Here is a 57,671-nt window from a genome sequence, read left to right on the forward strand (position 1 = left end):
CTGAAAAATCATTCCGAAGAAATCTTCTTCAGTGCTTCGCTCGACTTGCATGTGTTAAGCACGCCGCCAGCGTTCATCCTGAGCCAGGATCAAACTCTCATAAAAAAGATTTGATTCGTTCAGAATTAACACTTGGCTAATTCATCCCTTTTTACTGTTTTAAAGGATCGTAATCAATTCATGTATCGTTCATCTGAACGTTACATTCATGAATACTTATCGATCGTTCAAACAAAAATTTTATAAAACTTCATTTGAATTTTCGAGGATGTGTTTTACTGTTCAGTTGTCAATGTTCATGTTTTGCTGTGCCTTTCGGCGACAGCTCGTTTACTATAACTCATATCTTTCAGTTTGTCAACAACTTTTTTTGAAAAATCTGAAAGACGGAGAAGGAGGGATTTGAACCCTCGCGCCGGTTTCCCGACCTACACCCTTAGCAGGGGCGCCTCTTCGGCCTCTTGAGTACTTCTCCAAGCCCATGTCAAGAATGGTTGTTACCACTTGATTTACCTGAAACAGGTAAAAAATTAACGCATCATTCACACGACGCACTAGTGATTATACAAAAGTATAATTCTTTTGTCAACGTTTTTTTCTTATTTTCTGCCCAGCCTTTTCTTATCTTTTCTTATTTTCTGACCGGCCTTTTACTCTTTTCATTTGTCTCTTTCACTTCATCACAGCCCGACTGAGAACAGAAGCAGAATGTTGAAATTCCTTCCTATTTACCAGATGTATGCTGCGACTTCTTTGTCTCATTGTTCGACACGGTATTTTTCCAGGGCAATATCGTATATGTTATTCCCTTCAGCATCAATTGCGACTATCACCGGAAAATCCTTGATTGTCAGCCTTCGGATTGCTTCTGTACCGAGATCATCATAGGCAATCACCTCCGATGAGAGAATCCGCTTTGACAAAAGAGCACCTGCCCCTCCTACAGCTGCAAAGTAAACACACCCGTTGCGCATAATTGCATCGGCAACCTCCTGTGTTCTGCGTCCCTTTCCAATCATCCCGCTTAATCCGAGATCCATGAGCTGAGGAGCATATTTATCCATTCTTCCGGCCGTCGTAGGTCCTGCGGATCCGATCGGTCTTCCCTCTCTGGCAGGAGATGGCCCCATGTAATAGATTATATTACCACGAACATCGAAGGGAAGTTCCTTTCCCTGATCAATGGCTTCCTTCATTCTCTTATGCGCAGCATCTCTCGCCGTATAAACGGTTCCTGTCAGATACACATAATCTCCCGCATGCAAACTTCTGATATCTTCCCTGCTCATGGGAACATTCATTTTTCTTTCCATTGTTTGATATCCTCTATTCCCGGAACAATTCGCGGCTATACCGTAACCTATATGCCCCGCAGGCGGGGCACTACATACTTCATAGGCTATAGATCTCTCCCGTGTTTCGCACTCTCGCAATCCTGCAGCATTCTGTCAATGATATCCGAATACAGACAAAGCACTGTCCGATCCAATCACAGATATCTGACTGCATGCCTGTTCACATGGCAGCACATATTGACTGCCAGTGGAAGTCCTGCTATGTGAGTCGGATAGGTATTGATGTTCACTCCAAGACAGGTAACCTTTCCTCCAAGTCCCCCCGGACCGATTCCAAGCTGATTGATTCTCTCCAGCAGTTCTTCCTCCATCTCTTTTACGTATGGAATTTCAGAATGCTGCCCAGCAGGTCTGGTCAGTGCCTGTTTCGCCATCAGCGCGGCCTTTTCGAATGTTCCGCCGATACCGACACCGACAAATACGGGAGGACATGCATTCGGTCCGGCTTCTTTTACTGTCTGAACAATTGCGTCCTTGACTCCCTCTGCTCCCTGCGCCGGCTTAAGCATGACAATTTTGCTCATATTTTCACTGCCGAAGCCCTTTGTTGTAACGGTAATCTTCACCTGATCTCCAGGCACAATATGATAATAAATGACCGCCGGTGTGTTATCCTTTGTGTTTACGCGATCCAGGGGATCTCTTACTACGGATTTACGAAGATATCCTTCTGTATAGCCCTGACGGACCCCCTCATTGACAGCATCCTCAAGGACTCCGCCCACAAAATGAACCTCCTGGCCGATATCCAGAAACACAACAGCCATTCCGGTATCCTGGCAAATCGGAATCCGGTCTTCCTTTGCTATCTTCAGATTTTCCTGAAGCTGGTTCAGAATCTGTTTTCCGAGCGGAGACTGCTCCTTATCCACTGATGATCTCATACATTCCTTCATGTCATCGGAAAGCTCGTAATTGACAGAAATACACATTTCCTTTACCGCTTTTGTCACTTCACTGACATCAATATCTCTCATCATCGATTCCTCATTCTTCCCGATTATCCTCTGAGATTTCACCGGATGCATGCTCGTCCGCATTTGCGTCTGACAATTCTCCGGATGCAGGTTCACCTGAATTTCCGTCCGCGAATTCTTCAGACTTGTAATCACCTTCGTCTTCTGCTGTCTGACTCTCATCCGGCATTTCCCCGGACTCAGGATCTTCATCATCTTCGCCGACAACCTTGGCGATTCCCGCCACGGAATCCATGACATCCATGATCTTCACTCCGGTTGCGCTGCGTTTCAGAACAGAAATTCCTTTTACAGGAGTCCTAATGATAATACCTCCCTTTGTGATCAGCATAATTTCATCTTCGCTGTTCACAGCCTTCATTCCGATCAGTTTTCCTGTATTTTCCCTGAGATTGATCGCCTTAATTCCAACGCCGCCTCTGGTCTGAATGCGGAAGTCGTCAAATAGGGTGCGCTTTCCGATTCCGTTTTCTGTGACAAAGAGCAGGTATTCCCCCTGCTGACGGATCTGCATGGCAACCACTTCATCGCCGTTTCGAAGAGCAATTCCCCGCACTCCCATGGATCCTCTTCCGGTCGGACGCACGTCCTTCTCATTGAACCGGATGGACATTCCATCTCTCGTCGCCAGAATTACATCCTGCGTTCCATCTGTATATTTCACTTCGATCAGATCATCACCATTATTTAACGTAATTGCGGCTAGACCTGTCTTTCTCATGTGGCGGAATGCAGGCACCGGAGTCTTCTTGACAATCCCCTTCTTTGTCGCCATGAAAATATACTGATCCTCGCAAAACTCGGAAATTGCGATGACAGCTGTTATTTTTTCATCGGGAAGCAGCTGAAGGAGATTCACGATTGCGGTACCTCTGGCTGTTCTTCCTGCCTCCGGAATTTCGTACGCCTTTAAGGTATATGCGCGTCCCATATTGGTAAAGAACATCAGATAATCATGAGACATCGTCATGAACAGATCCTCGATATAGTCATTGTCGAGGGTCTGCATGCCTTTGATTCCTTTTCCGCCGCGATTCTGGCTGTGGAAATTATCCGGAGACATTCTCTTGATATATCCGAGTCTGGACATCGTGATCACGGTATTTTCCTGCGGGATCAAATCCTCGGTGGAGATATCGTAGACGTCATATCCGATTCTGGTACGCCGGTCATCCCCGTACTTTTCCGCAATTTCACTGATCTCATCACGGATTACGCCGAGAAGAAGCTTCCGGTCGCCCAGGATTTTCTTGTATTCGATGATTTTGGCCTGAAGCTCATCATACTCCGCCTGAAGCTTCTCTCTTTCCAGACCGGTCAGTGTCCTCAGACGCATATCTACAATCGCCTGCGCCTGCGGATCGGTAAAGCCGAACCTGGAGATCAGGTTTGCCTTTGCCTCCGCTGTATTTGCGGATGCCCGAATGGTATGAATCACTTCATCGATAATATCAAGAGCCTTCAGAAGTCCTTCCAGAATATGGGCTCTTTCCTGCGCCTTGTTCAGGTCATACTGCGTTCTTCTGGTGACAACCTCTTCCTGGTGCTGAATGTAATATTTCAGCATATCAAGAAGATTCAGAATCTTCGGCTGATTATCCACAAGGGCAAGCATGATAACACCAAAGGTATCCTGAAGCTGCGTATGCTTATAAAGCTGATTCAATATGACATTTGCATTTGCGTCACGACGGAGATCAATCACAATTCTCATTCCCTCACGGTTGGAATGATCATTGATACCCGTGATTCCGTCGATTTTCTTATCGCGCACAAGCTCGGCGATTTTCTCGATCAGCCGCGCCTTATTCACCATATACGGAAGTTCTGTGACGATAATCTGACTCTTGCCGTTTGGCAGAGTCTCGATATTGGTAATTGCGCGGACACGGATCTTTCCGCGTCCGGTCCGGTAGGCGTCTTCAATTCCGCGCACCCCGAGAATCTCGGCGCCAGTCGGAAAATCCGGTCCCTTGATGATCTGCATAATTTCATCAAGGGTGGTCTCTCTGTCCTCTTCAACCCGATTATTGATGATTTTGACTACGGCACCAACAACTTCCCGCAGATTATGCGTCGGAATATTCGTCGCCATACCAACAGCGATTCCCGATGCGCCATTGATCAGAAGATTCGGAATTCTTGCCGGGAGAACGGTAGGCTCTTTTTCCGTGTCATCGAAGTTCGGAACAAAATCTACCGTATCCTTGTTCATGTCACGGACCATCTCCATCGAGATTTTGCTCAGCCTTGCCTCTGTATAACGCATTGCCGCGGCTCCGTCTCCGTCAACCGAACCGAAGTTTCCATGGCCGTCAACGAGGGTATACCTCATATTCCAGTCCTGCGCCATCGTGACAAGCGCTCCATAAATGGAAGAGTCTCCGTGCGGATGATATTTTCCCATCGTATCACCGACAATACGGGCACATTTTCTGTGAGGCTTGTCGGGTCCGTTATTCAATTCTATCATGGAATACAGAATTCTTCTCTGTACCGGTTTCAAACCGTCACGTACATCCGGAAGCGCTCGTGACGCAATTACACTCATCGCGTAATCGATGTAGGAATCTTCCATTTTCTTCTTGAGGTCTACTTCCTCAATTCGATCGAAGACTTTATCATCCATTTTCATGTGCCTTTCTTTTGGGACAGCTTTCTGCCATTATTTATGCTTCATCTATCTGCCTGTGATACGGGAAAAAACGCTTTCTGATGGTTCTGTCCCCTTATCCTGGTTCTCGCGTAAACCTGTGCTCTGAAAAATCCGAAACACAGGATCTGAATAGTTACCGGATTATCCTGTCAGATATCCAGATTCTGCACATCCTTTGCTCTCTCCTCGATGAACTCACGCCGTGGTTCTACTTTATCTCCCATCAGAGTCGTAAAGGTGAGATCAATCTCTGAAGATTCATCCTCATCCATATTCACACGGAGCAGGATTCTGTTTTCAGGATCCATCGTGGTCTCCCAGAGCTGATCCGCATCCATCTCACCGAGTCCTTTGTAACGCTGAATCTTATTTGACGCATCTCTGCCGATTTTATTCATAATCTGATTCAGTTCATCATCGCTGTATGCATACCATACTTTTTTGTTTTTCTCGATTTTGTAGAGCGGCGGTTTTGCCAGATATACGTGTCCCTGCTTGATCAGCTCCGGCATAAACCGGTACAGAAACGTCAGCATCAGTGTCGCGATATGCGCGCCGTCAACATCGGCATCGGTCATGATAATGATCTTGTCATATCGGAGCTTTGTGATATCAAAATCCTCATGAATTCCCGTTCCAAAGGCTGTGATCATGGAACGGATCTCGGCGTTTCCGTATATCCGGTCAAGCCTTGCCTTTTCCACATTGAGAATCTTTCCGCGGAGGGGAAGAATCGCCTGTGTCTTTCGGTTTCTCGCCGATTTTGCGGAGCCTCCGGCGGAATCTCCCTCAACGATAAAGATCTCGCATTTCTTCGGGTCCTTATCGGAGCAATCCGCCAGCTTTCCAGGAAGCGCCAGACCGTCAAGCGCTGTTTTCCGCCGGGTGAGCTCTCTTGCCTTTCGGGCAGCTTCTCTGGCACGCTGGGAAATCACCGATTTTTCGATGATAATCTTACCTACATCCGGATGCTGCTCCAGGTATACGGATAGCTGCTGGCTGACCACAGCGTCAACCGCTCCTCTTGCTTCACTGTTTCCGAGCTTCTGTTTTGTCTGTCCCTCAAACTGAGGGTCTTCAATCTTTACGCTGACAATGGCAGTAAGTCCTTCCCGGATATCCTCACCGGTCAGATTTTCATCGCTGTCCTTCAGCAGCTTCATCTTACGTCCATAATCGTTGAAGGTTCTGGTTATCGCCTGGCGGAAACCGACGATGTGCATACCGCCCTCCGGAGTCAGGATATTATTGACAAATCCGTACACAGTCTCATTGTAGGAATCATTGTGCTGCATGGAAACTTCAACCATGACACCATTCTGAATTCCCTCAAAGTACATGATATCCGGATACAATACCTCCGCGCTCCGGTTCAGGTACTGGACAAATTCCCTGATTCCGCCCTCGTAGTGAAAGACCTTCTCCTGCTCCATTCCCTCTCTCTTGTCTCTGAGAGTGATCTTCAGCCCCTTTGTCAGAAAAGCTGTCTCGCGAAGCCTTGTCTTCAGAGTATTGAAATCATAGACGGTGTCTTCGAAAATTGTCTCATCCGGCTTAAAATCGACACGGGTTCCTGTCTTCTCCGGATCGCACTCACCGACCACCTTGAGCTTGTACATCGTTTTTCCGCGCTCATATCTTTGCTTATAGATCTTCCCATCGTGATAGATCTGAACTTCCAGCCAGTCAGAAAGGGCATTGACGACAGAGGCTCCCACTCCGTGGAGACCTCCGGATACCTTGTATCCGCCGCCGCCGAACTTACCTCCCGCGTGAAGAACCGTAAACACCACCTCTACCGCCGGAATCCCGGCCTTATGATTGATTCCGACAGGAATTCCACGTCCGTCATCAATAACCGTAATGGAGTTGTCCGGATTGATCGTCACTTCAATATGTGTACAGTATCCGGCGAGCGCTTCATCCACAGAATTGTCTACAATCTCGTAAACCAGATGATGAAGCCCCCTGGAGGATGTGGTTCCAATATACATACCGGGACGTTTTCTTACTGCTTCCAGTCCTTCCAGAATCTGAATCTGATCAGCTCCATATTCATTTGTCACAACGGTTGATTCTGTTTCCATACGTCCTCCTGATTTTCAACTGTTCCGTTCACGATGTGAAAAGCCCTGTTAACAGGAAAATGATTCTCAATCAGCTCATCCATCCCTGTACATGTGATGAATGTCTGCGCTTCATCCATTCGCTTCAGAAGCATCGCCTGTCTTCCGCTGTCAAGCTCGGACAAAACATCATCCAGCAGCAGTACCGGTGTATCTCCGACCGATTCCCTCACAAGATAAATCTCGGACAGCTTTAGGGAAAGAGCCGCACTCCTCTGCTGTCCCTGAGAACCATAATGTCTGATGTCAATTCCATTTACATTGACTCTGAAATCATCCCTGTGCGGTCCCACCGTAGAGGTCTTCATTTTGAGATCCCTTACCCTGCTGCCGGAAAGAATCTCCCTGAAATTTTTCTCCTCCACATTCGGCTCGTAGACAATCTCAATATTTTCCCTGCCATTTGTGAGATTCTCGTGAATTCTGCCGATGATCTCATTCAGATGCCCGATAAAGGATCTTCTCGACCGGATAATGTGAATGCCATGACTGACCATCTGCTCATCCCACACATCAAGCGTCTGCTCCAGTGACGGATGAAAAGGAATATCCTTCAGAAGTGCGTTCCTCTGGGTAAGAATCCGGTTCATCTCAGTCAGATCGGTATAATAGACCTTATCCAGCTGGCACAATTCACTGTCCATGAATCTTCTCCGCTCATTCGGACCATTTTTGATGATATTCAGATCCTCCGGAGAAAAAAAGACAACACTGATCATCCCGAACAGCTCTGAGGCTCTGCGAATCGGAATTCCGTCGATCGCCACACCTTTCTTTCCGTTCTTCTTGAGATGCATATCAATTCTGTGAGACACCTCATTCCGGCGGAAGACGAGGCGCAGATGCGCCTCTTCCTCTCCGAAACGAATGATCTCCCGGTCACGGCTTCCTCTGTGAGACTTTGTCGTCGCCGCGAGCTGGATGGCCTCCAGTATATTTGTCTTTCCCTGGGCATTGTCGCCGTACAGAACGTTCGTCTCCCGGTCAAAATGGAGAGAAATTCTGTCATAATTCCTGTAATTTTTTAGCTCCAGTGATTCTACGTACATATTTCCGGATTAAGCTTCTGCTCTGGTCACCATGACTTCTCTGCCGTTAAAGGAAAAAACATCACCGTCCGTCAGCTTCCGCCCCCGCCGGGTATCCGTTTCTCCATTTACCGAGACCTCGCCATTCTGAATCGCAATCTTCGCTTCCACACCTTCATCTACCAGACCGGCAAGCTTCATTGCCTGACCAAGCTTGATAAAGTCATCTTTTATCGTGATTTTCTCCATTTACTTTTCCTGCCCTTTTCATCGATTATTCACATTAATATTTACGGGAAGAATCAGATAGATGTAAGATGACTTCTCATCCCTGATAAAGCAGGGAGCCTTCGCATTCACGAAGTAAATGGAAATGTTCTCATCATCAATGACCCGAAGCGCATCCAGAAGGAACTTCGGATTAAATCCGATGATAATATCCTTCCCTGTCTTCTCAATATCAATTTCCTCATCCATCGAACCGATCGAAGAATCAATTCGAAGCTCCATCTGCCCGTCTGTCACATCAATGATGACCGGCATCTTATCACTCTCCCTTACCAGAAGAGTCGCGCGGTCGATACAGTCCATAAATTCCTGCCGGTTGATTGTGATCTTTGTCTCATAATCGCTGGACAGCATCTGATCAATCCGGAAATATTCTCCGTCAATCAGGCGTGACAAGACAATGGTGTCGCTGAATTCAAACAGAAGATAATTCTCCGCAAAATAGATATTTACCATGTCATCCATCTCGCCGGACAGAATCTTACTGATCTCGTTCAATGTCTTGCCCGGTACAACCACCTTCTGATCCGGGCATTCTCCCGAAAGAGCCAGATTACGGATGGCAATTCTGTGACCATCAAGAGATACGACCTTCAGCACATTATTCCGGATTTCGAACAATTCTCCGGTCATCAGCTTATTGTTCTCATTAACGGCGATAGAGAAAATCGTCTGACGAATAACCTCACGCAGAGAAAACTGTGAAATGGAAATAAAATCATCTCTCTCAATTACCGGAAGATATGCGAAATCATCACCGGATTTTCCGGGAATACTGAATTTAGCCTTTTCGCAGGTAATCGTCGCTACATCATTTTCATTCGTTTCGATAAAAACTTTGTTATTTGGAAGTTTGCGGATGATATCCGAGAAAATTTTTGCATCGAGAGCGATTTTTCCCTTTTCCTCGATTTCTCCCTTTACGATGGTTTCAATGCCGAGTTCCATATCATTTGCCGTGAACTTGATCTGGTTGAAGGAAGCTTCAATCATGATGCATTGTAAAATCGGCATTGTGGTCTTGGAAGGTACGGCCTTCATTACAATACTTACACTGTCTGCAAGATCTGCCTGATTAAAAACGAGCTTCATTACCTGTGCGACTCCTTTCGGTTTGTCTGTGCGATACTGACAATCCCGCGGGTTGAAAAACGGGAAAGATAGAAAAGAATAATAAAAAAATTCTTCGACTTCGTCTTAGGGGAGGTTGAAATGTGGAAAACTCCCTTTTGCCGTGAAAAAAAGCGGAAAAAGGAGGATCATAAGTCTGTCAGTATCGATAAAACCGGCTGTCAGAAAAATGTAAATGGAAAATAATCCACATTTATCCACTCTGTTTTTATCCACATAGTCTATAAATTGTGGATAGATGGATCTGGAACACTATATATATAGAAGAAACTCCTTCGGGAGAACAAGTATGATCATCCCTCCGGAGAAATCTTTTTCTTCAGGAGATCAACGACTTCTTTTGTCTCAGGTTTGGTCTTGTAGTCCTTGTCGATCTTGTTGATGCCGTAGATGATGGTCGTATGGTTCTGAACGCCGATGCTTTCCGCGATGGCCTGCAGATTATTCGATGTCATCGTCCGGCAGAGATACATGACGATCTGTCTCGGGTAAGAAATTCTGCGTGACTTTACGGAGCTTTTGATTTCTTCCGGAGTGATATTGAACTGTTCCGCCACAATGTCGATGATGTACTCCGGCGTCACCACCCGCTTTTCATTGGGAGAAATAATGTCCTTCAGAACGTTCTGAGCCAGATCAAGATTGATCTCTTTCTGTTCCAGGTTGGCCATGGCGATGACCTTATTCAGAGAGCCCTCGAGTTCACGAATATTTGCCTTCACATTGCTGGCGATGTATTCCAGGACTTCATTGCTCACATTAGATCCGTCGATTTCCTGCTTCTTCCGGAGAATAGCCATTCGTGTCTCATAGTCGGGACTCTGGATATCTGCCATCAGACCCCATTCAAACCGGGAGCGGATTCTCTCTTCGAGGACATCCATATCCTTCGGTGGACGATCGGACGAAATAATGATCTGTTTTCCGGCAGAATGCAGCGCGTTAAAGGTGTGGAAGAACTCCTCCTGTGTGGATTCTTTTCCGATGATAAACTGAATATCATCAATGAGGAGAACATCCACGTTACGGTATTTTTCACGGAACTTGGTGAGGGCTGTGCTGCTTCCTGCACGAATTGCCTCAATGACTTCATTTGTGAACTCTTCACTGGTGACATACACAATCTTCATTGAGGGATTATTCTCGAGAATGAAGTGTGCAATGGAATTCATCAGATGGGTCTTCCCCAGTCCCACGCCTCCATATAAAAACAGAGGATTGTACACCGTACCGGGTGACTCCGCAACAGCAAGAGAAGCCGCGTGAGCAAACTGATTGTTTTTGCCTACGACGAAGGTATCAAAGGTATATTTCGGGTTCAGTCCGGTAAGAATGGATTCATTTTTGACCTGCTTTTCGCGGCTGGCTTTCTCTGCGTCCTGGGGAAGAATAAAATAAATTTCGCAGTCCATTCCGGTCAGTTCGCCGATGGCAGCCTTGATTGGAAGCTTGTACTTCTTGGATACATAGTCAAGACCAACCTGTTCCGATGGAACGAGAATGGTGACATCATGACCGTCTACCTTATATACCTTGAGGGGCTTGATCCATGTCTTAAAGGAAACTTCTCCAAGCTCATGCTCTTCCTTTACACGTTCCAGAATCTGATCCCACTTTTCTTCGATAATGCTCATGATAACCTCTGCTGTTGATAAAATTTCTTCCTGTAACCGGCACAATCCATTTCATTATGTTATATAAATATGCTGCGCCGAAAAAAGAAGACAAAACACCTCTTTTATATTAAACTAAAATACGGAATTTATCAACACGAGAACAGTTGTTTGAAGGGTGATGTGGATAATACGGTGTAGATGTCAGTTTGTGCACAGAATGATATCCACTTATACACGTAAGAAAAACCGCGTAAATTAAACTGTTTACAAAAAAATTACAAAAATATGAACCATATTTTTGTGAGTTATCCACAAGTTATCAACAAAATTGTTGATAACTTACGTAAACCTATGTAAGTATCATCATATTTGTCAGCAAAACGGAAGCAGCGAAGTGATGCGGGGACTTATAGATATTGTGACGCCCCGCTTGCGGGGCATGGCGGTTTACTGTATAATTGCGGGAGCACGGAGCAATCAGCAGCTTATACAGTTTTTTGGAAAATTTATTGTATGGCAGTCACGAAGGGAAAGGATGAAGATAATGGGTATCTTTTATTCTATCGATCTGCAGTCCGGGGAAGGAAAACATGCAGGGGTAAAGGCTCCTTCAGATATTTCTTTGATTGCACATGAAATGGGGATGACCGGATTTTTATTTCCTGCGCAGAAATATATGTTTCCGAAAGGAATCAATGTGATAAAAGGAAAAATCTGGCTGTTGAAAACCTGTTCGGAGAGATGGAAAGAGCTGTGCCGCACAGTCGGGGAAGGGGATATCGTTTTATATCAGCATCCCATGTATGGCGCCAGGGCAGCTTTAAAATATATTCCTGCTATTAAAAGAGAAAAGGGCTGTCGTTTCATAGCACTGATTCATGACCTGGAGTCCTTGAGAATGGGGGTTCAGGGGCTTTATACGAAAAGCAGAAAAACCGCGGAAATATCAGATCAGAATCTTCTGAAACAATTTGACGCAGTGATCTGTCATAATGAACATATGAGGCAGTATCTGATCGAGAAGGGATTTGAACCCGAAAAGCTGGTCAGTCTGGAAATCTTTGATTATCTTACAAAGGAAGAAATGTGTCACAGGATCAGAGGAAAGGAACCTTCTCTTGCTGTGGCAGGCAATCTTCATCCCGGAAAGTCCGGCTATCTCTACGAGATGTTCCGGAACAACGGAGAAACAAAAAACAGAGAACTTACGGTTAATGCGTATGGCGTTAATTTTCAGAGCGACGGGGTATCCGAGTGCATCCGATATCAGGGGGCTTTTCCAGCCGATAAACTTCCGGGAGTACTGAAGGGCGATTTCGGGCTTGTGTGGGATGGACCTTCTGCTGAGAGCTGTGCAGGAAATACCGGGGAATATCTTCGGTATAACAATCCACACAAGGCATCTCTGTATCTGACATCCGGTATGCCGGTGATGGTGTGGGAAGAGGCCGCAATTGCTGATTTTGTGAAGAAATATCATGTGGGAATTACGATCCGGAATTTGTATGAAGCAGCAGAGATGATAAGCGGGGTATCAGACGAGGAATACAGGGAAATGTGTGAAAATGCCGCTCAAGTGGGACAAAAGCTCAGGGAAGGATATTTTTTCCGGAGGGCATTTCAGGAATGCGTGAAGAATCTGGAGAAACAGAGAGAATAGTCTGCGGGTGTCTGAAGGGATGGCTTCTCAAAGAGCAAAAATCAGGTTAGCATGGAATTGTAATCTGCTGATAAATGTTGATAAATCTCAATCCATGTGGATAAGTGCAGATAAACGATGAAGGAAAGACATAAGGTCAAGGGAAGGTACAATGAGAGATAAAACAATTAGTATGAGACTTCTGATTCAGACAGCATTACAGAAGTGGAGAAGAATGCTGGTCTGTGGTGTGATTTTTATGATATTGATCTCCGGGTGGAAGGCATACCGTTTATTGCCGCAAATTAAAGGAGCAGGGAAGGAAGAGAGCGCAGCATCTTCTGAGAACACAGGCAGCGCGGATACGGGAGTTTCCTCAGAAGCAGATTATAAAAAGAATAGTGATTATTTTAAACAGCAGATCGAACATGCTTCTGAATATGTAAATAAATCTTTTTATACACAGATGGATCCGAACGCCGTTGGAATGGCTTCTGTAGATATATCGGTTTCCACACCGGAACTTGAAAAAGAAAGAAAAAATGATCCGGATTCTCTGGCTTCCGTGGAACTGGGAAGCATAGATGAGACGGAGACAAAAAGTTCAAATCCGTCCTCCGATGACAGTTCAGTAGTTATCACCACTGTCGCGGAGCAGGATGCAAATAATATCCTGAACGCATATAAAGAGTTTGTACTTTACGGAATAGACTGGACAGCGATGGCTGAAAAGTACAATACAGAACCTCAGTACCTTCAGGAACTGGTAGATCTGAGCGAAAATCATATCAATGATACAATTTCCGCGGAGATTATCATTCGTTTTCCAAGTGAGCAGGGCGCCGGTGAACTTCTGGATGAACTGACTTCACAGATCCAGAATTATTCTTCTTCTGTGACGAAAACATATGGAGAACATACGCTTGCAATCAATAACCGGGTAACCACTACCGTGACAGATACAACTGTCACGGATAAGGCAAACAGCCGGCTGACTATGCTCAATAATCTGATCAATGGAAATAATTCCTTCGGGACTGCGACAGCTACATTGGGGATGAATTCCGGAAATACAGACAATTCTCAGGTAAGCGTCAGCAGAAGTGACCTGCTGAAGCCGATTGTAAAATATGCCGGTGCGGGATTTGTTGGAGGAGTCGTATTGTATTTCCTCCTTGTGATTCTGTCTCTGCTTGCATCCGGCAAGGTATACAGTGCTTCTGAGATGAACCGTCAGTACGGATTTTCCAAAATTGCTGCAGTACCTTCTCCCAACGCAAAAAAAAGAAAGGGGCTGGATCGTCTTACGCATCGGGATGCGTCGGATTATTACAGCAGCAGAGACAGAGAGGTCTGCTGGCAGATTGCAAATGAAAATCTTTCGGAACTCATGAATGGAAAAGGTACAGTTGCGCTGATCGGAGATGTTGATCCCGGACAGCTGGAAAAGATTGCCGCGGAAATGAACAAGGAGACATCTGAGCTGCAGATAAAGACACCCGGGGATATTCTCAGTTCGCCGGCTGCTCTGCACAGTCTGAAGGAAACAGACGCCGCAGTAATCATTGCCAGTATCGGAACCTCTGATTACCGGAAGACAGACCGCATTCTTGAAACGCTTCATACATATGAGAAGAGAATTCTCGGAAGCATAATCTTAGATCAATAATAGATGTGCAAAGAATTTTGTGTAAAGTAAGTCAGATTTCCTGATTCGTTTTAAAGATAAATAAATCTGAGAAGTCTGGAATTGTGATTTACGGGTAAACAAGAGAAGAAAATAAACGATAACCTGAAAGATAAGTGGAACAGGGTAAAATGAAAAAAATTCTCGAAGTAAATGTAGATGATCAGGGCCTGGGAGGCGTATATTCTCTGGTGCGTTCCGTGATTCTGGGAAAACCGGAAGGGTATCAGATGGATATTGCCTGCATCATGCATTTTGCGGACAACGCACATATTAAGGAATTGAATGACAGAGGAACACAGGTATATTTTATCGGGAGAGAGGGACACAATCATGTGAGTATGAGGGATCTGGAGCAGAACCTCTATCAGCTCCTCATGAAAAATAAATATGACTGTGTACATATTCACGCGGATACTTCCTACAGAATGTACGCGTTTGGACATGCCGCTAAACGTGCCGGTGTAAGAAAGATTATTTTTCATTCTCACGCTGCTGGGGTTGATGGAAATTACCTGATCGTGAAGAAATTTCTTCATCGTGTATATAGGGGACGACTGAAAAAGATCGGTTCCTGTTTTGCGGCCTGCTCCGACCTGGCAGCTGCGTGGATGTACCCCGGAATTCCAAGAGAAAAGGTTATACAGATCAACAATGGAATTGATCTTAACCGTTTTCGCTTTGACGCGGATACACGCAGGGAGATGAGAGAAGAGCTTGGTCTGTCGGAAAATATCGTCGTCGGTCATGTGGGACGTTTTTCTTACCAGAAGAATCATGAATATCTGATACGTGTATTCCAGGCGTTTAAAAAAGAAGTTCCAAAGGCAAAACTCCTTCTGATCGGGTCTCATGACGGTACAAAGGAAATATGGGACCGGATCCGTGAGATGACAGCACAGGTAGGACTTTCTGACGATGTTATTTTCTATGGAACGACAGACCATGTAGAACGGATGATGCAGGCGATGGACCTGTTTGTCCTTCCGTCCCGGTTTGAAGGACTTCCTGTGGTAGGAGTGGAAGCACAGGCCTGTGGACTTCCGGTGGTCTATTCAGACCGGATTACTCGCGAAGCCGCATTGACAGACCGCGTCTCATTTGCAGGAATTGAGGAAAAGGATATAGACGCGTGGGTGCGTGCCATGAAAGATCAGATGAATTTAGAGAGAACAGACATGGTTCCGTTTCTGAGAAAAGAGGGGTTTGATATCAAAGATACCATTCAGTCTTTTTTGAACCTGTATAAGGATTTATGACGGTCTCTTGTTTCATCGGAAATTCTGTTCGTTGACGGATTAACTTTGAGCAGCAGGGGTAAAATAAATCCGGTTAGAAAGGAAAATAATGGTATACACAGGGAAGGTGACGGAAAAGGCCGGGATTTTTTCAGATAGACCTGCGGCGAGGGAAGTGGAAGCAGCAAGATGGGAAGGCTTCTATCTCGTCATACTGGTTATCTATACTGCAGCTGTATTCCTGCAGGTTGGTGTTTTTTCCAACACAGCCGGGTTCAAGTCATTTTTACAAAATATTCGATATTTGTGTTACTTAGGTGTTCTGATCAAACTGATTCATGACTATCATACCAGAAAAAGTATGCTGGCAATGGCCATCCTTCTTGTGATCGGACTTCTGGTTTCGGTGCGTTCAGATAACCGGTCCGGATTATTTCTTTTCTGGATGATATTTGGAGCTTCTTCTGTAGATCCGGAAAAAATCTTAAAAGTTTCATTGATCGTCCGGTCAGTAATGCTCTCCGGAATAGTCATTCTCAGTCAGGCAGGTGTCCTGAAGGATACCATACGGGATATCTCGGACCGTTCCAGGCATTACCTGGGTTTTTCCTGGACGACATATGCACCGACAGCTCTTCTGTTTATCAGTTTGTGTTATTTCTGTATCCGCAGAGAGAAAACGACGGTCGCTGAATATGCGATCCTCGTGATGCTCGCATACTGGCTGTTTTATATGACAAACAGCCGATTTATCTTTTTACTGAATGCGGGAGCAATTTTACTGGCTTTTCTGATCGGGCTCCGGATTCGTGTGCAGAAGAAAAGAAAAACCAGACAGAAGGATTCATGGAAAAAAATATTTATGGCAATCCCTGCCGTCTCAGCTGCAGTGGCCATTTATCTTCAGGCAGCATACAGCAAATACAATCCGTTTCTGTCAAAACTGAATACACTTCTGACACAGCGGCTCCGGCTCGGGCACAACGCCCTGTTAAAATATCCGATCACCTTATTCGGACAGCCGATTTCCTGGATCGGATGGGAAAATCCTGCAGCATATAACTATGTCGACAGTGCCTATCTTCAGGTTTTACTGGAACAGGGAGCAATCCTTCTGGGAGCTGTGATTATTTTGTACAGCTATATGATTTATCGGTCGGTAAAGGTCTCGGATTCTTTTCTGACCATGAGTCTGGTAGTCATCTGCTTATTATGTGTGACGGAACCGAGATTAACCGAAACCGTATTCAATCCATTCATCCTACTGCCATTTTCTATGTGTCAGGACTGGAAACCCGGTTTGCGGGAGAAAAGCTGTGAGCGTTCTGTTTGAACAGGTTTGCGGGAGAAAAGCTGTGAATGTTCTGTTCGAACAAATAGGAGTAAGGAATAGCCATGAATGATTTACATGAGGGAAGAATCACTGCTGTTATTGTAACCTATAACCGGAAAGAACTGCTTAAGGAATGTGTGCAGGCACTCCTGAACCAGTCCGTCAAAGAATGCGATGTGTTGATTGTTGATAATGCATCGACAGACGGGACCCCGGAATACATTGCGGATGAATTGAAAAATTCCAGGGTACATTATGATAACACAGGTTCCAATCTTGGAGGCGCAGGAGGCTTTTGCTACGGGATAAGGAAAGCCTGTGAGATGGGCTATGATTATTTATGGCTTATGGATGACGACTGTATCGTAAAAGAAAATTCCCTGAAGGAATTACTGAAGCTTGGAAATTCCCTGCAGGGCAATTACGGGTTTCTGTCCAGCCGGGTTCTCTGGAAGGATGGAACACCATGTCGGATGAACCAGCAGAAAATTTCGCTGGTTAAGAAACTGAAGGAACCAGAGAAGGATTGTCAGAATATTGTTCTGGCCACTTTTGTCTCTCTTTTCGTTCCTGCATCTGTAGTGAAGAATGTAGGTCTGCCGTATAAAGAATTCGTGATCTGGACGGATGACTGGGAATACACACGCCGGATCTCATTGAAATATCCATGCTATTATTCCGCGAAGAGCATTGTGGTGCACAAATCAAAAAATAATGACGGACCTGCGATTGAAACTGCGGATGAGGGGCTGCTGGAACGCTTCAGCTATATGTATCGGAATGAAACGGTTTTATACCGTCGGGAGGGAATAAAGGGAAGAATCCTTTTCTGGATTCGAAGAGAAATGCATAAGAAACGGATTCGAAAGTCTTCTCTTTCAGACGATGAGAAAAAGAGAAGAATACAGTTGATGGATGAAGCAGTGAAAATAGGAAAGAAATTTTATCCAGAGATTGAATATCTCGGTAAGTAAACGGTTATGCAATCTATCAATCTATAACTATGCAATAAACAACGTTCGCCCCACCGGTTCACACTTTGTGTGAGCGGTGGGGCGATCTGTTCAGTCACGCATGAATAAATCCCGTGTATAAACCTTATCCCTGACATCGTCAAGATCATGGTTATAGCGGTTTGCCAGAATACAGTCGCTTTTTGACTTGAAAGCGGCCAGATCGTTGACAACCTCTGATCCAAAGAAGGTACTGCCGTTTTCCAGCGAGGGCTCGTAGATGATTACGGTGGCGCCCTTTGCCTTAATTCTCTTCATTACGCCCTGAATAGAGGAGTGCCTGAAATTATCGGAGTTTGATTTCATGGTCAGGCGGTATACGCCGATGGTGCATTTTTTCTCTTCAGCGGCATTGTAGTCTCCGTTGTGATAATAGTCGTAATATCCGGCCTTGCTAAGTACACGGTCAGCGATGAAATCCTTCCGTGTCCGGTTGCTTTCTACGATTGCATGGATGAGGTTCTCCGGGACATCAGCATAGTTTGCCAGCAGCTGCTTTGTATCCTTAGGCAGGCAGTATCCGCCGTAACCAAAGCTTGGGTTGTTGTAGTGCGTGCCGATTCTGGGATCGAGGCACACGCCGTCAATAATTTCCTTTGTATTCAGGCCCTTCATTTCCGCGTAGGTGTCCAGCTCATTGAAGAAGGAAACGCGCAGCGCCAGATAAGTATTGGAAAAGAGCTTTACAGCCTCTGCTTCCGTGAATCCCATAAACAAAGTATCAATGTTTTCCTTCAGGGCCCCCTCCTGCAGGAGAGAAGCAAAGGTGTGAGATGCCTTTACCGTTTCCGGATTTGACGGGTCAGTAGACACAATGATTCTGCTGGGATAGAGGTTATCATACAGAGCCTTCGACTCACGAAGAAATTCAGGGCTGAAGATGATATTCTGCGTATGATATTTCTCGCGAACATGTCTGGTATATCCGACCGGAATGGTGGATTTAATAACCATGATTGCCTTTGGATTCACCTTTAATACGAGCTCGATCACCGATTCTACAGCAGAGGTATCAAAATAATTTTTCACACTGTCATAGTTCGTCGGGGTGGCGATCACAATAAAATCCGCATCGCTGTATGCTTTTTCCGCGTCGGTGGTTGCGGTTAAATCGAGATCTTTTTCGGCCAGATATTTCTCGATATATTCATCCTGTATGGGAGATTTGCGGGCATTGATCAGGTCTACTTTGTTCTGAAGAATATCTGTGGCAACGACATGATGATGCTGTGCAAGCAGGGTGGCAATGGAGAGGCCGACATAGCCTGTTCCGGCAACCGCGATTTTTATGGAAGAAAGATCATTATTTGAATTCATAAATACTCCTTTTTAAAAATATTCCGGGTTTTTAAATATATTGTGGGCCAATCCTGCAGCAAAAAGGATCAGGATGCTTATCTATTGTGTCTATTAGTCGGATGTTATATTGATGCGGGGTGAAACAAGGTGTCTGAATTTACAGGAGATCCTGGTAAAAAGAATTCTCGCAAATTTCAGGGAAAAAAGAGGCTTCTGTCCTGCGGAGCAAAGAGCTGCCCATTCCACAGAAAGCTCGAGATCCTTTAACTGTCCGGACGTTAAAGCACCGGTTGACTGCAGTACATCGACAACTTCCATGGACGATGTCTTTATCTGAGCAGACGACTCCGACAGGTTAGAACCGGTATATTTATGTGTATATAGGCAGTCGGGAGTAACTGCAAACACTGCTTTTCTGCACAGCATCAGAATCCAGAGAAGAAGATCATCGGAGCCGTTTTTTTTCATTGGATGAAGGAGCCACGCCTCCGGTATGGAGGATCGCCGGATCAGGCATTGCCCGGGTGAACGAATGGGGTTCCTGACTCTGATATATATTTCCAGATTGCGTACATCATCCAGGTCCGCTTGTCTGAAAAAAGCCGGAAGCATAGAGCCATCTTGCTGTTCCAGCCAGGCATTGCAGACCGCTATGTCAACATCCTCTGTCATCAGACGGCTCATGATTTTTAAAAAATCCGGAGATATCTGATCATCCTGATCAATAAAGAGAACAAAGTCACCGGATGCTCTCTTGAGCCCCTCGATCCTTGCGTGATGAATTCCACCGTTTTCCGGAAGCCGGATCACCTCTGTTTCGAGGAGAGGATAGGCATTACGGGTTATGTTCATCATATCCACAGGGCAGTCCGGACTGTCATTGACGATGAGCCACTGGATCGCGGCAGATATTCTTTCTGCGTTGGATTCCAGAATATCTGCAAGCGAGTGCATATATTTATTTCCTTTGTAAAAAGGTGTGATTACACTGATTGTCTGCTGATTCACTTCGCGCTTCATCCTCATACCTGTTGTCTTCGAGATCGCATCCGGTCGGCTGCATACGACTCGCGTGTGACAATCCGATGATCATCGCTGTCCTTTTGCAGCTTCATCCGTCTCCTACACACGCTTCGCGTGTGACAATTCTGTACGCGTTTTCGAAGAGCTTATTTTGAAATATTTTCTGAGTAATTTATCGGATACCTTCAAGTCAAATTGATGCTGTTCAGAAAACAAATAGTTTTCCATTTTGCCTTGTCTTTTTGCGCATCTTTTCAATAGTCTCAGCAGCAGCTGTTTCCTGTATTGAAATAGAACAGATTTGTTCTTCCTGGCATAAAAGGATTTTTCGGACAGATGCATGCCGTTATCCCTGCAGTAATCGAAGAAATGATTATTGACGACGATACAAAATGGCCCTGATGCGTCAACAGATGCTAACTGAACATAGATATCAACATAGGTTACCCTCAGATTTTTGATCTGATTCACCATGATCTGCCTATAGTTTTGCTTCACTGATTTTCGTAATATGGTTACGTCCGTATCTTCTTTTGCGAATAACAGCGTATGTCCCAGGGTTCCACTGACAAAAGCGATCTTTGAGGCATGGGATAAATAGCAGATCTGTTCTGTAAGAGGAAGCGTTTCCGGATATATTATGGAATAGTTATTCCTGCGATAGATATCCTCTATTGGATCTTCCCCAAATTCCGATGTCAGATGGGATGGAAGACGGCATCGCGACAAATATATTTTTGACGGCCATGTTCTTCCTGTATCGGCCCTATTAATCGCATTGTCCACAGCAAGGTTAAATACTGACAAAAATTCAGGTGTGACATATCTTCCCGGGATTAACGAAGGTTCCGGAATGCATAAATGACTAACCGTTACTGGATGATCAATATAAATCAGGCGGTTTAAGTCAACACCGATCAGTCTCAATAAGTCAGCATCTGTTCCGTTGTCCGGAATTTTTTCACCAAAATATAATAACGGGGCAGAGGAATTATCTTTTATTGCATACCATAACCTTGATAGCGAATCAATTAAAAAATGCCCCCAGTGTCTGCGTACAAATCCTAAATAAATGGCATTGTCCAGGGATGTATCTCTGGCAGCGTTCTGGAGGTCTGAATCATCCGGGGAATTATATCTGTCAACATCTGAAAGAGTATCGAACCCGGAAAACCCGATATAGTTTCCACTCTCATCGATTACTCCTCCACGCGCAGATGGTCCTGTTGTTGTGCATGGAATGATTGTGGCTGTTCTGGTGATATGTACCTTCAGTGTCCGATTATCGACAAAATTCGAATTTATCAGTTCTTGAAAGCTCGAATCATAAAGATCATGCAAATATAAGTGGGTGATCATTCGGAATCTCCTAAGCAGCGAAATGATGCGGACAAGACTGTCTATGGCTCTTTACATGTTTATTTATGATACCACAAACAAGGAAAGCTTACAATTTGATATTACTGTATAAGCTCTTCGAAAACGCGAATACCTGTAGGATTGCGAGAGTGCGAAGCACGGAGCAATCCGTAGCTTATACAGTTACCGTATTGGCGTCTGTCGTCTATGGCGCATGAAATCGCCATACCGCGTTAGTTGAAATAGTTGGGGGTCGATGATATATTTAGATGTAAATTGGCCTTTTATCGCCGGAAGATTTCAGGGAGAATCATCGAATCAGGCATGATTCAAATGAAAATTTTGATCTGGCAGAAGCTGCAGCAGATCTGTAAGATGATGATAGAGATCCGGCAGAAGAGGCAGATTTTTATTCAGAATCAGATTAAAGCAGGTATAGTATTATGAATGAAAAACAAGAGAAAATATCAGTTGTTATACCGACATATAACCGCAGAGATTCTATTACAAATTGTCTGAGAAGTGTGCTGAATCAGTCTTATCAGAACCTTGAGGTAATCGTGGTTGATGATGGTTCTACCGACGGCACGGAAGAGATCTTCCGTGATTTTCCGGACAGCCGTGTCATTTATCATCGATACGAATCAAATCAGGGAGCAAATCATGCAAGAAACGTAGGAATCCGCATGGCGTCAGGAAATATCATCGCCTTTCAGGACAGTGACGATGAATGGATGCCGGAAAAGCTGGAAGAGGAATCTAAATATCTGATTGAGAACAAAAAGGATCTGGTTTTCTGCGGAATGAATCGCATTGAAAACGGAACGACGACTTATCATCCGCTCCGTGATTTTGATGAGACCGGGGATGCTGTGGATCAGCTGCTATATGGCAATCTGATCAGTACGCAGACGATCGTTGTACGGCGTGAGGTGGCATTGGATATCATGTTTGATGAAAACCTCAGGCGTTTCCAGGATTGGGATTTTGTAATTCATACGGCTGTTAAAGGCTACAAAATCGGTTATATCAAAAAACCGCTGGTAAACAGTGTGGTCATGGACGACAGCATTTCATCGAGGGTAACCAATACCGCCGGAGAGAAAATCTACGAGAAATATAAATCATGGTATGACAAATATCCGTTATCCAAAGCTCATCAGCTGCGCATGATGGCACATGCGTGCGCAGTTGATGGGGATTCTGAAAAGGCAGGGATTTTTCTCAGAGAAAGTCTTCATACAAAATTCAGTTTTTCCATTCTGGTCCGTATGATTGCAAATCACATGGGACTCTGGGGAAGATCGGGCAAAAAGTAGAACAGGGACTCAGGTCCCTGTAGAATGCGGTTTTTCTGGAATACATTTTACCGGTTCACTTCCGAAAATGAATCAGCTTCTTAACATCATCTTTATCGAGGCAGAATAGAATTCCAAGACATGCCGCCGCGCAGAGAATTACACAGAGAAAGATGGTCATTAAATTATTACTGCTCAGAAAATGCCTGATTCCTGCACAGATTACCATGACAGCGGCAAACTCTGTGGCGGCAATGACCACATTCCGTCTGATTGAAATCTTAACCTTTTTTCGGGTGTAGAAGATACCAAGACAGAAAATAGAAATCTCTGACAATAATGTGGTGAACGCGGCAGCATTTTGTCCGAAGGCCGGAATGAGGACGAAGTTGAGAACAATATTAATGAGTGCGGAAAACATAGTTGCAAAAAGTACCTGTGTCTCCATTCCGAAGGAAATCATGATTACATTAATGAAGAAGGAAGCCATGGTCGCAAATATGATGGAGATACTCAGAATCTGAAGAGATGTAAAGGCCATCTCATATTCAACACCAGAAAACAGAACGATAATATTCCTGGACAGACTGAAGAGTCCTGCGCTTATCGGGAAGGAAAAAATAATCAGACTGCCTATGATCCGGCTGAGGTGACGATTCAGCGTCTGCGGTTTTACACTGTCCCTCTCGTGAGATATTCTCGGAACAGCGACCGTAAGAGATGCATTCAGCATCTGTTTCAGCATGGTATAGAACTTCGAGGACACAGTATAAAGACCTACCTCTGATTCATTTTTCAGAAGACCGAGAATGGTAATATCCGAGTTCACATAAATAGTCGTGGCAACGGCGGATCCAAAGAGCATGAAAATCGGCTTCATATTACGGTGAAGGTCCATATGAAGAGTCAGACGCGGATGCAGATCATAGTGCTTGCGAATGTAGGTGACATTCATGATATTCGCCAATATTGTACCGATGGAGCAGGTAACCGCGTAAAGCAGATAATCGTTTTTGCTGTGTACAAGCAAAAGCATCAGAACTACTGCAATTCCCTGACATATAATGTATCGGATGGTAATAAATTCATAATCTTCGAATATGGAATTGATCCAGTCGGTACCAATGGTATTAAAAAGTACCGTAGAAGCCTGAATTAACAGCAGAAGAGTATACCCGTCCAGTTTTTTCCAGAAGCAGATCAGCAGAAAAAGAACAATATATGCCACAATCATAGAACAGATATTTATAGAAAAGATCTGATTGCAGAACTTCTGAAGTTCCTTCCTGTCGTCTTTAATTCTTGAACCCTCGCGAATGGAATAGTTGGTTATGCCGAGGGCAGCAATCATAAGAATGTAGCTTACGATAGAATTACTGAAATTAACTTTTCCATAATAATACTTCCCCAGTACACGTGATATATAGGGGAAAGTAATAATCGGATATATAATGGTACAGATCTGTTTGATCGTGTTGAGAACAGCGTTTTTACGAAGAGATGACTGGCTACTCATATTATCTGAGAAGTGATTCGTTCTCATGCATCATTTTTGCAGAATTTAAGAATGAGGCGGAATCGCTTCCTTGTCCTTTCTCATTAATGACAGAAGTAAATTACAGGATTTTTCCATTTCACGTGATTTAAAAAGAAATCTCTGATAACCGGTCTTCAGGGATTGTCTGGTTGATACATCCTCAAAATGGAGTACCTGGAGTGCCGGATCATAAACGACCTTTAAATGATCCCGCTGACATTCATACCCCAGGATCTGCTCTTCGAAGTACATAAAGGTATCCGGGTAAAAGCAATAGGGACGTTTCCGGATAAAATCGCGTGAGAAAATATAGCATGCGCCAAAAAGAACTACATCCTCCCGATATTTCTGCCAGAGCGTTTTCAGTTGTTCCTGATGATCACGCTCGGCTTTCTTCTGCATTTCATCTTCTGCTGAGTATTTTCCGAGAATTCTTCTCGCAAGATTCGACAGAGCGTGAACAAATGAATATACCGGCTTAATATTGATGAAAAAATATCGCAGAGACTCCTCCAGATACATAAATCCGGGATGTTCCATAATTTCATGGTAATATTGTGCTTTCAGGGTCAATTCCTCTTCGGATATTACGGAAAGACTGAAGGGATTTTGATGGACCTTACGTGATGTCGAATAGGTATCCGGTCCGAGAACGGAGAAAGGCGTTTCCTGATATTTTTCTGCGATTTTCTGAAGAAAATCTGACTGCTCAATGATGACATCATTGTTCATCACAATCACAAAATCGAGATCGTAGTGCTGAATCAGAAAATCATAGCCTGCGTTGTTTCCCCTGGCAAAGCCCAGGTTTTCATGATTCAGAATTACCTCTACCTGTGATTTGCCTGAGAAATGCTCCTGCAAACGCTTCCCGCTTCCATCGGGAGATGCATTATCTACAACAGCAATGTGAAGATTGTCTGAGGAAAACAGCTTAAGTATGGATGACACACATCTGACGGTCATCTCATAAGCCCTGTAATGCAGAATTACAAATCCAAAATTCATATGTCGATATCCCACTGTTTATCAAAATGACATTTGCAGACTCAGCCATAATGCTTTTGCATCGCGGTTCCCGCCTGATGAAAAGGAAAACAATTGGCTTTGTACATGTTGTGGCGGCCCGCTTGCGGGGCATGAGGGTTTACTGTGCCTGCAGAAACAAGCTCGCAAATATGATTTTCACATTACCATAAATCCCATGATTGTCAAGTTCAGAAACTGTACTGATATTAGGAAGAAAATCGCTGATGCGTGGCTGTCCGAATTGAAAAATCCTTATACATAAATTGCGGAGTCCTTATACATAAAGGCCTTGACGCGCCGCCTTTGAATGCTTATAATAAAACAGATGTTCTCTGGAAAGAGGTATATGACTGCACGGATCTGACCTTTATGATTGACGGATCCGGAAGTAAAAAAGATTTGTCTCGCCGCATGAATTCAGAGCGGCATGTTGAGGAAAGCAAGGAGGAAGATAATTATGAGTAAGATGACATGGCAGCCGAAGAAGGTTGATAAAAGAGTTCACGGATTCCGCGCAAGAATGGCTACAAAGGGCGGAAGAAAAGTTTTAGCTGCAAGACGTGCAAAAGGCAGAAAAGTATTAGCATAAGCATAGATTGAAGCAGACCGGAGACCGCAGTTTATTCTGTGGTCTTTTCTTATGAAAGAATACTTTTGAAAAGGAATACACATGAAGTTTTCAGAAAGTCTGAAGAAAAACACGGATTTTCAGAAGGTTTACAGACAGGGAACATCAGCAGCAAATAAATATCTTGTCATGTACATCCTGGAAAATCAACTGGAAAAAAACAGAATCGGTATTTCTGTCAGCAAGAAGGTCGGCAACAGTGTGGTTCGTCACCATCTGTGCAGACTGGTCAGAGAGGCTTACAGATTAAAGGAGGAAAGTTTTTCCAAGGGCTTTGATGTGGTTGTCATCTGCAGAGTCGGATCAAAGAACTGCACACAGAAGGAGATCGCGGACGCGCTCTATCATCTGGGCAGAAGACATCACATACTGGAGGATAAAGAATGAATCAGAAAATGAAACCCAGGTATGTCATGATACAGGGGATTCGTCTTTATCAGAAATATCTGTCGCCATTAAAGGGAGGAATCCGTTGTCCTTACATTCCGTCCTGCTCCCAGTACGCTGTACAGGCGATTGAGAAATATGGTGCAGTCAAAGGCGGCTTGCTGGCGTCCTGGAGAATCCTGAGATGCAATCCGTTCTCGCACGGCGGGATTGATCCGGTACCGTGAGCCAGAAAGAAAATTCCGGGAGGAAGATAATTTGGAACTTTTATTAAGCAAGTCCAGCATGCCCTTGATCAAATACATCGCGCAGCTGCTCGGATGGCTGATGAATGGAATTTATTTTGTACTTTACAAAATTGGTATTCCGAATATCGGTCTTTGTATCATATTCTTCACCATTATCATCTACTTATTCCTTACACCAGTACAGATCAAGCAGCAGAAGAGCTCCAAGGTCATGAACGCAATTCAGCCGGAACTTCAGAAACTGCAGAAAAAATATCAGGGAAAGAAAGATGCAGCTTCTCAGCAGAAGATGCAGGAGGAGACGATGGCACTGTACTCGAAGTACGGAGTGTCGCCTACCGGAAGCTGTCTGCCTCTGCTGATTCAGATGCCGATCCTGTTCGGCCTGTATCAGGTAATTCTGTACATTCCCGGATATGTATCCAGGGTTGCGAATATTTTCAACAGCCTTGCCGTCAAAATTTCAACTGTTGACGGATATCAGAAGATTATCACCGATTTTGTGGCAAACAACAAAATTCGTGTGAACGGAAAAGGTGATTACACCGTAAACCGGATCATCGACATGATGTATGTGATGAAGCCGTCACAGTGGGCCAAGCTTGAGGGCATCAAGCAGTTTGCATCCTTTAAGGATCAGATGGGCAGTGTTGCCGCGCAGTCCGCGAGAATCAACAACTTCCTGGGAATCAACATTTCCGAGACTCCTTGGGATGCCATCAAATCAGGTTTCAGCAACATTGCCGGAGGAACGGCGACAGCCGCAATTATCGGCGCACTGATTGCGGGTATCCTGGTTCCTGTGCTTGCATGGTTTACACAGTGGCTGAACATGAAGCTGATGCCGCAGCAGAGCACAGACAGTGACAACGCTATGGCTCGTCAGATGAACAGCATGAACATGATCATGCCGATTTTTTCGGCAGTTATCTGCGTTACCTTCAGCATGGGTATCGGTATCTACTGGATTGCAGGTGCAGTGATCCGTGCCATACAGCAGGTAATCATCAACCGGAGCATAGGCGCAGTTGATGTCGAAGAGATGATCGAGAAGCAGGCTGTCAAGGCAGAAAAGAAAAAAGAAAAGAGCAAGGATTACGTCAGCAACGTAACACAGAACGCCCGTACAAATGTGAAGCATATTCAGAATTCACGATCGAACGGAAAAGATATTGATTCCTCTCAGTTTTACAGGGATACAAAGAATCTGAACCCGGACAGCATCACTGCGAAGGCAAACTGGGTAAAGAGCTTTGATGAGAAAAAAAACAGCGGAAGGAATAGTGAAAGGAAATAACGGGAGGCATGAACATGGATTTTATGGAAGTATCTGCGAAAACCGTGGATGACGCCATTACAAAAGCATGTATCGAGCTTGGACTCTCCAGTGATCAGCTGGATATCCAGGTGATCAGTGAAGGCAGTTCAGGCTTCCTTGGAATCGGCAGTAAACCGGCAGTGATTCAGGTCCGCCGGAAAGAGGAAAAGGAAGCAGATAAGAAATCCGGAAAGATTCCGGAGAATCATGGATCAGAGACAAAAGCAGAATCGGTGAAAAATGCGGATTCCGCAGCACAGGCAGAACCTGCGAAAAACGAAGGAAAACCGGTTCGTGCAGAGAAAACCTCCGATCAGCGGATGACATCCGGAGAGAAATCCGGAAAAAGCGGAGAGGAGAGGAAAGAAACGCAGCCGGCGGAGTCTTCTGACACAGGAAAAGCAGATAAGGAGCCGGGACATGAGAAGCCGGCAGAGACAAAGACTCCGGATAAGAAGGAAGTACCGGTAGAGAGAACAGCGGAAGAAATTGTTACGATGAAAGCTTCCGCATCCAAATTCCTGGACGGTATCTTCAAGGCAATGGAGCTTCCTGTCAATATCACAATTGAGTACAACCAGGAAGAGGGAAGCCTCGACATCGATTTTGAGGGCGATGACATGGGTATTCTGATCGGTAAGAGAGGACAGACGCTCGATTCTCTTCAGTATCTGGTATCTCTTGTCGTGAACAAGGACCAGAAAAACTATGTCCGCGTAAAGCTTGATACCGAGGATTATCGCAGACGCCGCAAGGAAACCCTGGAGAATCTGGCGAACAATATCGCAAATAAGGTCCGCAGAAGTCATCACGCGGTTTCTCTGGAAGCAATGAATCCTTATGAGAGAAGAATCATTCATTCCGCACTGCAGAACAACAAATATGTGGAAACGCACAGTGAGGGAAATGAACCGTACCGTCATGTCGTTGTAACTCCGAAAAAGGGCGGTTACCGGGACTGATTTTTTCCTGCTCTGAATCAGAGAGAAAACGGTCATGACCCGCAGGCGGATCACTACAGAATGTATATGACGCCCGCATCGGAAGAACATATCGACATGCCGGATAGATCCGGAGAATGCCGCTATATGTTTTTTCGATGCGGGTTTTTTATTTACGCGAACAGTGAGCCGCAGCCGAATGCGAAGTATTCGTGTGCGGCGAGCGTCGCGATAGCGAAATAAAACTCGCGCAGCGTGTTTTATCTCGTTGGAAGAGAATGATATTCTTGTGAACCCGGATTATGTTGATAACTTACGTTCAATGTTGATAAAAAGCGATTTATCGGTATGATTGCGTGAGTGTTTACGAAAAATCTGGCGGCATGAAAGAAAGGTGAAATCGGATATGGCAGAAAACTTTGATGATACAATCGCAGCAATTTCAACTGCAATGGCGCCCTCTGGAATCGGCATTGTGAGGATCAGCGGCAAAAATGCCTTTGCGATTGCTGATCGTGTCTATTCAGGAAAAAAAGGGAAAAGGCTGTCTGATCAGAAGCAATATACGATTCATTACGGTTACATATCCGATAACGGAAAAAAAATAGACGAGGTTCTGGTACTGGTGATGCGCGAGCCGCATTCCTACACAGGTGAGAATACGGTAGAAATTGACTGTCACGGAGGAGTGCTGGCGACCCGAAGAGTTCTTGAGGCGGTAATTCATGCCGGAGCGCGGCCGGCGGAACCTGGAGAATTCACAAAGAGGGCCTTTTTGAATGGCCGTATGGATCTGTCACAGGCAGAGGCTGTTATGGACATCATCTCGGCCAAAAACGATTATGCTCTGAGAAGCGCGCAACAGCAGCTGTCGGGATCAATTTCGGAAAAAATAGAGACGGTTCGCCAGAAGCTCTTATATGAGACCGCGCATATCGAGGCAGCACTGGATGATCCGGAGCACATCAGCCTGGAGGGGTATGGACCGGAACTTCGCATGGTTGTGGAAGAGCAGAGGACGGAAATCCGGAAGCTTTTGCAATCCGCCGACTCCGGAAAACTGATTCAGGAGGGAATCAAGACGGTGATCCTCGGAAAGCCGAACGCGGGAAAATCTTCTCTGCTGAATCTTCTGCTGGGGGAAGAAAGAGCAATTGTCACCGATATCGCCGGAACAACCAGAGATGTTCTGGAGGAACAGATCAATGTCCGTGGCATTACCCTGCGTATACTGGACACCGCGGGAATCCGGAACGCCTCGGATAAGATCGAGCAGATCGGTGTCAATCGCGCAATTGATCAGGCCAGGGACGCGGATCTGATCCTGTATGTCGTCGACCGGTCGGTTCCTCTGGATCAGAATGATTACGAGATCATGAAATTGATCCAAAACAAGAGGACCATCATTGTCCTGAACAAGAGTGATCTGGATTCCGAGGTCACTGAAGATATGCTGAAGGAGGAACTCGCGAGTCATTCGGAACTTACTCCGACTGCGGCTCATCCGGGACTTACTTCAGGCGTGGAACATTCCGGCGGTCAGCGTGAGACAATGACTGACTCTGCCGGATTGCATGAGCATGTGAGTAACTCTGCCGGCTTGTCCGAAACTGTGATTCTGAATCTTTCGGCGAAGGAAAAACAGGGGCTGGAAGGTCTGGAAAAACAGATTGAAAAAATGTTCTTCAATGGTAAGATAGAATTCAACGATCAGATCTATGTCACAAACGCCCGCCACAAAAAAGCACTCGAGGATGCGGAAAACTCCCTTGATTACGTGATCAAGAGTATTGATGATCAGATGCCGGAGGATTTCTGGTCCATCGACCTGATGGGAGCAATAGACGCACTTGGCCGGATCACCGGGGAGTCACTGGGAGAAGATCTGGTCAATGAAATCTTTGCAAAATTCTGCATGGGAAAATAGATGAAGGATCTTGTTGATGAAATCTCGGCGAAATTCTAATCCTGCATGGGAAAATAGATAAATGATCTTGTCAGTGAAATCTCGGCGAAATATTAATCCTGCATGGGGAAATAGATGAAAGATCAGGTCGATGAAATCTCCGTGAAATATTGCTTGAAAATAACGGAAGAGAGAAATACAGCTTTAGCGATAAAATGATAATAATATAACAAATATAAAATAATATATTATTAAAATTAAAAAATATATATTATATATCATCATAACTCACTATAGCCGTATCCGAATGTTCATTCTAATTTTAAATCCCGTGCGATACATCGTGCCACATGCTGTACAAACTTAAATGGTTTATGTTGATAACTGAGGAAATTTGTTGATAACTGATGAAAATCAGATGAAGGAAGACATCATGCCTGTGATTGAAAAGTATTACGATGTAGTAGTTGTAGGTGCCGGTCATGCCGGATGCGAGGCATCTCTTGCATGTGCAAGACTTGGCCTTGAAACGATTGTTTTTACCGTCAGCGCGGATAATATTGCGATGATGCCGTGCAATCCGAATATCGGCGGAACCTCCAAGGGTCATCTTGTGAGAGAGATTGACGCCTTGGGCGGCGAAATGGGAAAAAATATTGACCGTACATTTATTCAGTCCAAAATGCTGAATAAATCAAAAGGACCTGCCGTTCATTCCCTCAGAGCACAGGCGGATAAGAGTGAGTACAGCAGAAGCATGAGACGTGTGCTGGAAAATCAGGATCACCTGACCATTAAACAGGCAGAGGTGTCTGATCTGATCGTCGAAAATGGTGTCTGTAAAGGAGTCCGAACCTTTTCCGGCGGCATTTATCACAGCAAGGCAGTGGTCCTTTGTACCGGAGTGTATCTCAATGCACGGTGTCTGTACGGGGATACCGTGAATTATACAGGACCAAATGGATTACAGTCTGCCACGCATCTCACTGATTCACTGAAGGAAAATGGAATTGAGATGTTCCGTTTCAAGACCGGAACACCTGCGCGTATCGATAAACGTACCATTGATTTCACAAAGATGGAAGAACAAAAGGGCGATGATCCCGTCATTCCATTCTCATTCTCAACAGACCCTGCTTCAGTTCAGATTGAGCAGGAATCCTGCTGGCTGACGCACACGAATGAGAAGACGCATGAAATAATAAGAGCAAATCTGGACCGATCTCCACTGTATTCCGGCAAAATCCATGCGACCGGGCCAAGATACTGTCCGTCCATTGAGGATAAGGTGGTAAAATTCGCAGACAAGAACAGTCACCAGGTTTTTATCGAGCCGGAAGGAAAATATACAAACGAAATGTATGTGGATGGTATGTCAAGCTCGATGCCTGAAGATGTGCAGGACGCGATGTATCGTACAGTTCCCGGTCTGGAGCATGCGAAAATTGTCCGGAACGCTTACGCCATAGAGTATGACTGCATCAACCCGGTTCAGCTGAAGCCTACGTTTGAATTCAAGAAAATACACGGACTTTTTTCCGGCGGACAGTTTAACGGAAGCTCCGGTTATGAAGAGGCGGCGGCACAGGGACTTTATGCGGGTATCAATGCGGCCATGGAGGTAAACGGACAGGAACCTCTGATTCTCGATCGTTCGGATGCTTATATCGGAGTTCTCGTAGACGATCTCTGTACCAAGCAGACATTTGAGCCTTATCGGATGATGACGAGTCGGGCTGAATACAGACTGCTGCTTCGCCAGGATAATGCTGACCTCCGGCTGAGAAAATACGGACATCGGGTCGGTCTGATCAGTGATGAGGAATATGAAAAGACACTGAAGAAACAGAAAGAAATTGAAGACGAGATTAAACGAGTCACAAATACTTTTGTCGGACAGACAGAAGAGGTACAGAACTTCCTGAGCAGTAATCATTCAACAGAGCTGAAAAGCGGCAGTTCCATAGCGGAGCTCATCCGGCGTCCGGAGCTGAATTACAAAATACTTGCAGAAATTGATCATGACCGTCCGGTCTTGCCGGAGGATGTTGGTGAACAGGTTAATATCAACATCAAGTATGAAGGTTATATCAAGAGACAGATGAAGCAGGTGGAGCAGTTCAGAAAGAAAGAATCATGGAAGATTCCGGATGATATCGATTATGAAGCCGTATCGAGTCTCAGAATAGAAGCACGACAAAAATTGGAAAAGTACCGCCCCATCAGCATCGGGCAGGCATCGCGTATTTCCGGAGTTTCTCCTTCGGATATATCTGTACTTATGGTATATCTGGAAAGCAGACGGCAGCAGAAAGACTGAGAAAAGACGGCAGCCGCGGAAAATCTGAAAACGATAAAGCAGAAGAAAAAAATATAGCACTACAGAAAAACAGAATTACAAAAATACAGAAATATAAAAGTGCAGAAATTTAGAAATAAAGAAATACAGAAGTAGGGAAATACAGTAGAACAACTGAGAATGAGTTCCACTTACAGGTGTAAATGAAATGAATGAAGCAAATGATTTATATGAACATAAATACTCTGCAGATCGATTCAAAGAAGAATTAGCAGAGATTCATCTCTCCCTGACGGACGAACAGGTCAAAAAGTTTATGCTTACATATGAGATGCTTGTTGAAACAAACAAGGTGATGAACCTTACAGCAATCACAGATTTCGACGACGTGATTACAAAGCATTTCATCGATAGTCTCTCTCTTGTCCGGATCAAAAAGATCAGAGATGAACTAGTCAACGGTAAAGATTTAAAGGTAATCGATATGGGGACGGGTGCCGGATTTCCGGGAATTCCTCTCGCAATCGCTTTTCCAAATGTGAAGTTTGTACTGGTCGATGCACTTCTGAAGAGAGTAAAGTATCTGACCGCTTTGATTGAAAAAATAAATCTGACAAACGTAACCGTCCTGCAGAAAAGAGCCGAGGATATCGGACGAGATCCGATGCACAGAGAACAGTATGATATTGCAGTATCCAGAGCAGTTGCAAACCTTTCTCCTCTTTGTGAATATTGCTTGCCGCTTGTAAAGGTAAACGGAGACTTCATTGCTTACAAGTCAAATAAAGCGGAAGAAGAAATCGCAACATCCAGAAGAGCAATAACTACACTCGGAGGTAAAATAGCCGGGACAGAAACGTTCCTTATGAACAATCCGTCAGACAACGAAAAAATAGAACGGACTCTCATTGACATTAAAAAAGTCAAAAAGATACCCGCAACATATCCTCGAAAGGCAGGGACACCGACAAAAAAACCTTTATAGGATCTCAAAGATTCAGAGTCAGATATAAACTCTTACAGACTGAATATTAGAGATAATACAAGCTCTGATCAAACAAATGCATAGCATAATCATAAACGTATCGTAATCATAAATGTTCCACGTGAAACATCATGAACGAATTTATGTCTAAGACGTAAATCAACTGTCCGCGACATAAAAGATCAAGATGAATCACGTGGAATTTTTTACTCATATTTTATATAGTACGGCAAGAAAAAATTTTGAATCATTATTTCGATAATTTGATAGAAAGCAAATGCTTCATCTGAAATGTAATCACGAAATGGAGATAATGTTCCACGTGAAACATTAATGAGATATTTGTCCGTAGCCGAAATTCAGTAAAAAAGAGAACAATGCATATATCAGCGAAGTTCCATGTAAAATACGATGAGAATATACCACAGCAATCGTATGCTCACTCTGAATCGAAATTAAGAAATACAGGGAAATGTTCCACGTGAAACATTAGTATTCTTTAGAGCGTGTTGAACATAATACAATTTGAAAATAAACAGATGTTTCACGTGAAACATCTACCGATTATTTTTGAAAAATGGTATAATCAATCTGTTGTTTCTTTATTAAAGTCTTAAACCGGACACAATATTTTTGATTGAAAGGAAGAATAAATCACTTGAGCAGAGTAATCGCTATTGCAAATCAGAAAGGTGGTGTCGGGAAGTCCACCACCGCCATTAATCTCTCTGCGTCTCTTGCCGAACTTGGCAGAAAAGTGCTTTTAATCGACATGGACCCGCAGGGAAATACTACCAGCGGAGTCGGAATCGACAAGCAGGAAATTGAAAATACAGTCTATGATCTCCTGCTCGGAGAATGCTCGATTGAAGACTGTATGATTAAGCTGAAGTATAAGAAAAATGATGAAATCAAAAAATATTTTCTTCTGCCTTCAAATGTAGATCTGGCGGGTGCAGATATTGAATTGATTGAGACAGAAAATAAGGAGTATCTTCTCAGAGATAAAATCGCACCAGAACGGGAAAATTATGATTTTATCATTATTGACTGTCCGCCTTCTCTGAATCTGCTGACGGTCAATGCGCTTACTACTGCCGACAGCGTTCTTATACCGATTCAGTGTGAGTATTATGCGCTGGAGGGACTGGCACAGCTTTTATATACGATCAATCTGGTACAGGAGAGATTAAATGATAAGTTGACGATCGAAGGCGTTGTATTTACAATGTATGACTCAAGAACAAAGCTTTCCGGTCAGGTAATTGATGATGTAAAAGAAAATCTGGATGCTCACATATTTAAGAGCATCATACCCAGGAATGTACGTCTGGCGGAGGCACCGAGCTATGGCCTTCCGATTAATATTTATGCCAGAAAATCAGAAGGAGCAAAAGCCTATCGTAAGCTTGCAAAAGAATTGGTCAAGAAGGGAAAAGTTGAGTAATGGGATCGGGAAGAGGTTTAAATAAGAAAAGAGGATTAGAGTCTCTGATTCCTCACAAAATTGACAATGAGGAAGAACAGGAAAAAGAACGGGAAAAAGAGGCTGGGCCGCGTAACCATAAAAGCATATCAAAATCACCATCGTCAGACAGTACTGAAAATGCTGGAAATGACATCGTTGAAAATGGCAGAAGCAATGATGACGCAGACAATATCACAAACGTTTCGACGGAATTCATGTCTGGCAGCGCATCGTTAAAGGCAGGCAATTCATCCGATAGCGTTCCGGATAATACCAGACATTCCTCAGATCCACCAGCAGCATCAAAAAATATTTCCGAAGAATCTGCAGAAAACCGTGTGATTACGGTACCGCTGACCGAGGTTGTTCCCAATCAGGATCAGCCGCGTAAGGACTTCAAGGAAGAGGCAATCCACGAGCTGGCCGATTCCATACGGCAGTACGGAGTTTTGCAGCCGCTTCTTGTTCAGAAGAAGGACAAGTATTACGTCATCGTTGCGGGAGAAAGAAGATGGCGAGCGGCAAAAGAAGCAGGATTGAAGGAAGTTCCTGTAATATTGAAAAACTTTGATGATCAGGAGCAGATGGAGATCTCTCTGATTGAAAATATTCAGCGGGAAGATCTGAATGCAATCGAAGAAGCAGAAGCTTATCGAAGACTCATCGACGAATTCCATCTGACACAGGATGAAGTGGCGGTAAAAGTAGGAAAAAGCAGATCAACAGTCACAAATTCTCTGCGACTTCTGAAGCTTGCAAAACCTGTGAGATATCTTTTGCTGAATGGGGACATCACCATGGGACACGCAAGAGCGCTCCTCGCAATCGAGAATGAAGAAGCGCAGATCAATGCGTCTCATCAGGTGATTCAGAAAAAAATGAGTGTGCGTGAAACGGAAAAACTTGTGAAGAGTATTTTGAACCCGAGAAAACAGCGCACAAAGCCGGAGATGGATGAGCAGACAGCACTTGCATATAAATCCATCGAGGAAAATCTCCAGAAACTGGTGGGAAGTAAAGTACAGATTAAGCCACAGGGAGACAGAGGGAAAATCGAAATTGAATATTATTCGCAGGAAGAACTGGAAAGAATCATTGATATGATCGGCTGAACGAGGGCGCAGGAAGGAAGTATAAATAATGAAAACTCTATTCGGGAGCACAGCAGCCGGAATCATAATTATTATCCTTGCAGTAGCCGTGGTGCTGCTCGCGGTTACACTGGCACAGACAAACAGGAGACTCAACCATCTGTCAAGAAAGTACCGGATTTTCATGAAGGGAAATGATGGAAAATCGGTAGAAAAGGCGATGGCATCAAAGATAAAGGCACTCGACAAGCTGGACAGCAGACAGGCGGAGAATGCGTCGTCGTTGAAGCACCTGCAAAAAATATACGATAAATCGCTGACAAAATACGGAATTGTGAAGTATGACGCATTCGAGGATGTAGGGGGTAAGATGAGCTTTGCGCTCGCAATGCTCGATTCGGAGAATAGCGGATTTGTACTGAACGCCATCCACAGCCGGGATAATTGCTATCTCTATATCAAGGAAATCGTAAAAGGAGAATCCTATATCATGCTGAGTGATGAGGAAGTAGAGGCACTGCGGACCGCATATCATTATGGTGAGGAGAATATTCAGTAGATGCCCATACGATACATTGTGCCACATACTGTATAAGCCCCCGCGTCACTTCGCTGCTTCGCGGCTTCCGTGCCGCTAACAGGTGACCGACTTCGTCGGTCTGTCGCGGCGTTCTCCCCACCGCTTCACACTTTGTGTGAGCGGATGTGGCTCACTGCCCGCGCATATTCGCATTCCCGCGTTGCTTCGCACCGCTCCATGCTCATACCTGTTGTTGTTGCTAATGTTCTTGCCCACTGGTGAGCAAGCTCACTGTGGGCCAAGAACATTGCGACTGGACTTATACAGTAACCATCATACGATAAATCGTGCCACATACTGTATAAGCTACGGATTGCTCCGTGCTTCGCACTCCCGCAATCCTACAGGTATTCGCGTTTTCGCCGTGTTTCACACGGCTTCACGCTCATACCTGTTGCCTTCGAAATCGCATACAGTCTCTTACACACGCTTCGCGCGTGACGATCCTGTCTGCGTTTTCGAAGAGCTTATACAGTAAACGGCCATACGATACATCGTGCCACAAACTGTATAAGTCCCCGCGTCACTTCGCTGCTTCGCAGCTTCCGTGCCGCTAACAGGTATTCGCATTCCCGCGTTGCTTCGCACCGCTCCATGCTCATACCTGTTGTCGTCGCTAATGTTCTTGCCCACTGGTGAGCAAGCTCCCCGTGGGCCAAGAACATTGCGACTGGACTTATACAGTAACTTGCAAATTCATGAGCGATATTATATAGTATTCAAAGCAGAATCAGGAGGAAGAAATCATGATTGATATTAAGTTTCTGAGAGAAAATCCAGAAGTAGTAAAACAGAACATCCGCAACAAATTCCAGGACAGAAAACTTCCGATGGTTGATGAAGTCATCGAGTTTGATAAAGAGAGAAGAGAACTTCTTCAGGAGAAGGAAGCGCTTCAGGCTGAGCGCAATAAGATTTCCAAGGAAATCGGAAAGCTGATGGGTCAGGGGAAAAAGGATGAAGCAATGGCAATCAAGGCAAAGGTTGCTGATACGGGAAAGAGAATTGCCGAGCTTGAAGACCGTCAGAAGGTTGTGGACGAGGAAATCAAGAAGAGAATGATGGTCATTCCCAATATCATCGATCCTTCCGTCCCGATCGGAAAAGATGACAGCGAGAATGTAGAAATTGAGAGATTCGGTGAGCCGAAGGTTCCGGATTTCGAGGTTCCTTACCACACGGATATTATGGAATCCTTTGACGGAATCGATATGGATGCGGCAGGACGCGTTGCCGGAAACGGATTCTATTATCTGCTCGGAGACATTGCAAGGCTTCATTCCGCAGTTCTGTCTTACGGACGTGATTTTATGATCAACCGCGGATTTACCTATGTAATTCCTCCATATATGATCCGCAGCGCGGTAGTAGACGGTGTTATGAGCTTCGATGAGATGGATTCGATGATGTACAAGATCGAGGGAGAGGATCTGTATCTGATTGGAACCTCAGAACATTCCATGATCGGACGTTTCATCGATCAGATCATCCCGGAACAGAAGCTTCCGCTTACGCTTACCAGTTATTCCCCGTGTTTCCGCAAGGAGAAGGGTGCGCATGGAATCGAAGAGCGAGGCGTATACCGGATTCATCAGTTTGAAAAGCAGGAAATGATCGTTGTCTGCAAGCCGGAGGAGAGCATGGACTGGTACAACAAGCTGTGGAAGAACACGGTTGACTTCTTCCGCTCCATGGATATTCCGGTCCGCACACTGGAATGCTGCTCCGGAGATCTTGCGGATCTCAAAGTAAAGTCCTGCGATGTAGAGGCCTGGTCTCCACGTCAGAAGAAATACTTTGAAGTAGGAAGCTGTTCCAACCTCGGAGACGCTCAGGCGAGAAGACTGAGAATCCGCGTTCAGGGAGAGGACGGACAGAAATATCTCGCCAATACCCTGAACAATACTTGTGTCGCACCGCCGCGTATGCTGATCGCATTCCTTGAGAATAATCTGAATGCAGACGGTACAGTATCGATTCCGGAGCCGCTTCGTCCGTATATGGGTGGAAAGGACAAGCTTGTCCCAAGAAAATCCTGCCTGGAAAAATAATGGAACGAAACGGAAGCCATGAGGAAATCCACATGGACAGATCTGTCGTTTCAAAAAAATATTGAGAGGAGTTGCCTATGCATAAATTCCTCAGATCAATCGGTTTCAGCAGATTACATGAGCTTGACGATCTCGGACGCCTGATTCAGGATGTCCTCGTTCACTATGATTTCAAAAAAACAGCAGTGGATGAAGAAGGTCACCTTTTTGCAGAAATATCAAAGGAATTTGCTACAGACATGGGCGTGACCGTGTGCGGCACCTACGACAATGAAAACTTATTCCATATGGAATATCTGTTCCCGTTTTTCTGGGGATCGCAGGTCACCTCGTATGAGCAGATTGCCGTTGAACGCCATCTGGCCACAGAGTCGTTTGCCGGGGCCTGTGACGATATGAGAGTCGGCACGACACTGATTTTTTATGTGTCCAATGCAGGTGAATATATCAGCATGTGTGGCGGCGGACAGTTAAATGACACGACAACCTCGGTTTCCCTTTCTGCACTTGCGGAAAACGGCACGGTACTGTTCCCTGTAAGGAAAGAACAGAAAGCGCTTCCCGTGGACCGGAAGAAACTGGAGGAGCGCAGTTCACTGTTCAACGCGGCACAGAACGGCGATGAAGACGCAATTGAGAGCCTGACGATGGAGGATTACGATACCTATACCATGCTCTCGCACAGGGTACAGAATGAGGATATCTACACCATTGTTGATTCCTATTTCATGCCTTATGGTATGGAATGTGACCTGTACAATATCATGGGCGACATCACGAGCTGCGAGGAAGTCAGAAATCGTGTGACCGGAGAAAAGGTGTACCAGATCGGTGTTATCTGTAATGACGTCCCTCTGGACGTCTGCATTAACGAAAAGGATCTGACGGGAGAACCGGAAGTCGGACGAAGATTGAAAGCAATAATCTGGCTTCAGGGAAGGTTGAATTTTTAATCAAAATAAGGTATAATGATATTTGTTCGTCTGAGCAGATATCATTATATATTTGTTTCTGTAGCTCAGCAGGATAGAGCGTCCGCCTCCTAAGCGGAAGGCCGGCGGTTCGAATCCGCCCAGGAACGCTACTCGTAAAGGCGTGGAAGAATTCATTTGAAATTCTTCCATGCTTTTTTATTTCATCTAATGAATTCTGGGTTCGATTAGAGGACTTCTAATAAAACAGGCGGCTTTTCTAACGGGCAAAATCAGGCTCAGGCAGCCGCTCTGCTAAAAATGGCGTAAGGTTCTCTGATTACATGCGTATATCTGTGTTTTTCTGTGGATAGCGCACTGGTTCCGCCGGAAAAGAGCGGAAAATGAAAAGCAGATGCTCCCGTTTCTGCGGATGGATTTCTAATTACGTTAGATGAGACCGGCTGCATCCTGGACAGAGAGAACTGCTATTACCTCGCGGAGGTAATCAAGACCGGGCAGGAAAAGAAATGCGAAGACTGCTGCTATGCAAAGGGAAGACACTGTGTGAGTGCTGTCTGCTACAAGGAGCTAGACCGGTGGATGACCGCCAAGATGAACCGAAACGAAAGGCCTTATCAGCCTGTATACATATTTCCTGGCAGATGACAGAGATTGCCAGAAAATTGTAAATTGGTGTGTTACAGTTTCATGTTTTCAAAGTTGTTCTGTCATATTGCCGGAAGAAGTGCAGGTGATCTTGGGTTCATCGCCAAGACAAGCGAATGTCCAATACCTGTCGGCTTCAATCGCCCGGGTGTAATATTTGACTGCTATCTTATGCCGATTACGTCTCAAGTGCGTAATTTCATGTTGAACCGCAGGGCTCAACGGACTATACTTTAATTACGATCTTAAGACGATTACGGCCTAAGTACGTAATATCAGGAGGCGCCAATGATACAACGTGATCTTTATCTTCACCAACTTGTTTCCTATATGTGGGATGGCCAGATCAAAGTGATTACCGGGATACGGCGGTGCGGAAAGTCTGTTCTTTTATTCGAACTGTTTCGTGATTATCTGCTGTCACAGGGGACGAGCGCGGAGAACATCATCACAATCGAACTTGATAAACGCAAAGATGTAAAATTCCGCAGCCCGATTGCTCTCAGCAGTATGGTCGAGGCAAAGATACAAAACAGCGCACAACAGTACTATCTCTTTATCGATGAAATTCAACTGTCTGTTTCCGTTCCAGATCCGGATCTGCCCGGCGAAAAGGTAACGATCTATGACATGCTGAATGAACTGCGGGGATACAAAAATCTTGATGTGTATGTCACAGGAAGCAATTCCAGGATGCTGTCAAGCGACATTGTAACAGAATTTCGCGGCCGTTCTTCTCAGATCCATGTATATCCTCTTTCTTTCCGGGAATTCTTTGCCGCTGCAGGAGGAGATAAAAGAGATGCATTTGACCGCTATATGCTTTATGGCGGGATGCCATACCTTCTGAATCTGAAGGAAGACCGACAGCGAAAAGACTATTTAGCACAGCTTTTTAATGAGGTATATATCAAGGATATCATTGAGCGTGAGGGAATTGAACGCCCTGATGTACTTTCTGATATCCTGGACTTTCTTGCGTCATCTGTCAGTTCTCTGACAAATCCTACCAATATTGCCAACACACTGAACAGTACAAAAAGAGCGAATATCAGCCCTAAAACTGTTTCAAGTTACCTGGAATACCTGAAGAATGCCTTTCTGATCAGCGAAGCAAAGCGCTGGGATATCAAGGGAAAACGATATTTTCAGTATCCAAACAAATATTATTACACAGATATCGGGCTCCGTAATGCGCGAGTTAATTTCCGGCAATTTGATCCGGGTCATATCATGGAAAACATCCTGTACAATGAACTGATTATACAGGGATATTCCGTTGATGTTGGTGTCGTTCTCGACAGGAGAAAAGATCAGAAGGTGCAAAAAGAAATTGATTTTGTTGTCAATCAAGGAGACAAAAAGGTATATATCCAATCCGCCTATGAAATGTCTCATACAGAAAAGACAACCAGTGAACTGGACTCTCTGCGACTGACGAATGATTTCTTTGAGAAAATCGTTATGCGTCGGGATATTCCGGCGTCATTCACGGATGAAAACGGCATTCGTCATATCAATGTACTGGATTTCCTGCTTGGCAAAGAAACGATCTTCTGATTCATAAGATAATCGGCACATGCCATAAAGACTGCCTTATGCCGGAATATGCTCAAATTGATCTTTTCGTCTATAAGGCCAAAATATTCAGGAACCGATTTGTAACTATCGGCTGGTTTAACCAGATAAATTACATGAGAGGCCGCCGGCAGGATCGGATTCTATTTTTAATAGGATCCAGCCCTGCCGGCGGTCTCTTTCTATTCCTGCCGGCGGAGCTTTCGAACATCAGAAAACAGTTTGAAAGCCTGACATGTATTAAGGGCGAGGATACACATATTGCTGATTTTCCGTTTTCAGGGAAAGCAGTATCGGTACCCTTACCTTTTGCGCCCTTGTCAGACTCTGAAGATTCCAAATCGTACTGCATGCAGGTGTATCCTTCCGTTCTCCGCGTCAGGCGGAAAGAAAAAACCATCTCTGGAGCTTCTGGTGAGATCGCACTCTACTTCCATGTCAGTACCGACTATCTGCTTCTGGGACGCGAACTTGGCAGGGATTCCGTCCGTGCAAGCCTTCTTGAACTGTCCGCGCAGATGACAGAGCTTGCCGGCAAATTGTAAATCAATCGCCTGGATTCAAAATGAGCGATTGATTTTGGCATTACTACTTGAACACGGTTAACAATCTGCACAGCTTCATCAAGAACCGTTATTACGACTACCGGGGTGTGGCTACCAAGTATTTGAATCGTTACAACCTCGTATTTCGTGCAGCGTACAGGATGAGGCTATCAGTTGATGAGCTTGTAGAAAAGCTCTTCCTGGCGTGTGATCCGAAGAGAGTGCATCACTATGATGATGTCAAGAAATTGAACTTACTTGCTGTGTAAATATATTCCTTTGAATTTTTATATTACATATCAACCCGAATCTTTACTAACGTCAAAATAAAAAAAACTGCAGGCTCTCCGAAGAGATGACCTACAGGTCTGAATAATCAGTATTTCGTTGTATTTATCTTATAAAGTTCGTTGCAAGTCTGGTTTCTTCCTGCTTGGGCAATGCGACTCCGTTATTATCCCCGGCTTCTTTCAGTTTCAAAAGCCACGCCATATTTCTGCCAAGGTAGCGCATAATCTGAAGTCCTTCTTCATCCTGCATAACCTCTTCCGGCGTGTTGCCGTGAACCATGTTCCAGTAACGGGAAGCGGCAATCGGCATCTGCTGATGGAAGAAATATTTGTTCATCTGGTCAAGTGCGGACGTAGTTCCAGCCCGTCTTGCAGACACAATCGCTGCCGCAGGCTTGAAGCGGAACGGGTGCGGATTCTGCGCGGACGCTGAGAAGAATACCCTGTCCATAAAACTCATGAGACTTCCGTTCATGCCGGAATAATAAACCGGCGAACCGAAGATAAATCCGTCATAATCAGCCGCTAAAGCCGTGAATTCATTTATCCTGTCATCAAACACACATTTCTGTTTCTTCGCGCACTGGAAACATCCGATACATCCACCGATAGGCTTATTGCCAATCCAGTAAACTGTCGTCTCTATGCCTTCCTCATTCAATGCAGACGCCACCACGGAAAGCGCGGTATAAGTACATCCTTTCTGGTGCGGACTGCCGTTTATCAATAACACTTTCATTTGCATCACCTTCTACTTTCTCATACACTCTTTCATGATAGCTGTTACTTCGGCTGTGCTAAGCGTAGTTTCAATATTAATGTCCGTAACATCCTGCTCAGACACAGCCCCATCAAAATACATATCCACGCCCATTTCAGAAAAATTTCTTAATTGAAAATCCTTCATAAGACCTCCTTATTCGCCGAGTGCTGTAAAGAGCCCTCCCATCTGCAGATAATTGATATTGAAGCATCTTCCGCTTTCACCTTTATCAAGATCATATCGACATCGCCCCCGCCCACCGATTAATCCACATTTATTTTCTTTGCTTCCTGCGAATTCGTTACCATGCCCTTATAAGCAAACCCATACAAGCCGGCAAAACGGGACATGGTAAACTCACATGATTCAAGCTGCCATTTCTCCGGTGAGGCACCCTGCATGATGAAATACAGATTCTTTCCGCCAAACTCGCCCTGTCCGACCGGTCCGTAGCAGCGATCAAGGAAATTTCTCATAAGACCGCAGATGTTATGCCAGTACAGTGGCGAACCCATGACCACGGTATCTGCCTTGCGGATCGCATCAATAACTTCATTAAACTGGTCATCCGGATATTGCTGACCATAGGAATAGATTTTATAGTCGATGAGATTTAAGGTTGCGTACTCTTTTCCGGTAAGCAGTTCCTTCGCCAGCTTTGCTGTATTCCCATTCTTATTCGGACTTGCGTTTATAAATAAAATGCTCATTTTCATTTCCTCCATCATTTCTTCACAGGAGAGCCACCGAATACTGCCGACATCTCCATGTGATCCAGTTTTTTATCAATGCTCATAACCTCATCCGCTGTCAGGGCGATCTCCGCTGCACCAAGATTTTCTCTGATGCGCTCTGCCTTTCTCGAACCAGGAATTGGAACGATATAAGGCTTCTTGCAGAGCATCCACGCCAAAGAGATCTGCGCAGGTGTGGCGTTCTTTTCTTCCGCAAGATTTCTGATCAGCGAAAGAAGTTCTCTGTTCTGTTCAAACGCCTCATCAGAATACTGCGGCATAGCACTGCGATAATCCGCTTTATCAAACTGCTCACCCTTTGCAAAGGCATCGGACAGAATACCGTTGGCAAGCGGAGAAAAGGCCACATATCCGATATTCAGTTCTTCCAAAACCGGGAAGAGGTTCTCATGCTTAACGCCGCACTTTGTGGCAACTTTTACCTGATTCCGATATGGAGCAAGCGCTTTTCCTACCAGCTCCTCGTTGTAGCTGATACTCCCATCTGCCTTTTCACCGATATAACATTCAGCCGTATCAAAGAAGGTATAGCCCATTTCCACAGCCTGCCGAATCGCGTTAATGGCTGTGTCCTCATCTGTTGCAGTTCCGTATGCGTGGGAAAATCCCATGCAACCCAGACCAATAGGCGACACCTCCAGGTCTTTTCCTAAGATTCTGTTCTTCATAAATATCTCCATCAATAATCTGTTGTTATGCTGTAGCTTTCTGTTTTCTCCACTTCTGCAAGGCGGCTCTTAAGCTCATCCCGGATAATCCGTACTGCGTCACTGCCGAGAGGCAGTCTCTTTGGAAGATTCCCTGACGATACCAACTCCACGATCAGTTTTCCAGCCTTATCAGGATCGCCCTTCTGGTCATGATTATTTACCATATTTTCAAGGCGCATCGAACCTACAGACGGCGTATAGTCGGAAATCGCCCGACTCGCCCCATGCAGGGAATCATAAAATGCTGTACGGAATGCGCCCGGTTCCACTGTCATCACCTTGATCCCAAGATGCTCCGTTTCTTTTCCGATTGCGTCACTGACAAGTTCCAACGCCGCTTTCGAGGCAGAGTAGAAGCCATTGCCGACTGCCGCCCGTACTGCGCCGATAGAAGAAACATTAATGATGATTCCCGTCTTTTCCTCCCGCATTTTCGGAAGGCACAGATTCATAAGCTTCGCCGGCCCGAATACGTTCGTCTGAAACAGCAGTCCGATCTCGTCTTCTTCGCTTTCCTCAATTGCAGCGCGATAACCGTATCCCGCGTTATTGACAAGCACGTCAATTCTGCCGAACCTGTTGTATGTTTCTTCGACTGCTTTTTTCATGCTGCTCTCATCCGTCAGGTCAAGAGAAAGCGCCATACAGGTATCCGGGTATTTCGCTTCAAATTCCTGTATTTTCGATATATTTCTTGCCGTAACGACAGCCTGATCGCCGGAATGAAGCACTGCCTTCGCTATCCCTCGTCCAATTCCGGTAGAGCAGCCTGTAATAAGCCATGTTCTCATATGTTCTCCTCCTTGATTACTAGAGTTTGTTGTACTGTTCATCATCAACCGGCTCACACCATTCAGTCCTGATGTTCTCGCCGGGAATTTCCTGTGCGATATGCTGAAACCAGCTGTCCTTTGCCGCACCGTGCCAATGCTTCACATTTGCAGGAATATTGACTACATCACCGGGATACAGCTCACGCGCCTCTTTGCCCCACTCCTGATACCAGCCTTTTCCGTAAATGCAGATAAGCAGCTGTCCTCCGCCATTGTCCGCATGGTGGATATGCCAGTTGTTGCGGCAGCCAGGCTCAAATGTTACGTTGAAGGTCGGTACCTGCTCCATCGTCAGAGGCTTCAGATAGCTTTGTCCAACAAAATACTGTGCAAACGCCGTGTTCGGCTCACCGATGGGGAATGCAAGGTTCGGCTTCGTATCTTCCTCTCCCCAGACCTCTGCGATCATCGGGAAGGTACTCCAGGCCTTCGGCCACCCACAGTAAAATGCTAGCTGTGTAGCAATTTCGATTGCTTCTTCCTTTGTCACACCATGCTCCTTGCCAAGGATCAGATGGCTTTTCAGCTGCGGGTACAGTCCTGCGGAAAAGAGTGCCGCGATCGTGATCATACTGCGGTCACGGAGCGACAGCTGCGATTCCCGCGACCACACCTCTCCAAAGAGGACGTCATCATTTAATTCCGCAAATTTAGGAGCAAGTTCTCCCAAACGTTCTCTGCCTGCTGTTTGTTTTTTCATGTAAAATTCCTCACTTTCTTCAGTGTCACATCTGGTCTTCCCAGAATGCCACAGCGTCATCAATCCAGCCTTCCGCGACCGTTCCTGTTCCAAGTCCGAATCCATGTGGCAGTCCGTCGTAGGAATGGAACTCCGTTGGAATACCCATCTCGGACATGGTATCCAGTCTGGATTTCATCGTCCGCCAGTTTGCGATACCATCGCTTGTCCCGACTGCACTGTAAGTCGGCGGCTCGTAGCCTGTCACTTCCGAAAGTCCGGTGTAATTTACAATGACAGCTGCAGGTTGTGGATAGGCTTTCTCTCCGAAATTCTCCGTACCGTATGTTCCTACCCAGTCCGACATTCTTCCACCTGCCGATCCGCCCCAGAGGGAGTAGTCAGCAATGTCAACTTCCAACTCGTCTGCGTGCTCGAAGATGAACGCAATGGCTCTCGACAAATCCTCACAAGCCGTCTGTGCTCCCGGACGATAGATCAGCGCAAAGGCGTTGTATCCCATCTTGGAAAGCTCCAAGGCGTGGGGAAAGCTGTCGTGCATCGCACCAACGTAGGCAAAACCGCCGCCGGCGTTTACGACGGCAAACTTGGCACCGGGATCACCCTTGAAGAAGAACAGACCGGTATCTCTTTTGGCTGGATCAGCGGCCTTTTCCGCGTCGGTGTATATATCGTAAAAAACCGTTTCCCCGGCTTCGGCATGGTTCTTCAGGTAATTCACGATCTCCACCGTCTTGTCCGGATCGATGTAGTTGTACCAGGTAAGACGAAGACTCCCAAGCGTATCACCGCTCATATATCCGCTGTTTACAGGAAAGAGCAGCCTGCCGTAATCGCCGAAAGCAGGATCACTTTGTACATCGCTGATCCTGGTATCCTTTGTATAGGCTGCAGCCTGCTCCGCACCGGAAATCACAAGAGGTTCTTCCGAATCACGAAAAAACAGCGGAAATGCGTTGTACAGATATTCCTGTACGGCGTCAAAGTCATGATAGCCGCCGTCCTTCTGGTAGAACACATAATGCTCCGGTGTGAATACGTCAGACCTTTCCAGCATTTCCTCCGCCATGGCGATGGACTGGCTCTTTACCGCATCCTGTGTGCCGACGGCGTGATATATGAAATAGCCTTTTCTCTCAAGGTCTTTATCCTTCACCAGCTGTTCGATGAAGTCCACATTCCTTTCGATCTGAAAATCTCCGTAAGTGCCGTAATACCAGCAGGATCCGCTCATCGGCAGGAAGTAACGAATATAATCTGTGTCATAGCAGAACTGCAGCCAGGTCGTGACCGAGCCCAGGGAGAATCCACCGAAAGCCCGATGATCCCGGGATGCCTTCAGATCCTCATCCGAAGCAGACTCTGCATAAGTGTGAAACCTTCCTTCCACCGTTGGCATCAGGTTTTCTTCGAAATCCCGGTGGAACTGGCGGAACTCGGCAATCGATCCGCTTAAACCCGTGTCGCTGTTATCATTGTAGAACGTGGCTGATACGATGATGACCGGTGGGATGTCGCCGTTTTCGATCAGGTGATCAAACACGTTTTTGGTTGAAGTGTATTCAAAGTATTCGCCTGCGTGTCCGCCCCAGCCGTGCATCAGATAGATGATGTTGTATCGGATTTCTTCATCGTTTTTATCATAGCCGTAAGGGGTATAAACGTAGGCTGTTTTTGTGATTGCTGCTCCGTCTCTGACATAATCCTTCGAATCATAATCCACCCTGGTCACAGTACCGGGATGGTCGGATGCGGCCTTATATGAAGACGGAACAGCGGTTGTATATCCTGTTTGCTCCATAGTTTCCTTATTCTCTGATAAGGTGACATCTGAAGGTTCTTTCGTGTCCTCCGATGATGCCTCTGTTTCATTTTGTTCTGTTTGCTGCTGAGGCTGATCTGAGGCTTTTGCGCAGGACACCAGTATTCCGACAAGCATCAGCACGCACAGCAGCAGTATGATTCTTCTCATTTACTGACTCCTCTCTTATCCAGCCTTTTTAACCATCCAGCCAGATAGTGACCGATAAAGACAAACAGTCCCATGATAGCCAAATAATCCAGGAAGAAAAAGACGATGGGTTCTCTCGGATCCAGGAACAGAAAATGTGTCCGAAGAAAAAGGTATTCCCCGATCTGCCTTCGGATGAACGCATATACGCCGTATGCTGCTATGGCGATCGCACCCGCACGCAGTACGAAATCAGTTGTTTTTTTCCTGTCTTTGCCTTTTGGCATCGCACCAAGCATCACATTCCAATGCAATCCCAGATGAAGCGACATCAGGATGTAGTTCAGGTACGCGCATACCATGTGTACGCTCCGGGCAACAGAAGCACCTTTGCTGATATGAAGAAACGTAAACACATGCTCCGACAGGATGATCCCGCTGATGGCCGACGCCAAGACTGTTCCGATCAGCAGGAAGACAAGAACCGTCTGGAAAGTCCGAAAGCTTCTGTATCTTCCCTTTGAAAGCGCGCCGAACCACTTCCTGTTCAGGATGTGATGAACAATAAACAGGACAAACATCGCTGTTCCGAGGATCTCATGAGTCAATGTGCCGATTAACGAGTATGCCATCAGCCCGATCAGGACTATGGTCATTGCGATATCAATTGTCATTCGCAGTTTCTTCATATGCTTTCTCATTCATGTTCTCCAAACAGCCAGTTCATGATGTCTTCTTCGTGGGCAAAGTATCCTCCGCCACCGTGCTGATCCCGGATGCCGCGTGCGTCGAACCACGCCTGGTCTTTCAGGTCTAAAACGACCAGCTTCTCGTTCTGATCATCCGTGAGGCCTTTGTCCCGGTAAAGCTGAACGAGCTTATCATAGGTCTCCCGCACAGAAGAGCTGCCGTAATAGCTGTCGCTCTCACCGGTCACCATATAGATGGGCGTTCCGGCTTTTGCCAGGGGATCCAGGTCTCCGTCCCACTGAGAAGAGCAGTGAAGGAAGGCTGTGTACAGCTCCGGAGCGATCTCCATGACCAGGGATCCAGTCTCGCCCCCGCCGGAATAGCCATTCAGGTAAACCTTCTCAGGATTAATGTTGTAATGGCTGATCAAGTATCGGGTCAGTGCCACCGTCTGTCTGGCGGAGGTTTCTCTCCAATCGTTCAGCTGCGGGGCAGCGATGATCATTTTTTCGTTGTATTTCTGTGCTTCGATCCCGTAATCTTCGGCGCGGATATTCACGCCGACACCCTGAAAGTACAGCCCTTCGTAGCCGGGCAATGTAACGTAGAGCGCATAAGGTTCGGAGCCATCATAGTTTTCCGGTATATACAGCCCGAAATGGATATCCCCGTCGTTTTCGCTGTGCAGAACATTATCAAACAGGAAACCGCGGATATACACGTCTCCAAAGTCGATCTCCGTCGGCGCGCTTATATCATTCTCCGTGCCGGCCGCGCCATTCGGCACGGAGTCAGTTATTCCAGGTCCAGCCCCCGCACCCATTCCCGGACATCATTTTCCGAGCCGTCAACCCTTCCGCCTCGAATCGATAAAGCATCATCGCTTCTTACTGTGGCTCCCTCAGCCAGCTTTTCGATGGTAGGCAGAGCACCCGCACCGTTCGAACTGCCTTCATGAGAGAAGAACGGGATGATCGTCTTGCCCGAGAAATCATAGCTTTCCAGGAATGTCCACATGGGCATCGGAAGATCGTACCACCATACCGGGAAACCGAAGAAGACCGTATCGTACTGCGCCATCTGTTCTTCTGTAAGGTCGATCATGATCTCGGGACGCTCATCGTTATCCTGCTCCTGCTTGGCCCGGTCAGCAGTCTGATTATAATCATCGGGATAAGGATCCTTTGCCGTCACACGATAAAGATCCCCGCCCGTTTCATCTGCCACCCAATGTGCCATGCTGTCGAGATGTCCTGACCAGGAGAAATACACAACCAGAATCTTGTTATCAGCTGTCTGTGTGTCAGAAGGATCGGATGACGGCAGATCCGAAGTCGCATCAGAAGCTGTGGCAGAGTCTGCATTTCCAGTACCCGCCGCAGTCGTTTCCTGCGCTTTTGTGTTATCTGAAGAATCTTGCGTGTTGCTGCCTGTTCCGCAAGCTGCAAGTGTCAATGCCATAACCGTGGCAAGCAGTACCGCGAATAGTCTTCTTATCTGCATTCGAGTAATACCTCCAATAATTCATCTCTTGTGAACTTCTTTGCGCATCCGCCGGTCAGGACCGTGGAATCCGCGATCGCCTTAAAGTCGGTATCAGCAGAGATGTTCATCTCCGCAAAAGTGGTTGGCAGACCGATCTCCCTGATAAAGGCGATGAGAGCGTCTACAAAGGCTTCTGCCAGTTCTGCTTCGCTTTTTCCGGCCGGATCGATCCCCCAGACTTCAGTCGCAAGTCTGGCAAACTGGTGATTTGCCTCCGGCATCATATGCCTGTAAAGCACCGGGTGCAGCACCGCCAGCCCCTGTCCATGGTTACAATCGGTGTAGGCACCGAGCTGGTGTTCCAGCATGTGGCATTGGAAATCCGTGGCTTTGCCGATCTTTAAGATTCCGTTCTCCGCCATGGCCGCGGCCCAGATCAGCTCACTTCTTGCCTGGATGTCCTGCGGATCCTTCAGTGTGGCGCGGATGTTCCGGATGATGTTTCTCTGGGTGGCCTCATTGATCTCGTCAGAGAGGTTCACTTCTCTGGGAGAGCCCATGTAGGTCTCCATGCTGTGAGAAAGAGAATCGAACGCACCGGAGATCACCTGCTTCATCGGCATGGTCATCGTGTAAGCCGGGTCCAGAATCGCAAAGCTGTAAAATGCGCCCCAGAGAGCGGATTTCAGCATCTTTTCCTCGTTGGTGATGACCGCGCCGTTGTTCATCTCCGCGCCGGTGCCGAAGGAAGTGACCACTGCTCCCATAGGAATGAATTCCGTCGGCTGCTTGTGATCGGTATACTCCAGCTCCCAAATATCTTTATTCAGCTTCGCCTGGGCAGAGACGATCTTGCAGCAGTCGATGACAGAGCCGCCGCCCACTGCCAGAATGAAGTCAATGTTCTTCTCCTGGGCAAGGGCAGCGCCCTCCTGTACCTTCGCGTAGGTCGGGTTGGACATGATCCCGGTAAACTCCGTCACGGTCTTTCCCGCTTCTTTCAGAATATCCAGCAGTTCATCATAGACGCCGTTCTTCTTAATGGAACCACCGCCATAGGCCAGCAGCACATTTTGACCGACCTTGGCCAGTTCAGCAGCCAGATTCCTGGACGTTGCCTTTTCGCCGAAATAGACCTTTACTGGATAGCTGTAGGTAAATGGATTCATGAGTACCTCCTGTCTTATGATCAATCCAGGCTCTTCAGCCACTTCTCAACTGCCTTTGCCGGGCCGTTCTCAGCATCCCGCATCTCCACCGGGAGGCCGGTCAGCACGATCGCCTTCGGCTCCAGCTCACGGATTGTATCGTAGGTGCCGCCGTCTCCGGAACCCATGTGGGTGTTGAAGGGGATGATGGTCTTCCCACTGAAATCGTATTTGTCAAAGAACGTGTAAATGATCATCGGGAAGGTGTACCACCACATGGGATAGCCGATATAGATGCGGTCGTAGCTTTCGATGTCGATCTCGTTTTTGATCGCTGGCCTCTGATTTTCGTCATGTTCTTTCTTTGCGAGTCTTGCCAGCGCGTTGTAGTGATCCCGGTTGCTGTCATAGGGTACGACAGGCTCGATCTCTGCGATATCCGCGCCGGTCTGTTTTGCGATCTCTTCGGCTACGATCTTTGCCGTGCCATAAACGGAGAAGTAAACTACCAGTTCTTTTGTCATATTCTGCTCCTTATTCTCCATGTCCGGTCATCAGGCTTTGTAGCTAAGCAGCCACTTGACAAGCTGGGGATCGAAATGGTTGATGATCTCGCTGTGACCAAGGTCCTTTTCCTTGATCTGCTCCATCTCTTCATCCGTAAGGGAGAAATCCCAGATATCCAGGTTCTGCTCCATACGCTCCACATGGACGGACTTGGGAAGGATCGAAACGCCGCGCTGGGTATTCCAGCGGAGGACGACCTGTGCCGCCGTCTTGCCGTACCTGGCGCCAATCTCAGTCAGCAGCGGATCCTTGAAGATCCCGTGCTTTCCTTCGGCGAGCGGACCCCATGCCTGTGGTGCAATGCCGTATTCCTTCATGACAGCCAGCGCATCTTCCTGCTGGAAGAAGGGATGCAGCTCCACCTGATTGACGGCGGGGATGACTTGCACGTTGGCACACAGGTTCACCAGTACGAAAGGATAGAAATTGGAAACACCGATCGCCTTCGTGAGACCTTCCTTATATGCTTTTGTAATACCTCTGTAAGCCGCGAAGTAATCGCCCATTGCCTGATGAAGCAGGACCAGGTCCACGTACGGCATGTCCAGCTTCCGAAGAGAAGTCTTTACTGCCTCATAAGCCGAATCTTCGGTCTTCATGTCGGTGATCCAGACCTTGGTGGTGATGAAAAGCTCTTCCCGGGTCACCAGGCCATCAGCGATGGCATGCTTCACGCCTTTTCCAAGCGCCTCTTCATTGCCATAGGAAGCGGCAGTGTCCAGCAGTCTGTATCCTGTTTTGATTGCATCGTAAACAACCTGTTCGCATTCGGCGGCATTCGGGATCTGGAAAACTCCGAAACCCTCCAGCGGCATCTTTGCTCCGGTATTCAGTGTGACATATTCCATGGTCTTTATCTCCTTTCGATTCTATCGTTGTTCGACAGCTATATGTTGTTTCTCTCTTGATGATGCTATTTTATCGAGATATCCATTGTAAGTACACTGCTTTGTGGCTATAATGGTATACGTGTGACGTATATAGATAGATAGAAAACAGAGAGGAAATGATGTCATGCTGATCGAATCCTACCTGCTGGAGCAGTTTGAAGCCGTTGCCCGCTGCGGCACGCTTTTAAAAGCATCTGAAGAACTGCATATATCGCAGCCGTCCTTGAGCCGTTCCATGAAGAAGCTGGAGGATGTGCTTGGAGTATCCTTGTTTATCAGGGAAAACAGCAAGATCTCGCTGAATGAAACGGGAAAACTGGCGGCAGACTATGCCAGAAGAGCTCTGGAAGCAAATCAGGAGATGATCGAAAGGGTCACGGCGTTTGACCGGAGTCTCCGGACGGTCAGCATCGGCTCATGTTCACCTTTTCCGGTGAATGACCTGATGCCGATCCTGCAGGAACAACTTCCCGAAAAAACCCTGTCCACTGAGATTGTGAGTAACGATGAAAAGCTGCTTGCCGGTCTTCGAAGCCATCTTTACCAGATGGTCGTTCTGCATCACTGTCCAGAAGATAAGGACCTGTTCTGCCAGAGATATTTGGATGAACAGTTATATATCTCCATTGCAAAGGACCATCCTCTGGCAAAGCAGGACAGTGTCACTTTTGAAGAGCTGAAGGGTCTCCGCATCCTGATGACAGCCCATGTGGGATTTTGGATGGACGTCACCCTGGAGAAGCTGAATGCCTCAGATCTGCTGATCCAGAACAGCATGGATGCTTTGGGAGAGCTGATCGATGCCTCTAATCTGCCGTTTTTCAATTCCGACCGAATGCTGAAAGCCGGCTATCAGCCACCGGACAGAGTGGCGCTTCCTATCACTGATCCGGAAGCCCATGCCACCTACTGGATCGCCTGTCTGGCTTCTGAACAGCAGAAATACCGTTCTGTTTTCAGTGCAGTCCGTGGGAATCTGTTGAGAATTCAATCCTAAGTAAGATCAAAAAAACGAGGGAGAAGAACAACCTGTCATGCAGGTGATGCTCTTCACCCTCTTTTCTGTTCCATATATTTGCTGACTTGTCTCTCATAATTTTCTTGTCAATACAAGATTACGGCTGATATCAATTTTGCAAATCTCTACAGTCTCAGTAGTAAATCTCCATTACCAGTCCCTAAAATCTTACATCTTCCCCCGATAAACTTGTACATATCAGGAGCCAAACAGCTCCGTATCTCCGATCCTTGAAAACTGCATATGCATTCTTCAGGTACAGCCCTGTGACGGGGAGGTACATCAGCGGAAAGCGCGAAGATCGTCAGAAATGACGGGAGCGCGGACCGGCATGTAAGTCCGGATTGCTTCCGGGTACAGCTATGATCCGTCGCAGCACAATGATACTTCTGTACGACACAGGGGCTTTTATGATCTTGCCATAGCGTATCAGTCTGTGCATGTCAACTGTTGAAACCGCCGTGTACCGAACGGTATGCACGGTGGTGTGAGAGGACGGCGGCTAATCACCGCCTCCTACTCGATTTATAGGGAGATTCGGATTCTCAATGCGGCGGACGAGGCGTAGGACGGCTTCCTCTCCGAGCGCGCGTTTCGGAACGTTGATGGTGGTGAGCGGTGGGTCGATAATCTCGCCGGCGGGGAGGTTGTCGAATCCGACGATGGCGCCGCTCTTTTTATTTACCAGGAAATCAATTGAGCCGCCCTGCGCTTTTCTGTTCTGGATGCGGGACAGGTCATAGCCGTATTTTCCGGCGGCGAGTTTGACACGCTTTCTTGTTTCTGTGCTAACGCCGGGCTGATCGTGCAGTGCCATTTACACGGCGGCACTTAAGTTCAGTTTCAATGATTAAGTAAATAATTGAGTAAATAATTAAGTCATTAATACTGAATTTACGATTGAAATTAAGAGGCGGTTCATGTACATTCATAGTGACAGAAATGGCTGTGGGAAGCTGCAGAAACAGGGAGGTTTGCGATGGGAGATCACAGAGGAGAACGGAAATGATGGCAAAAGGGTATCAGTACGAGACGGTGGAACTGACTTATGCGGCGGTGCCGGATGCGGTGAATGAGGCGCAGATTGACCTTGCGGCGGAATTTACCTGCGCGGCGGACGGGAGTGTGACCGAGGTGCGCGGCTTCTATGCGGGAAACGGCACTTGTATGGTCCGTTTTCTGCCGGAGCAGGCAGGCACATATACGTACAAGGTGCGCGGTCTTGCGGCAGACGAAGGGACACTTGCCGTGGAACCCGCGCGGGAAGGGCATCACGGCGTGGTGCGCGCCAGAGGCATACACTTTTATTTTGACGACGGGACGCCGTATTATGGATTCGGCACGACAGTCTACGCACTGGCATCTCAGACGGATGCGCTGATGGATGAGACAATCGAGACGCTTCGCCACGCACCGTTCAACAAGATCCGTATGTGCGTCTTCCCGAAGCACTATCAGTACAATCACAATGAGCCGCAGCACTACGCGTTCGAAAAAGGCTCGGACGGGGCGTGGGATCCGGCTCATCCGTGCTATGCCTTCTGGGATGCATTCGAGAAGCGGCTCTCCCAGCTCTTTGAGGCCGGCATCCAGGTGGATCTGATTTTGTTTCATCCCTATGACAACTGGGGATTTGCCACGATGCCGCAGGAGGACAATCTGATCTATCTGGATTATCTGCTGCGCCGGTTCGCGGCGTTTCCGGGCATCTGGTGGAGCATGGCGAACGAGTATGATTTCTGTGCTGCCAAGACGATGGATGACTGGCATGAGATCGAGCAGTTTATTGCGGAGCATGATCCCTGGCATCATCTGCTGTCGAATCACAACGGTTTCCAGTATTATGACGTGGCGCGCCCGGCCATCACACATATGTCATGGCAGACGAAGCAGCTCTCCCGCATTCCCGAGATGCAGGCAAAATACGGCAAGCCTGTCTGCATTGATGAGTGCTGCTATGAGGGAAATCTGCCGGAGCAGTGGGGCGCGATCTCTGGAGAGGAGATGACGGCGCGGTTCTGGCGGGCGACGGTACGCGGGGCAGTCTGCACACATGGAGAGACATTTTATCCGGATGAGAAGGAGATTGTCTGGTGGGCAAAGGGCGGAAAGCTCGTGGGAAAGAGTCCGGCGCGGATCGCGTTTCTGCGAAGCATCGTGGAATCGCTGCCTGCGCCGCTGGAGCCGCAGGCTTCACAGCTGGAGCAGGTGATGATGCTTGCTGGTCTGCCGGAGGAGCAGGTGGATCGGGCTCTGGAGGAGCGGAAGGTTCCGCAGGACTTCCGGTTCTTCATGAAGAGCGCGCTGCGTATGAGCCCGATCGAGGCCGCCCGCTTTTTTGCCTGTGAGACGGAGGTCATCGGCAGGACGGCAGATGACAGCGTGATTCTGCATTATTACGATATTCAGTGCAGCTGCAAGGCGCGGATCGAACTGCCGGGAGGAAAGACGTACCGTCTGGAGGTGATCGATACCTGGAATATGACGAGACAGACCGTGCAGCAGGGCGCTGCTGGGGAAGTCTGGGTGGATCTGCCGGGCAGGCCGTGGATGGCTGTGCTGGCGACGGCGGAATAAGCGGAGTGAGAAAAGGGCGGAAGCTGCCGGTCATTGATTGTGCCGGCCACAGGCCGG

The 57,671-nt window shown here is 46.2% G+C and carries 51 protein-coding genes, 2 tRNA genes and 1 rRNA gene (1 of these 54 running past the window's edge); 25 read left to right on the forward strand and 29 right to left on the reverse strand.

Going from position 1 to position 57,671, the window contains the following annotated elements; translation table 11 throughout:
• From ACTNDI_RS03185 to dnaA, 10 genes are all read right to left on the reverse strand, one after another.
• Positions 1-105, reverse strand: a 16S ribosomal RNA gene (locus ACTNDI_RS03185); the annotation flags it as partial.
• Between the two features lie 282 nt (positions 106-387).
• Positions 388-475, reverse strand: a tRNA-Ser gene (locus tag ACTNDI_RS03190).
• 283 nt (positions 476-758) lie between these two features.
• Entirely contained in the window at positions 759-1,313 is a 555-nt protein-coding gene (locus ACTNDI_RS03195) for a Fe-S-containing hydro-lyase (protein ID WP_441099316.1), read from the reverse strand.
• Between the two features lie 176 nt (positions 1,314-1,489).
• Positions 1,490-2,335, reverse strand: a complete 846-nt coding sequence (locus ACTNDI_RS03200; protein ID WP_441099317.1) for a fumarate hydratase — start codon at positions 2,333-2,335, stop codon at positions 1,490-1,492.
• Positions 2,336-2,342: 7 nt separating this feature from the next.
• Positions 2,343-4,961 carry a DNA gyrase subunit A gene (gene gyrA, locus ACTNDI_RS03205; RefSeq protein ID WP_441099318.1) on the reverse strand — a complete coding sequence of 873 codons (2,619 nt, stop codon included), beginning with the start codon at positions 4,959-4,961 and terminating at the stop codon, positions 2,343-2,345.
• A gap of 176 nt (positions 4,962-5,137) precedes the next feature.
• Positions 5,138-7,075, reverse strand: a complete 1,938-nt coding sequence (gene gyrB, locus ACTNDI_RS03210; protein ID WP_441099319.1) for a DNA topoisomerase (ATP-hydrolyzing) subunit B — start codon at positions 7,073-7,075, stop codon at positions 5,138-5,140.
• Positions 7,051-8,163, reverse strand: a complete 1,113-nt coding sequence (gene recF, locus ACTNDI_RS03215) for a DNA replication/repair protein RecF (protein WP_441099320.1) — start codon at positions 8,161-8,163, stop codon at positions 7,051-7,053. Before recF ends, gyrB begins: the two co-directional genes overlap by 25 nt.
• Positions 8,164-8,172: 9 nt before the next feature.
• Complete coding sequence (locus ACTNDI_RS03220) at positions 8,173-8,391, reverse strand: RNA-binding S4 domain-containing protein (protein ID WP_441099321.1); 219 nt, start codon at positions 8,389-8,391, stop codon at positions 8,173-8,175.
• A gap of 18 nt (positions 8,392-8,409) precedes the next feature.
• Positions 8,410-9,522, reverse strand: coding sequence for a DNA polymerase III subunit beta (dnaN, locus tag ACTNDI_RS03225; RefSeq protein ID WP_441099322.1), 1,113 nt, complete (start codon positions 9,520-9,522; stop codon positions 8,410-8,412).
• Positions 9,523-9,854: 332 nt separating this feature from the next.
• Positions 9,855-11,195 carry a chromosomal replication initiator protein DnaA gene (dnaA, locus tag ACTNDI_RS03230; protein ID WP_441099323.1) on the reverse strand — a complete coding sequence of 447 codons (1,341 nt, stop codon included), beginning with the start codon at positions 11,193-11,195 and terminating at the stop codon, positions 9,855-9,857.
• A gap of 517 nt (positions 11,196-11,712) precedes the next feature.
• On the opposite strand from dnaA, the gene ACTNDI_RS03235 reads away from it, so the two are divergent.
• The 5 genes from ACTNDI_RS03235 (at position 11,713) to ACTNDI_RS03255 (ending at position 18,048) form a co-directional block, all read left to right on the forward strand.
• On the forward strand, positions 11,713-12,837 hold the full coding sequence (locus ACTNDI_RS03235) for a hypothetical protein (RefSeq protein ID WP_441099324.1): 1,125 nt from the start codon (positions 11,713-11,715) through the stop codon (positions 12,835-12,837).
• 151 nt (positions 12,838-12,988) lie between these two features.
• Entirely contained in the window at positions 12,989-14,485 is a 1,497-nt protein-coding gene (locus ACTNDI_RS03240) for a hypothetical protein (protein ID WP_441099325.1), read from the forward strand.
• Between the two features lie 149 nt (positions 14,486-14,634).
• Positions 14,635-15,762 carry a glycosyltransferase gene (locus ACTNDI_RS03245; RefSeq protein WP_441099326.1) on the forward strand — a complete coding sequence of 376 codons (1,128 nt, stop codon included), beginning with the start codon at positions 14,635-14,637 and terminating at the stop codon, positions 15,760-15,762.
• An 88-nt stretch (positions 15,763-15,850) separates the two neighbouring features.
• Positions 15,851-17,074: a hypothetical protein gene (locus ACTNDI_RS03250; protein ID WP_441099327.1), complete on the forward strand. Its 1,224-nt coding sequence runs from the start codon at positions 15,851-15,853 to the stop codon at positions 17,072-17,074.
• A 62-nt stretch (positions 17,075-17,136) separates the two neighbouring features.
• Complete coding sequence (locus ACTNDI_RS03255) at positions 17,137-18,048, forward strand: glycosyltransferase family 2 protein (protein WP_441099328.1); 912 nt, start codon at positions 17,137-17,139, stop codon at positions 18,046-18,048.
• Between the two features lie 90 nt (positions 18,049-18,138).
• Here ACTNDI_RS03255 and ACTNDI_RS03260 read toward each other — a convergent pair whose 3' ends face one another.
• From ACTNDI_RS03260 to ACTNDI_RS03270, 3 genes are all read right to left on the reverse strand, one after another.
• Positions 18,139-19,404: a nucleotide sugar dehydrogenase gene (locus ACTNDI_RS03260; protein WP_441099329.1), complete on the reverse strand. Its 1,266-nt coding sequence runs from the start codon at positions 19,402-19,404 to the stop codon at positions 18,139-18,141.
• 93 nt (positions 19,405-19,497) lie between these two features.
• Positions 19,498-20,412: a glycosyltransferase family 2 protein gene (locus ACTNDI_RS03265; protein WP_441099330.1), complete on the reverse strand. Its 915-nt coding sequence runs from the start codon at positions 20,410-20,412 to the stop codon at positions 19,498-19,500.
• A gap of 96 nt (positions 20,413-20,508) precedes the next feature.
• Positions 20,509-21,768: a glycosyltransferase 61 family protein gene (locus ACTNDI_RS03270; RefSeq protein ID WP_441099331.1), complete on the reverse strand. Its 1,260-nt coding sequence runs from the start codon at positions 21,766-21,768 to the stop codon at positions 20,509-20,511.
• A 443-nt stretch (positions 21,769-22,211) separates the two neighbouring features.
• Between ACTNDI_RS03270 and ACTNDI_RS03275 the strand changes: the two genes are divergently transcribed.
• A complete protein-coding gene (locus tag ACTNDI_RS03275; protein WP_441099332.1) occupies positions 22,212-23,087 on the forward strand; it encodes a glycosyltransferase family 2 protein in 876 nt (291 codons plus the stop codon).
• Positions 23,088-23,142: 55 nt separating this feature from the next.
• On the opposite strand, the gene ACTNDI_RS03280 is transcribed toward ACTNDI_RS03275, so the two are convergent.
• Positions 23,143-24,582 (reverse strand): flippase, encoded by a 1,440-nt coding sequence (locus ACTNDI_RS03280; RefSeq protein ID WP_441099333.1) that lies wholly within the window; start codon positions 24,580-24,582, stop codon positions 23,143-23,145.
• 45 nt (positions 24,583-24,627) lie between these two features.
• Positions 24,628-25,611 (reverse strand): glycosyltransferase family 2 protein, encoded by a 984-nt coding sequence (locus ACTNDI_RS03285; RefSeq protein WP_441099334.1) that lies wholly within the window; start codon positions 25,609-25,611, stop codon positions 24,628-24,630.
• 478 nt (positions 25,612-26,089) lie between these two features.
• Here ACTNDI_RS03285 and rpmH point away from each other — a divergent pair, with 478 nt between their 5' ends.
• From rpmH to ACTNDI_RS03365, 16 genes are all read left to right on the forward strand, one after another.
• Positions 26,090-26,221 (forward strand): 50S ribosomal protein L34, encoded by a 132-nt coding sequence (gene rpmH, locus ACTNDI_RS03290; protein ID WP_004603371.1) that lies wholly within the window; start codon positions 26,090-26,092, stop codon positions 26,219-26,221.
• Positions 26,222-26,302: 81 nt separating this feature from the next.
• Positions 26,303-26,647 (forward strand): ribonuclease P protein component, encoded by a 345-nt coding sequence (rnpA, locus tag ACTNDI_RS03295; protein ID WP_441099335.1) that lies wholly within the window; start codon positions 26,303-26,305, stop codon positions 26,645-26,647.
• Positions 26,644-26,874 (forward strand): membrane protein insertion efficiency factor YidD, encoded by a 231-nt coding sequence (gene yidD, locus ACTNDI_RS03300; protein ID WP_441099336.1) that lies wholly within the window; start codon positions 26,644-26,646, stop codon positions 26,872-26,874. Before rnpA ends, yidD begins: the two co-directional genes overlap by 4 nt.
• A 31-nt stretch (positions 26,875-26,905) precedes the next feature.
• Positions 26,906-28,192 carry a YidC/Oxa1 family membrane protein insertase gene (locus ACTNDI_RS03305; protein WP_441099337.1) on the forward strand — a complete coding sequence of 429 codons (1,287 nt, stop codon included), beginning with the start codon at positions 26,906-26,908 and terminating at the stop codon, positions 28,190-28,192.
• 14 nt (positions 28,193-28,206) lie between these two features.
• On the forward strand, positions 28,207-29,175 hold the full coding sequence (jag, locus tag ACTNDI_RS03310) for an RNA-binding cell elongation regulator Jag/EloR (protein WP_441099338.1): 969 nt from the start codon (positions 28,207-28,209) through the stop codon (positions 29,173-29,175).
• A 385-nt stretch (positions 29,176-29,560) separates the two neighbouring features.
• Positions 29,561-31,081 (forward strand): tRNA uridine-5-carboxymethylaminomethyl(34) synthesis GTPase MnmE, encoded by a 1,521-nt coding sequence (gene mnmE, locus ACTNDI_RS03315; protein ID WP_441099339.1) that lies wholly within the window; start codon positions 29,561-29,563, stop codon positions 31,079-31,081.
• Positions 31,082-31,493: 412 nt separating this feature from the next.
• Positions 31,494-33,380: a tRNA uridine-5-carboxymethylaminomethyl(34) synthesis enzyme MnmG gene (mnmG, locus tag ACTNDI_RS03320; protein ID WP_441099471.1), complete on the forward strand. Its 1,887-nt coding sequence runs from the start codon at positions 31,494-31,496 to the stop codon at positions 33,378-33,380.
• Between the two features lie 187 nt (positions 33,381-33,567).
• Entirely contained in the window at positions 33,568-34,344 is a 777-nt protein-coding gene (gene rsmG, locus ACTNDI_RS03325) for a 16S rRNA (guanine(527)-N(7))-methyltransferase RsmG (protein WP_441099340.1), read from the forward strand.
• A 658-nt stretch (positions 34,345-35,002) separates the two neighbouring features.
• Complete coding sequence (locus ACTNDI_RS03330; RefSeq protein WP_441099341.1) at positions 35,003-35,791, forward strand: ParA family protein; 789 nt, start codon at positions 35,003-35,005, stop codon at positions 35,789-35,791.
• On the forward strand, positions 35,791-36,924 hold the full coding sequence (locus ACTNDI_RS03335; protein WP_441099342.1) for a ParB/RepB/Spo0J family partition protein: 1,134 nt from the start codon (positions 35,791-35,793) through the stop codon (positions 36,922-36,924). The genes ACTNDI_RS03330 and ACTNDI_RS03335 overlap by 1 nt, the downstream gene beginning before the upstream one ends.
• A 28-nt stretch (positions 36,925-36,952) precedes the next feature.
• Positions 36,953-37,462, forward strand: a complete 510-nt coding sequence (locus ACTNDI_RS03340) for a DUF4446 family protein (RefSeq protein WP_441099343.1) — start codon at positions 36,953-36,955, stop codon at positions 37,460-37,462.
• Between the two features lie 767 nt (positions 37,463-38,229).
• The gene (gene serS, locus ACTNDI_RS03345) at positions 38,230-39,534 is read left to right on the forward strand and encodes a serine--tRNA ligase (RefSeq protein WP_441099344.1); all 1,305 of its coding nucleotides are present in this window, start codon (positions 38,230-38,232) and stop codon (positions 39,532-39,534) included.
• 77 nt (positions 39,535-39,611) lie between these two features.
• Positions 39,612-40,487 carry a DUF3881 family protein gene (locus ACTNDI_RS03350; RefSeq protein WP_441099345.1) on the forward strand — a complete coding sequence of 292 codons (876 nt, stop codon included), beginning with the start codon at positions 39,612-39,614 and terminating at the stop codon, positions 40,485-40,487.
• A gap of 54 nt (positions 40,488-40,541) precedes the next feature.
• Positions 40,542-40,615, forward strand: a tRNA-Arg gene (locus ACTNDI_RS03355).
• Between the two features lie 787 nt (positions 40,616-41,402).
• The gene (locus ACTNDI_RS03360) at positions 41,403-42,674 is read left to right on the forward strand and encodes an ATP-binding protein (protein WP_441099346.1); all 1,272 of its coding nucleotides are present in this window, start codon (positions 41,403-41,405) and stop codon (positions 42,672-42,674) included.
• 610 nt (positions 42,675-43,284) lie between these two features.
• A complete protein-coding gene (locus ACTNDI_RS03365) occupies positions 43,285-43,506 on the forward strand; it encodes a hypothetical protein (protein ID WP_441099347.1) in 222 nt (73 codons plus the stop codon).
• Positions 43,507-43,630: 124 nt separating this feature from the next.
• Here the strand turns inward: ACTNDI_RS03365 and ACTNDI_RS03370 are convergent, their stop codons facing one another.
• From ACTNDI_RS03370 to ACTNDI_RS03430, 13 genes are all read right to left on the reverse strand, one after another.
• Entirely contained in the window at positions 43,631-44,266 is a 636-nt protein-coding gene (locus ACTNDI_RS03370; RefSeq protein WP_441099348.1) for a flavodoxin family protein, read from the reverse strand.
• A gap of 12 nt (positions 44,267-44,278) precedes the next feature.
• Positions 44,279-44,434 carry a hypothetical protein gene (locus tag ACTNDI_RS03375; protein ID WP_441099349.1) on the reverse strand — a complete coding sequence of 52 codons (156 nt, stop codon included), beginning with the start codon at positions 44,432-44,434 and terminating at the stop codon, positions 44,279-44,281.
• A gap of 119 nt (positions 44,435-44,553) precedes the next feature.
• The gene (locus tag ACTNDI_RS03380; protein ID WP_441099350.1) at positions 44,554-45,000 is read right to left on the reverse strand and encodes a flavodoxin family protein; all 447 of its coding nucleotides are present in this window, start codon (positions 44,998-45,000) and stop codon (positions 44,554-44,556) included.
• Positions 45,001-45,014: 14 nt separating this feature from the next.
• Positions 45,015-45,713: an aldo/keto reductase gene (locus tag ACTNDI_RS03385; RefSeq protein ID WP_441099351.1), complete on the reverse strand. Its 699-nt coding sequence runs from the start codon at positions 45,711-45,713 to the stop codon at positions 45,015-45,017.
• A gap of 11 nt (positions 45,714-45,724) precedes the next feature.
• A complete protein-coding gene (locus ACTNDI_RS03390) occupies positions 45,725-46,546 on the reverse strand; it encodes an SDR family NAD(P)-dependent oxidoreductase (protein ID WP_441099352.1) in 822 nt (273 codons plus the stop codon).
• A gap of 19 nt (positions 46,547-46,565) precedes the next feature.
• Positions 46,566-47,288, reverse strand: coding sequence for a carboxymuconolactone decarboxylase family protein (locus ACTNDI_RS03395; protein WP_441099353.1), 723 nt, complete (start codon positions 47,286-47,288; stop codon positions 46,566-46,568).
• A 25-nt stretch (positions 47,289-47,313) separates the two neighbouring features.
• Positions 47,314-49,260: an alpha/beta hydrolase-fold protein gene (locus ACTNDI_RS03400; RefSeq protein WP_441099354.1), complete on the reverse strand. Its 1,947-nt coding sequence runs from the start codon at positions 49,258-49,260 to the stop codon at positions 47,314-47,316.
• Positions 49,257-49,928, reverse strand: a complete 672-nt coding sequence (locus ACTNDI_RS03405; protein ID WP_441099355.1) for a DUF4405 domain-containing protein — start codon at positions 49,926-49,928, stop codon at positions 49,257-49,259. The genes ACTNDI_RS03400 and ACTNDI_RS03405 overlap by 4 nt, the downstream gene beginning before the upstream one ends.
• Positions 49,929-49,936: 8 nt before the next feature.
• Complete coding sequence (locus tag ACTNDI_RS03410; RefSeq protein ID WP_441099356.1) at positions 49,937-50,752, reverse strand: prolyl oligopeptidase family serine peptidase; 816 nt, start codon at positions 50,750-50,752, stop codon at positions 49,937-49,939.
• Complete coding sequence (locus tag ACTNDI_RS03415) at positions 50,725-51,432, reverse strand: flavodoxin (RefSeq protein ID WP_441099357.1); 708 nt, start codon at positions 51,430-51,432, stop codon at positions 50,725-50,727. Before ACTNDI_RS03415 ends, ACTNDI_RS03410 begins: the two co-directional genes overlap by 28 nt.
• Complete coding sequence (locus tag ACTNDI_RS03420) at positions 51,423-52,583, reverse strand: iron-containing alcohol dehydrogenase (RefSeq protein ID WP_441099358.1); 1,161 nt, start codon at positions 52,581-52,583, stop codon at positions 51,423-51,425. Before ACTNDI_RS03420 ends, ACTNDI_RS03415 begins: the two co-directional genes overlap by 10 nt.
• A 20-nt stretch (positions 52,584-52,603) precedes the next feature.
• A complete protein-coding gene (locus tag ACTNDI_RS03425; RefSeq protein ID WP_441099359.1) occupies positions 52,604-53,086 on the reverse strand; it encodes a flavodoxin in 483 nt (160 codons plus the stop codon).
• A gap of 30 nt (positions 53,087-53,116) precedes the next feature.
• On the reverse strand, positions 53,117-53,977 hold the full coding sequence (locus ACTNDI_RS03430; protein ID WP_441099360.1) for an aldo/keto reductase: 861 nt from the start codon (positions 53,975-53,977) through the stop codon (positions 53,117-53,119).
• Positions 53,978-54,143: 166 nt separating this feature from the next.
• Between ACTNDI_RS03430 and ACTNDI_RS03435 the strand changes: the two genes are divergently transcribed.
• Positions 54,144-55,016 carry a LysR family transcriptional regulator gene (locus ACTNDI_RS03435; protein WP_441099361.1) on the forward strand — a complete coding sequence of 291 codons (873 nt, stop codon included), beginning with the start codon at positions 54,144-54,146 and terminating at the stop codon, positions 55,014-55,016.
• A 523-nt stretch (positions 55,017-55,539) separates the two neighbouring features.
• Here the strand turns inward: ACTNDI_RS03435 and ACTNDI_RS03440 are convergent.
• Positions 55,540-55,854, reverse strand: a complete 315-nt coding sequence (locus ACTNDI_RS03440; RefSeq protein ID WP_441099362.1) for a substrate-binding domain-containing protein — start codon at positions 55,852-55,854, stop codon at positions 55,540-55,542.
• A 188-nt stretch (positions 55,855-56,042) separates the two neighbouring features.
• On the opposite strand from ACTNDI_RS03440, the gene ACTNDI_RS03445 reads away from it, so the two are divergent.
• Both ACTNDI_RS03445 and ACTNDI_RS03450 read left to right on the forward strand, forming a co-directional pair.
• On the forward strand, positions 56,043-57,614 hold the full coding sequence (locus ACTNDI_RS03445; RefSeq protein WP_441099363.1) for a DUF5605 domain-containing protein: 1,572 nt from the start codon (positions 56,043-56,045) through the stop codon (positions 57,612-57,614).
• Between the two features lie 5 nt (positions 57,615-57,619).
• Positions 57,620-57,671, forward strand: the 5' end (the start) of a protein-coding gene (locus ACTNDI_RS03450) for a hypothetical protein (protein ID WP_441099364.1). 272 nt of this gene lie beyond the right edge of the window; only the first 52 of its 324 coding nucleotides appear in the window; the start codon lies at positions 57,620-57,622; its stop codon lies beyond the right edge, outside the window.

It is taken from the genome of Bilifractor sp. HCP3S3_D3 (assembly GCF_052063915.1).
Classification (GTDB): domain Bacteria; phylum Bacillota; class Clostridia; order Lachnospirales; family Lachnospiraceae; genus Bilifractor.

Bases quoted from the DNA above. Each gene is read 5' to 3' on its own strand.
- ACTNDI_RS03275 (WP_441099332.1), top strand. From the start codon at position 22,212: ATGAATGAAAAACAAGAGAAAATATCAGTTGTTATACCGACATATAAC.
- jag (WP_441099338.1), top strand. From the start codon at position 28,207: ATGGATTTTATGGAAGTATCTGCGAAAACCGTGGATGACGCCATTACA.
- ACTNDI_RS03235 (WP_441099324.1), top strand. From the start codon at position 11,713: ATGAAGATAATGGGTATCTTTTATTCTATCGATCTGCAGTCCGGGGAA.
- yidD (WP_441099336.1), top strand. From the start codon at position 26,644: ATGAATCAGAAAATGAAACCCAGGTATGTCATGATACAGGGGATTCGT.
- ACTNDI_RS03420 (WP_441099358.1), bottom strand. From the start codon at position 52,583: ATGAATCCATTTACCTACAGCTATCCAGTAAAGGTCTATTTCGGCGAA.
- ACTNDI_RS03250 (WP_441099327.1), top strand. From the start codon at position 15,851: ATGGTATACACAGGGAAGGTGACGGAAAAGGCCGGGATTTTTTCAGAT.
- ACTNDI_RS03410 (WP_441099356.1), bottom strand. From the start codon at position 50,752: ATGGGTGCGGGGGCTGGACCTGGAATAACTGACTCCGTGCCGAATGGC.
- recF (WP_441099320.1), bottom strand. From the start codon at position 8,163: ATGTACGTAGAATCACTGGAGCTAAAAAATTACAGGAATTATGACAGA.
- ACTNDI_RS03195 (WP_441099316.1), bottom strand. From the start codon at position 1,313: ATGGAAAGAAAAATGAATGTTCCCATGAGCAGGGAAGATATCAGAAGT.
- ACTNDI_RS03385 (WP_441099351.1), bottom strand. From the start codon at position 45,713: ATGAAGAACAGAATCTTAGGAAAAGACCTGGAGGTGTCGCCTATTGGT.
- ACTNDI_RS03335 (WP_441099342.1), top strand. From the start codon at position 35,791: ATGGGATCGGGAAGAGGTTTAAATAAGAAAAGAGGATTAGAGTCTCTG.
- ACTNDI_RS03380 (WP_441099350.1), bottom strand. From the start codon at position 45,000: ATGAGCATTTTATTTATAAACGCAAGTCCGAATAAGAATGGGAATACA.
- ACTNDI_RS03405 (WP_441099355.1), bottom strand. From the start codon at position 49,928: ATGAAGAAACTGCGAATGACAATTGATATCGCAATGACCATAGTCCTG.
- rsmG (WP_441099340.1), top strand. From the start codon at position 33,568: ATGAATGAAGCAAATGATTTATATGAACATAAATACTCTGCAGATCGA.
- rpmH (WP_004603371.1), top strand. From the start codon at position 26,090: ATGAGTAAGATGACATGGCAGCCGAAGAAGGTTGATAAAAGAGTTCAC.
- ACTNDI_RS03255 (WP_441099328.1), top strand. From the start codon at position 17,137: ATGAATGATTTACATGAGGGAAGAATCACTGCTGTTATTGTAACCTAT.
- rnpA (WP_441099335.1), top strand. From the start codon at position 26,303: ATGAAGTTTTCAGAAAGTCTGAAGAAAAACACGGATTTTCAGAAGGTT.
- ACTNDI_RS03375 (WP_441099349.1), bottom strand. From the start codon at position 44,434: ATGAAGGATTTTCAATTAAGAAATTTTTCTGAAATGGGCGTGGATATG.
- ACTNDI_RS03340 (WP_441099343.1), top strand. From the start codon at position 36,953: ATGAAAACTCTATTCGGGAGCACAGCAGCCGGAATCATAATTATTATC.
- ACTNDI_RS03360 (WP_441099346.1), top strand. From the start codon at position 41,403: ATGATACAACGTGATCTTTATCTTCACCAACTTGTTTCCTATATGTGG.
- ACTNDI_RS03220 (WP_441099321.1), bottom strand. From the start codon at position 8,391: ATGGAGAAAATCACGATAAAAGATGACTTTATCAAGCTTGGTCAGGCA.
- ACTNDI_RS03240 (WP_441099325.1), top strand. From the start codon at position 12,989: ATGAGAGATAAAACAATTAGTATGAGACTTCTGATTCAGACAGCATTA.
- ACTNDI_RS03400 (WP_441099354.1), bottom strand. From the start codon at position 49,260: ATGAGAAGAATCATACTGCTGCTGTGCGTGCTGATGCTTGTCGGAATA.
- dnaN (WP_441099322.1), bottom strand. From the start codon at position 9,522: ATGAAGCTCGTTTTTAATCAGGCAGATCTTGCAGACAGTGTAAGTATT.
- gyrB (WP_441099319.1), bottom strand. From the start codon at position 7,075: ATGGAAACAGAATCAACCGTTGTGACAAATGAATATGGAGCTGATCAG.
- gyrA (WP_441099318.1), bottom strand. From the start codon at position 4,961: ATGGATGATAAAGTCTTCGATCGAATTGAGGAAGTAGACCTCAAGAAG.
- mnmE (WP_441099339.1), top strand. From the start codon at position 29,561: ATGGCAGAAAACTTTGATGATACAATCGCAGCAATTTCAACTGCAATG.
- ACTNDI_RS03395 (WP_441099353.1), bottom strand. From the start codon at position 47,288: ATGAAAAAACAAACAGCAGGCAGAGAACGTTTGGGAGAACTTGCTCCT.
- dnaA (WP_441099323.1), bottom strand. From the start codon at position 11,195: ATGAGCATTATCGAAGAAAAGTGGGATCAGATTCTGGAACGTGTAAAG.
- ACTNDI_RS03280 (WP_441099333.1), bottom strand. From the start codon at position 24,582: ATGAGTAGCCAGTCATCTCTTCGTAAAAACGCTGTTCTCAACACGATC.
- ACTNDI_RS03390 (WP_441099352.1), bottom strand. From the start codon at position 46,546: ATGAGAACATGGCTTATTACAGGCTGCTCTACCGGAATTGGACGAGGG.
- ACTNDI_RS03350 (WP_441099345.1), top strand. From the start codon at position 39,612: ATGCATAAATTCCTCAGATCAATCGGTTTCAGCAGATTACATGAGCTT.
- ACTNDI_RS03430 (WP_441099360.1), bottom strand. From the start codon at position 53,977: ATGGAATATGTCACACTGAATACCGGAGCAAAGATGCCGCTGGAGGGT.
- mnmG (WP_441099471.1), top strand. From the start codon at position 31,494: ATGCCTGTGATTGAAAAGTATTACGATGTAGTAGTTGTAGGTGCCGGT.
- ACTNDI_RS03370 (WP_441099348.1), bottom strand. From the start codon at position 44,266: ATGAAAGTGTTATTGATAAACGGCAGTCCGCACCAGAAAGGATGTACT.
- ACTNDI_RS03200 (WP_441099317.1), bottom strand. From the start codon at position 2,335: ATGATGAGAGATATTGATGTCAGTGAAGTGACAAAAGCGGTAAAGGAA.
- ACTNDI_RS03425 (WP_441099359.1), bottom strand. From the start codon at position 53,086: ATGACAAAAGAACTGGTAGTTTACTTCTCCGTTTATGGCACGGCAAAG.
- serS (WP_441099344.1), top strand. From the start codon at position 38,230: ATGATTGATATTAAGTTTCTGAGAGAAAATCCAGAAGTAGTAAAACAG.
- ACTNDI_RS03415 (WP_441099357.1), bottom strand. From the start codon at position 51,432: ATGCAGATAAGAAGACTATTCGCGGTACTGCTTGCCACGGTTATGGCA.
- ACTNDI_RS03445 (WP_441099363.1), top strand. From the start codon at position 56,043: ATGATGGCAAAAGGGTATCAGTACGAGACGGTGGAACTGACTTATGCG.
- ACTNDI_RS03245 (WP_441099326.1), top strand. From the start codon at position 14,635: ATGAAAAAAATTCTCGAAGTAAATGTAGATGATCAGGGCCTGGGAGGC.
- ACTNDI_RS03265 (WP_441099330.1), bottom strand. From the start codon at position 20,412: ATGAGGATGAAGCGCGAAGTGAATCAGCAGACAATCAGTGTAATCACA.
- ACTNDI_RS03260 (WP_441099329.1), bottom strand. From the start codon at position 19,404: ATGAATTCAAATAATGATCTTTCTTCCATAAAAATCGCGGTTGCCGGA.
- ACTNDI_RS03435 (WP_441099361.1), top strand. From the start codon at position 54,144: ATGCTGATCGAATCCTACCTGCTGGAGCAGTTTGAAGCCGTTGCCCGC.
- ACTNDI_RS03285 (WP_441099334.1), bottom strand. From the start codon at position 25,611: ATGAATTTTGGATTTGTAATTCTGCATTACAGGGCTTATGAGATGACC.
- ACTNDI_RS03270 (WP_441099331.1), bottom strand. From the start codon at position 21,768: ATGATCACCCACTTATATTTGCATGATCTTTATGATTCGAGCTTTCAA.
- ACTNDI_RS03440 (WP_441099362.1), bottom strand. From the start codon at position 55,854: ATGGCACTGCACGATCAGCCCGGCGTTAGCACAGAAACAAGAAAGCGT.